The 57,671-nt window shown below is 56.3% G+C and carries 39 protein-coding genes and 2 pseudogenes (2 of these 41 running past the window's edge); 14 read left to right on the top strand and 27 right to left on the bottom strand.

Annotated features, from left to right (window positions below; genetic code table 11):
- Positions 1-408: the 5' portion of an AAA family ATPase gene (locus WH279_RS13545; RefSeq protein WP_339457219.1), read on the bottom strand. 837 nt of this gene lie to the left of the window's left edge; 408 of the gene's 1,245 nt are visible here — the first part of the coding sequence; its start codon is at positions 406-408; its stop codon lies beyond the left edge, outside the window.
- A 157-nt stretch (positions 409-565) separates the two neighbouring features.
- Positions 566-667 (bottom strand): annotated as a pseudogene (locus WH279_RS13540) (late control protein); the annotation flags it as partial.
- Between the two features lie 452 nt (positions 668-1,119).
- On the opposite strand from WH279_RS13540, the gene WH279_RS13535 reads away from it, so the two are divergent.
- Positions 1,120-2,175 carry a 2,3-butanediol dehydrogenase gene (locus tag WH279_RS13535; protein ID WP_339457217.1) on the top strand — a complete coding sequence of 352 codons (1,056 nt, stop codon included), beginning with the start codon at positions 1,120-1,122 and terminating at the stop codon, positions 2,173-2,175.
- A 417-nt stretch (positions 2,176-2,592) separates the two neighbouring features.
- Here WH279_RS13535 and WH279_RS13530 read toward each other — a convergent pair whose 3' ends face one another.
- The 8 genes from WH279_RS13530 to WH279_RS13495 form a co-directional block, all read right to left on the bottom strand.
- Positions 2,593-3,087: a DUF943 family protein gene (locus WH279_RS13530; RefSeq protein ID WP_339457216.1), complete on the bottom strand. Its 495-nt coding sequence runs from the start codon at positions 3,085-3,087 to the stop codon at positions 2,593-2,595.
- Positions 3,088-3,153: 66 nt separating this feature from the next.
- Entirely contained in the window at positions 3,154-3,648 is a 495-nt protein-coding gene (locus WH279_RS13525) for a DUF943 family protein (protein ID WP_339457214.1), read from the bottom strand.
- Positions 3,632-4,507 carry a DUF3289 family protein gene (locus WH279_RS13520; RefSeq protein ID WP_339457212.1) on the bottom strand — a complete coding sequence of 292 codons (876 nt, stop codon included), beginning with the start codon at positions 4,505-4,507 and terminating at the stop codon, positions 3,632-3,634. Before WH279_RS13520 ends, WH279_RS13525 begins: the two co-directional genes overlap by 17 nt.
- Before the next feature lie 739 nt (positions 4,508-5,246).
- Positions 5,247-5,993 (bottom strand): lipoyl protein ligase domain-containing protein, encoded by a 747-nt coding sequence (locus WH279_RS13515; RefSeq protein ID WP_445235221.1) that lies wholly within the window; start codon positions 5,991-5,993, stop codon positions 5,247-5,249.
- A 15-nt stretch (positions 5,994-6,008) separates the two neighbouring features.
- On the bottom strand, positions 6,009-7,955 hold the full coding sequence (locus WH279_RS13510; protein ID WP_339457211.1) for a sigma-54-dependent Fis family transcriptional regulator: 1,947 nt from the start codon (positions 7,953-7,955) through the stop codon (positions 6,009-6,011).
- Complete coding sequence (locus WH279_RS13505) at positions 7,952-8,590, bottom strand: DUF998 domain-containing protein (RefSeq protein ID WP_339457210.1); 639 nt, start codon at positions 8,588-8,590, stop codon at positions 7,952-7,954. The genes WH279_RS13510 and WH279_RS13505 overlap by 4 nt, the downstream gene beginning before the upstream one ends.
- A 133-nt stretch (positions 8,591-8,723) precedes the next feature.
- Positions 8,724-10,910, bottom strand: a complete 2,187-nt coding sequence (locus WH279_RS13500; RefSeq protein ID WP_445235220.1) for a TonB-dependent siderophore receptor — start codon at positions 10,908-10,910, stop codon at positions 8,724-8,726.
- A gap of 506 nt (positions 10,911-11,416) precedes the next feature.
- Positions 11,417-13,606 (bottom strand): TonB-dependent siderophore receptor, encoded by a 2,190-nt coding sequence (locus tag WH279_RS13495; protein WP_339457206.1) that lies wholly within the window; start codon positions 13,604-13,606, stop codon positions 11,417-11,419.
- Between the two features lie 334 nt (positions 13,607-13,940).
- On the opposite strand from WH279_RS13495, the gene fes reads away from it, so the two are divergent.
- The 3 genes from fes (at position 13,941) to WH279_RS13480 (ending at position 24,095) form a co-directional block, all read left to right on the top strand.
- Positions 13,941-15,263, top strand: coding sequence for an enterochelin esterase (gene fes, locus WH279_RS13490; RefSeq protein ID WP_339458693.1), 1,323 nt, complete (start codon positions 13,941-13,943; stop codon positions 15,261-15,263).
- Between the two features lies 1 nt (position 15,264).
- A complete protein-coding gene (locus WH279_RS13485) occupies positions 15,265-15,477 on the top strand; it encodes an MbtH family protein (RefSeq protein ID WP_133843085.1) in 213 nt (70 codons plus the stop codon).
- A gap of 74 nt (positions 15,478-15,551) precedes the next feature.
- Positions 15,552-24,095: an amino acid adenylation domain-containing protein gene (locus WH279_RS13480; RefSeq protein ID WP_339457201.1), complete on the top strand. Its 8,544-nt coding sequence runs from the start codon at positions 15,552-15,554 to the stop codon at positions 24,093-24,095.
- Between the two features lie 423 nt (positions 24,096-24,518).
- Here the strand turns inward: WH279_RS13480 and WH279_RS13475 are convergent, their stop codons facing one another.
- From WH279_RS13475 to fepD, 3 genes are read right to left on the bottom strand one after another with little or no spacing between them, the layout of a single operon-like run.
- Positions 24,519-25,340, bottom strand: a complete 822-nt coding sequence (locus WH279_RS13475) for an ABC transporter ATP-binding protein (protein WP_339457199.1) — start codon at positions 25,338-25,340, stop codon at positions 24,519-24,521.
- Between the two features lie 2 nt (positions 25,341-25,342).
- Positions 25,343-26,377 carry an iron-enterobactin ABC transporter permease gene (gene fepG / locus WH279_RS13470; protein WP_339457197.1) on the bottom strand — a complete coding sequence of 345 codons (1,035 nt, stop codon included), beginning with the start codon at positions 26,375-26,377 and terminating at the stop codon, positions 25,343-25,345.
- Positions 26,378-26,387: 10 nt separating this feature from the next.
- Positions 26,388-27,413, bottom strand: coding sequence for a Fe(3+)-siderophore ABC transporter permease (fepD, locus tag WH279_RS13465; protein WP_200640266.1), 1,026 nt, complete (start codon positions 27,411-27,413; stop codon positions 26,388-26,390).
- A 171-nt stretch (positions 27,414-27,584) separates the two neighbouring features.
- Between fepD and entS the strand changes: the two genes are divergently transcribed.
- Complete coding sequence (gene entS, locus WH279_RS13460; protein WP_227536066.1) at positions 27,585-28,859, top strand: enterobactin transporter EntS; 1,275 nt, start codon at positions 27,585-27,587, stop codon at positions 28,857-28,859.
- Positions 28,860-28,930: 71 nt separating this feature from the next.
- On the opposite strand, the gene WH279_RS13455 is transcribed toward entS, so the two are convergent.
- A complete protein-coding gene (locus WH279_RS13455) occupies positions 28,931-29,248 on the bottom strand; it encodes a HigA family addiction module antitoxin (RefSeq protein ID WP_339457192.1) in 318 nt (105 codons plus the stop codon).
- Positions 29,249-29,644: 396 nt separating this feature from the next.
- Here WH279_RS13455 and WH279_RS13450 point away from each other — a divergent pair, with 396 nt between their 5' ends.
- Both WH279_RS13450 and WH279_RS13445 read left to right on the top strand, forming a co-directional pair.
- Positions 29,645-31,252 (top strand): methyl-accepting chemotaxis protein, encoded by a 1,608-nt coding sequence (locus tag WH279_RS13450; RefSeq protein ID WP_339457190.1) that lies wholly within the window; start codon positions 29,645-29,647, stop codon positions 31,250-31,252.
- A 9-nt stretch (positions 31,253-31,261) separates the two neighbouring features.
- The gene (locus WH279_RS13445) at positions 31,262-32,263 is read left to right on the top strand and encodes a substrate-binding domain-containing protein (protein WP_133843069.1); all 1,002 of its coding nucleotides are present in this window, start codon (positions 31,262-31,264) and stop codon (positions 32,261-32,263) included.
- Between the two features lie 53 nt (positions 32,264-32,316).
- Here WH279_RS13445 and WH279_RS13440 read toward each other — a convergent pair whose 3' ends face one another.
- Positions 32,317-33,387, bottom strand: coding sequence for a LacI family DNA-binding transcriptional regulator (locus tag WH279_RS13440; protein WP_159337015.1), 1,071 nt, complete (start codon positions 33,385-33,387; stop codon positions 32,317-32,319).
- Positions 33,388-33,652: 265 nt separating this feature from the next.
- Here WH279_RS13440 and WH279_RS13435 point away from each other — a divergent pair, with 265 nt between their 5' ends.
- Complete coding sequence (locus tag WH279_RS13435) at positions 33,653-34,912, top strand: maltoporin (RefSeq protein WP_339457188.1); 1,260 nt, start codon at positions 33,653-33,655, stop codon at positions 34,910-34,912.
- Positions 34,913-34,992: 80 nt separating this feature from the next.
- On the opposite strand, the gene WH279_RS13430 is transcribed toward WH279_RS13435, so the two are convergent.
- The 6 genes from WH279_RS13430 to WH279_RS13405 are packed head-to-tail and all read right to left on the bottom strand — an operon-like array spanning position 34,993 to position 42,097.
- Positions 34,993-35,307 carry a glucose PTS transporter subunit EIIB gene (locus WH279_RS13430; protein ID WP_133843063.1) on the bottom strand — a complete coding sequence of 105 codons (315 nt, stop codon included), beginning with the start codon at positions 35,305-35,307 and terminating at the stop codon, positions 34,993-34,995.
- 57 nt (positions 35,308-35,364) lie between these two features.
- Entirely contained in the window at positions 35,365-37,422 is a 2,058-nt protein-coding gene (locus WH279_RS13425; protein WP_339457187.1) for a beta-galactosidase, read from the bottom strand.
- Between the two features lie 47 nt (positions 37,423-37,469).
- On the bottom strand, positions 37,470-38,630 hold the full coding sequence (locus WH279_RS13420) for a glycoside hydrolase family 53 protein (protein WP_445235273.1): 1,161 nt from the start codon (positions 38,628-38,630) through the stop codon (positions 37,470-37,472).
- A gap of 36 nt (positions 38,631-38,666) precedes the next feature.
- Positions 38,667-39,518 carry a sugar ABC transporter permease gene (locus tag WH279_RS13415; RefSeq protein WP_159337019.1) on the bottom strand — a complete coding sequence of 284 codons (852 nt, stop codon included), beginning with the start codon at positions 39,516-39,518 and terminating at the stop codon, positions 38,667-38,669.
- A gap of 10 nt (positions 39,519-39,528) precedes the next feature.
- Complete coding sequence (locus WH279_RS13410) at positions 39,529-40,833, bottom strand: carbohydrate ABC transporter permease (RefSeq protein ID WP_159337146.1); 1,305 nt, start codon at positions 40,831-40,833, stop codon at positions 39,529-39,531.
- 43 nt (positions 40,834-40,876) lie between these two features.
- On the bottom strand, positions 40,877-42,097 hold the full coding sequence (locus WH279_RS13405) for an extracellular solute-binding protein (RefSeq protein WP_339457185.1): 1,221 nt from the start codon (positions 42,095-42,097) through the stop codon (positions 40,877-40,879).
- A 327-nt stretch (positions 42,098-42,424) separates the two neighbouring features.
- Between WH279_RS13405 and WH279_RS13400 the strand changes: the two genes are divergently transcribed.
- Complete coding sequence (locus WH279_RS13400) at positions 42,425-43,552, top strand: ABC transporter ATP-binding protein (protein ID WP_339457184.1); 1,128 nt, start codon at positions 42,425-42,427, stop codon at positions 43,550-43,552.
- 636 nt (positions 43,553-44,188) lie between these two features.
- Here WH279_RS13400 and WH279_RS13395 read toward each other — a convergent pair.
- The 5 genes from WH279_RS13395 to WH279_RS13375 all read right to left on the bottom strand — a co-directional run bounded on the left by WH279_RS13395 (position 44,189) and on the right by WH279_RS13375 (position 49,201).
- Entirely contained in the window at positions 44,189-45,616 is a 1,428-nt protein-coding gene (locus WH279_RS13395) for a carbohydrate porin (protein WP_200640271.1), read from the bottom strand.
- 214 nt (positions 45,617-45,830) lie between these two features.
- The gene (locus WH279_RS13390) at positions 45,831-46,133 is read right to left on the bottom strand and encodes a PTS lactose/cellobiose transporter subunit IIA (RefSeq protein ID WP_133843474.1); all 303 of its coding nucleotides are present in this window, start codon (positions 46,131-46,133) and stop codon (positions 45,831-45,833) included.
- Positions 46,126-47,526, bottom strand: a complete 1,401-nt coding sequence (locus WH279_RS13385; protein WP_339457181.1) for a glycoside hydrolase family 1 protein — start codon at positions 47,524-47,526, stop codon at positions 46,126-46,128. Before WH279_RS13385 ends, WH279_RS13390 begins: the two co-directional genes overlap by 8 nt.
- A gap of 20 nt (positions 47,527-47,546) precedes the next feature.
- Positions 47,547-48,875 carry a PTS sugar transporter subunit IIC gene (locus WH279_RS13380; RefSeq protein WP_133843045.1) on the bottom strand — a complete coding sequence of 443 codons (1,329 nt, stop codon included), beginning with the start codon at positions 48,873-48,875 and terminating at the stop codon, positions 47,547-47,549.
- 11 nt (positions 48,876-48,886) lie between these two features.
- Positions 48,887-49,201, bottom strand: coding sequence for a PTS sugar transporter subunit IIB (locus WH279_RS13375; protein WP_339457178.1), 315 nt, complete (start codon positions 49,199-49,201; stop codon positions 48,887-48,889).
- 293 nt (positions 49,202-49,494) lie between these two features.
- Here WH279_RS13375 and WH279_RS13370 point away from each other — a divergent pair, with 293 nt between their 5' ends.
- Both WH279_RS13370 and WH279_RS13365 read left to right on the top strand, forming a co-directional pair.
- Entirely contained in the window at positions 49,495-50,448 is a 954-nt protein-coding gene (locus WH279_RS13370; RefSeq protein ID WP_339457176.1) for a LacI family DNA-binding transcriptional regulator, read from the top strand.
- A gap of 569 nt (positions 50,449-51,017) precedes the next feature.
- Positions 51,018-52,724 (top strand): methyl-accepting chemotaxis protein, encoded by a 1,707-nt coding sequence (locus tag WH279_RS13365; protein WP_339457174.1) that lies wholly within the window; start codon positions 51,018-51,020, stop codon positions 52,722-52,724.
- A 72-nt stretch (positions 52,725-52,796) separates the two neighbouring features.
- On the opposite strand, the gene WH279_RS13360 is transcribed toward WH279_RS13365, so the two are convergent.
- Positions 52,797-53,807: a LacI family DNA-binding transcriptional regulator gene (locus WH279_RS13360; RefSeq protein ID WP_339457172.1), complete on the bottom strand. Its 1,011-nt coding sequence runs from the start codon at positions 53,805-53,807 to the stop codon at positions 52,797-52,799.
- 262 nt (positions 53,808-54,069) lie between these two features.
- Here WH279_RS13360 and WH279_RS13355 point away from each other — a divergent pair, with 262 nt between their 5' ends.
- The 3 genes and pseudogenes from WH279_RS13355 to WH279_RS13345 all read left to right on the top strand — a co-directional run.
- Entirely contained in the window at positions 54,070-55,329 is a 1,260-nt protein-coding gene (locus WH279_RS13355) for an MFS transporter (protein ID WP_339457170.1), read from the top strand.
- A 2-nt stretch (positions 55,330-55,331) separates the two neighbouring features.
- The gene (locus tag WH279_RS13350; RefSeq protein WP_339458688.1) at positions 55,332-56,759 is read left to right on the top strand and encodes a glycoside hydrolase family 32 protein; all 1,428 of its coding nucleotides are present in this window, start codon (positions 55,332-55,334) and stop codon (positions 56,757-56,759) included.
- A gap of 65 nt (positions 56,760-56,824) precedes the next feature.
- Positions 56,825-57,671, top strand: a pseudogene (locus WH279_RS13345) (carbohydrate porin); it runs 509 nt beyond the window's last position.

The following is a 57,671-nucleotide window of genomic DNA, read 5'->3' as shown; positions in this document are numbered from 1 at the left end:
CGAAGTTAATAATTTATCCAGTTGTGGTTTTTGCTTTGGTTTAGCTTCCCTCCCATGCCAGCTTATATAAAATACATCTTCCGTACTGGATTCATCTTTTTCTAACTTGAGTCTTTCAGTCGTAGTGCTTCCAGAATTATTATCTAGATAATTCAGTGTCAAGCCATCTTTCTTGGTGTCATGAGTAATTGAAACTGAGCCACTTTGAAATTCAATCTTAATTAAATCAAACTTAAGTTTGCAGAGGATATTCAATTCATTTGCAAGAATACCATTGATTATTTTAAGAATCATCGTCTTGCCATATCCATTTGGACCTGTAAGTATAGTAATCTCATTGTTATCCAAGGGGATTTCATAATCAAGGAGACCAAATAGTTTGTTTATTTTTAAATGTATTAATTTCAAGTCAAGCCCCTTATATTGATGATTGATTACAATTATTTATCACATTGCTTCAGAAGGTGCATTCTACTTATTAAATTAATACAAAACAAATAGATTTGAAGTATTCACCTTTTATCTCCACGTTCTCATACCTAGCATCGGAAACCGTAACCTGAAGCTATGAACCCGTCGTCAAGCCGTTTCCATTAAGGCTATGCACCACCTTACTGATTAGCCATGCCTATTTGTCTATCACGCGTTTAAAGCTTTTACTGCTTACGCCGTTAGACCAATCCCGCGCACGGCGATTTTCCCGCACTTTGTTTCTGAGCCCCGTTCACATACACCCAGCAGGTGAGCTGGCCTGCCGCTACCGCTGGTGTAAGTATCCCTGCAAAGCGAACAATCCTTTATTACTCTCTCCACAAACACCTTCGATTGATTAACGCAGAAACGTCCGCCTCTGGCACACAGCAGACACTCAACAACGCACCAAAATCTGACTATCACCGCCAGTCCCCCTGTTACACCCGCACCCCGTTACACCTGTCACACCCCCCCCCGCCTTTTCCCCTTCCCTCCAGCGCCCTCCTTACCCTACTTCAAAAAAATCAACAACTTACCCACCACCCCATTCCTGGCACGCTTTTCGCACTATGCAGCCCTGAGTTCCTGATCCGGCCGCATCAATGGCAATGGACAGGATGTTGACCAATCTCAAGGGAAAAGAAGATGAAAGCAGCACGTTGGTATAAAGCGCATGACATCCGTATTGACGATATCGAAGAACCCCAGGTTTCTGCAGGCAAGGTAAAAATCAAAGTGGCATGGACCGGGATCTGCGGCAGCGACCTTCACGAATACCTCGCCGGGCCGATCTTCGTTCCGGTCGATAAGCCTCATAAAATCAGCCACGACATTGCCCCTATCGTTATGGGCCACGAGTTCTCTGGCGAAGTGGTCGAAGTCGGTACCGGCATCAGCAAATTCAAAGCCGGTGACCGTGTGGTGGTGGAGCCGATCCTTGCATGTCGTGAATGCGAAGCCTGCCGCGAAGGCAAATACAACCTGTGTGGCGACCTGGGCTTCCACGGCCTGTCCGGCGGTGGTGGTGGTTTCTCCTCCTTCACTACCGTGGATGAGCACATGGTGCACCGTATGCCAGACGGTCTCTCTTACGAGCAGGGTGCGCTGGTCGAGCCTGCCGCCGTGGCGCTGCACGCGGTGCGTATGAGCAAGCTGAAAGCCGGTGACAAAGCGGCCGTATTTGGTGCCGGCCCTATCGGTCTGCTGGTGATTGAAGCCCTGCGTGCTGCGGGTGCCTCTGAGATTTACGTGGTGGAACTGTCACCGCAGCGTGGCGAGAAAGCGCGTGAGCTGGGTGCCAACGTGGTGATTGATCCGAGCAAACAGGATGCGGTTGCCACCATTCGTGAACTGAGCAAAGGCGGCGTGGATGTCGCATTCGAAGTGACCGGCGTGCCGGTGGTGCTGAAGCAGTGCATCGACAGCACCCGTTACGAAGGCGAAACCATCATTGTCTCTATCTGGGAAGGTGAAGCCTCATTCCACCCGAACAAAGTGGTGCTGGCCGAGCGTAACGTCAAAGGCATCATCGCTTACCGTCATATCTTCCCGGCGGTAATGGAGCTGATGACCCAGGGCTACTTCCAGGCTGAGAAGCTGGTCACCAAGCGCATTGAGCTGAAAGATCTGGTAACCGAAGGGTTTGAAGCGCTGGTGAAAGAGAAAAATCAGGTGAAAATCCTGGTTCGTCCACCGCAGTAATCCCGGTATCGGGGTGGCCGTAACAGAGGGTCACCCCTTGAGGGCTTACCACAAAAATGGATGGCTTCCCGTCTGACGTCAGGTCCGGGGCCAGTTTGAGCACGCCGGAGCGGCAAAATCCGCCTCCCTGCGGGCCTCGGCATGCGACGTCCTGTCGCGTGACGTCCGGCTTACCTCAAACTGGCCCCATCCCCGCAAGAGAGTGCTCGCTGTCAGTTTTAAAGCCGCCACGACATGACGATCTCCGCGAATTGATTGGGTTTGGGTGCTGACCTGGGTTTTGACGTTGAGGCGGCATTCAGCAGCGCTGAGGAAGCACAGCGGGAAAGCGAAACGCCCTTGACCTGGCCGTTAAGCCCCTTACAGGACGACCGAAAAAGAGAGTCCGCCACTGCGGATTAATCTCAGCATTATCGATTAATCAGCAACACGCTTAATTTCAGCATTCTCGCCACGCTGAATATATTCACTATCATCCGTCGTGTAACTGGTATCGGTTTGGTTGTAGTGCGATATCCATAACAGCCATTTTTTTTCGACACAATTAGCGCCAGGCTTAAGACTGTCAAGACAGCGCAAATCATTGTCGCTGGCCCTGTGCTGCAGAAACTGAAAACCATCACCTGCCTCACCAATTAACACCATCCACCGCTTATCACTGCCAATAAACGGCATGTTATATTTTTCTTTTAATAACTCTTTGTTATCCTGCCACCATGCAATTCTCGATTTAGCCGCCATGGGAAAGTTATCCACAAAAAAGTAACCCTCATTCCATTCGCGGACAGTATTGACAATTTTCACTGGCCTGAGGAAAAAATACAGTATGATAAGAGCGGCAACCAAAATGACAGTAGCCGGCACGACTCTTTCAAAACGTTGCTGACTCGTCTTTATTTTTGAATTAATCATAGCGATTCCTGTTATTTCTTAACCGACCGACATAGCCTTGCTATCAGTCGGCTAACAAAGGTAACTTTAATCAGCAACACGCTTAATTTCAGCATTCTCACCACGCTGAATATATTCACCATCATCCGTAGTGTATCTGGTGTCGACTTGATTGAAGTGCGATATCCATAGCAGCCATTTTTTTTCGACACAATTGGCGCCAGGCTTTAGACTGTCAAAACAGCGTAAATCATTGTCGCTGGCTCTGTGCTGCAGAAACTGAAACCCATCACCTACTTCGCTAACTAACACGGTCCACGGGTATTTACTGCCAATAAAGGGCAAGTTATATTTTTCTTTCAATAACGCTTTATTATCCAGCCACCATGCAATTCTCGCTTTATCAGTTATTGGAAAATTTTCCACAAATAGATAAATTCGGCTTCCCTCCCGTACAAAACTGATTATTTTCACGGGAACCAGAGAAATATATAAAAAATAAATAAAACCAAAAAAAATCAATACAAATAAGATTGTTTTTTTAAACGATCTTATCTCATTATTTTTATTTGACTTGGTCATATCGATTTCCCTTTACTGATATACTGGCATTCATTTCCGTAATGAATGGCTTAAATGAATACTTTTCATAATGTTGCAGTAAAAACCAGATGCGAAAAATTCTAAACTGCCTGTAAACCGGGTTCAAAACATCTTTGGAATCCAGCCCAAAATGATCCTGGGCTCGATAGTGAATGGTAGCAGAATAGTTATCCCCTTTGATGACAAGTGATTTTAACGTAATCGTAGTTGCCCACACATCATGAACGCTGATCGTGAGTGAGTTGACTCGATCTACCCACTTATTGAATTTTGGAAGCACTGAGTCCAGAATATCTTCTGAAAACTTAGACTTGTTTTTACTATCGTAACGTCCTATCTCCCAGTTAATAGACTCAGATAATGTTTTCTTGATTTTCAGAAGTGAGCTATCTCTTGATGAATCGTTCACTATCTGCTCCTTATACGCACTATCTAACAAGTGGCTACTAAATACCTTGCCATTACCTGTCTGCATATGAGTAATTAACTTCTCGATTAGTCCGCGATAAGGGCCAACAAATGAAAACACCCTCGATAACTCGCGAAACTCATCAAATAAAATATCCGATCGTTCTTTCACTGAAAGCGGTTGTGATGCCCACTGATTAAAGAGAGTGAAACGCGATGCGGTAATCCTCTCACCCGTGTAAGGATTTACCCTTGCGGAAACGTCCCTTAGCTTGAAATCGGTTTTCAGACGAGATTCTGACACGTCGCCATAGCGCATATCATCGGCACTGTATTCATCCATGCGGTTCATCGTCTCAAACAGACGACAGGGAAGAGAAATGGCAGGCTGCTTAAACAGCGTGTTGGGATCAAACGATTGTTCTGACACAGAGCAACTCCTTTTGCTTTACCCCTTCATTATGTAGGGGAATAGAGAAGCGCCTAATATAGCCTGGTTTTTCCGTAAATTTTCATGCTGCGCAATAAATCAGATTTTACACCAGTCGGAATTCTTACTGCCGTTGAGGGTGACGCAGGCCGTGACCGGACAACAGAAGCAAAGCGATCAACACCATCCCGCCCGTCCCCGGCCTGCCGGGTGGCGGGTCGATCATTCTTTCGATCGGCCCGTGATGATGATGTGTACCATGGGTCAGGTCCGTGTTGCTAGCCGACCGAAACGGAAGATCGACCACTGAGGGAGCCCCTGCAATATTAATGGCTGACAGCCTGACGTCAGGTCCGGGGCCAGTTTGAGCACGCCGGATCGGCAAAATCCGCCTCCCTGCGGGCCTCGGCATGCGACGTCCTGTCGCGTGACGTCCGGCTTACCTCAAACTGGCCCCATCCCCGCAGAACCGTTGCTCGCTGTGGATTTTAAAACCGCAACAGTATGACGCTCTCTGTGTATTGGTTTGGGTTTTGATCTGGGTTTTGACGTTGAGCCGGCATTCAGCAGCGCTGAGGAAGCGCAGCGGGAAAGCGAAACGCCCTTGACGTTGACCTGGCCGTTAAGCACCTACAGGCCGACCGAAAAAGAGGGTCGGCCTCTACAGATCATTTCGCTCTTGTTTGGTGGGGAGACCTCAGACCTGACGCAATTCTGATCGCGATAAAAACCTTCAGCCCTATGTCATCCTCGCGATCAGCGCGTCAACCACCTCATCACGCAGATACGGATGCCGGGCTGACAGCCTCTGCGCCACACTGACCGTTTTTGATGCCTGATAAAAACGCCCGCTGCCTAACGCCGCCTCAAACTGATTCGCCTGGCGATGTGCCGCCGCTAAATCACAGTCCACCAGCAGAACCGCATGGGCCAGAACCACATGGCGACGCGGTGCATCCGCATCACTGTCAGGGATTGCCCGCCAGTATTGTGCCGTTCCGGCGATTTTACGCGCCTGCGGCCCTTCGCCACAGGCGAGGTTAAAACGCCCGTCGCAGAACGATCCTTCCACCGCCTGCCAGCCCGTTACCACACCCAGCTCCGCCAGCGCATCACTTAAGATCGCGCACAGATGACGATACACGGCTTCCGCTGCCTCACCGAGGGTACGCGCGATCGGATACGCCAGGCTGAGGTTGATAATGCCCGGCCCCTGCGGCACCAGCCCGCCGCCGGATTTGCGCAGGAACACCGGGCATCCGGCTGCGGCAAACTGCTCCCGCACCGCCTCCAGCGAGCTAAAACGCCGGTAGCTGGAAGGCACCACCAGCGACTGCGGCCCGTACCACAGCTGGGCCACTTTATGGCCTGCGGCAGCCAGCGGAAACAACCCGTCCTCGGCCTCAGTCGGGTCTGCACAGAACAGTAGTCGCCCGTGTGGCAACATAAACGGGCCGTCACCCGCCACCTGAACGCTTCTCTTCATCGTCATCTCTTCCCGTTACGCAGGCTGAGTGTTGGGCGACTGAATGCCATAACGCTGCATCCGGCGGTACAGTGTCATCCGGCTGATGCCCAGCTGACGTGCCACGGCGCTGTGGTTCCAGCGTGCAGCACGCAGCAGCGCCACCAGCTGTTGCCCTTCATCCGGCAGCGCCTGTCCCTCTGCCGAACGCGCCTGAATTAACGTCAGCGGTGCGCTAATGCCGATGCCGTCAGGCAGATCGCCAGCGTCAATCGTGTCGCCATCGGCCATCGCCACGGCGTAATCCAGCGCATTGCTCAGTTCACGCAGGTTACCCGGCCAGCCATGCTGATGCAGGCACTGACGCGCCGCCGCGGACAGTCGGGCTTTGCCCGCCAGCATGTTGTCGATTAACCAGTCGAGATCCTGACGGTTGCGTAGCGCAGGCAGGGTGATACGCGCCCCCTGTAAACGCCAGAACAGATCGGCGCGGAAACGACCCTGCTCCACCAGTTCCTCAAGCACATGATGTGAAGCCGAAATCACACGGATATCCACCGCAACCGGGCGTGAAGCCCCGACCGGCAGCACCTCCTGCTCGGCCAGCACGCGCAGCAACCGCGTCTGCATCTCCAGCGGCATATCGCCGATCTCATCAAGGAACAGCGTGCCGCCGTCGGCTTCCTGGACCAGGCCGCGCCGCGCTTTGCTGCCCGCCCCGGAGAAACTGCCCGGCAGATGACCAAACAGCACACTTTCAATCAAGGTCGCGGGGATCGCGGCACAGTTCACCGCAATAAACGGCTGCCCACTGCGCTGGCTGGACTGATGGAAAGCGCGGGCAAAATACTCTTTGCCGCTGCCCGTTTCCCCCTGCACCACCAGATGCAGCGGCGCACTCAGTAAGCGCGAGGCACGCTGTAACTGCTGCTGCAATGTCGGATCGCCGCCCGTCAGCGCTGCCAGCGGCGCAGGCAGTGCGGCGGGCGTGGTGATCGCCGGGCGCTCCGGGCGGCGTGCGGGCTGCACCGCCGTCACATACAGCCGCTCACCGCTGTGCAGCCGATCCAGCGTGCCCTGACGGCCGCTGGCGCTGGCCAGCCAGTCCGGCAAACTGTCTATCGAAGTATTAAACAGCTGTTCAATCGGCATCCCGAGCAGCGTGCTGCGGCAGTGCGGCAGCGGCGCATCAATGCCCAGCTCTTTCTCCAGCATCCGCTGCGCACGGTGGTTATGCCCGATCACCCGGCCATCGGCATCAAAAGCAATAAGGTAATCCGGGCTGACCTCGACAAACGGCGAGGACGGGCTGAGTTTCAGCACCCAGTCGGCACGGTGACGATGCTCAAACCAGGCATTTTCAATCTGGTGGGCATGCATCCGTGCTATCTGTAATGCCAGCTGCTGGCCGGATTTCGGCTGCGGCGAGGTCAGTGCGGAGATATCCAGGATGGCGTTAAGCTGCCCCTGCGGATCGAACAGCGGCACGGCCGAGCAGGAGAGCGCGATATGCGTGGCATCGAAATGGTCGTTGTGATGTACGGTCAGCGGTTTCCCGGTCGCCAGCGCCGTGCCAACCGCACAGGTACCCGCCCAGGCTTCCGACCATTGCGCCCCCAGGAACAGGCCAGCGCGACGCAGGCTGATTTCAGCGCTGTCATCCCCCAGATAGTCCACCGTCACCCCGTGGGCATCCGTCAGCAACACCACATAGCCGGCCGGGGCAATCTGCTGGTAGAACCGGCTCAAACCGTGCCGGGCAATATGGCGAAACTCTTCAAGATGTTCGCGATGCTCTCGCAGCTCCTGCCAGGGAAGGATGCGTGCCGCCTGCATACGGCTGGGATCAAGTCCGTGACTTTCCACGCAGCGTTGCCAGGAGTCACGGATCGTCTGGTCATACTGACGCTGCGCCAGATTCCGGGCATCTTCGCGGGTGCAGGCAAGCACGGTGGCAATATGTTCACGCTGGCTCTGATTCACAACACGCTCCTTTTGAACCGGTAAGACAGTAACAGCAATGAAAATCCGCTCGCCACCTGCCAGAGGGTAATGGGATACACCGCCGCACGCTCAATGATGCCGATCGGCAACGCCACATACGGGATGAGCACCATACATAGCAAGCCGACCATTCCCAGCAGCAGGCTAAACCCGGCATACACTGGCATGCAACGGCGCAAAGCCAGGCCGGTGACGATCAGGCACAGATTACCCCCGCCAATCGCCATCACCGCACCTGCCTGATGCAATGTCACCCCATCGGCTTCCCCACCGCTGTGGAATAGCGCGATCATAACGCCACCAATGCCATGCAGGCCGCCTGCCAGCAACGCCGCCCACCCCATTCCCCCTGACAGCTGCGGCCGCAACAGTAAGCAAGCCAGCAGAAACAGCACGCCTTCCACCGCAAATCCGGCATTCATGACGTTATGCAGCGGTGAGCAAATCTGCGGCCCGCATTCAGGAATGCCGAGATCACTAATATAGTTGTGGCTGTAGCGATAGGCCGGATGATGCCAGGCCAGCGCGCTGATACGTTCGGCCAGCAGATACAGCAATCCCCCGGCGGCGAAACAGCACGCGCCTGCACGGCTGCGGCCCGATAACTGCGACATTTTTCTCTCCTGTTACTGACAGCATTCAGTCTGACAGAGCGCCAAAAAAAAAACCACCCCGGCTGGGGTGGTAAAGAGTGATAAATCGCTGCTGGCGGGCGGGCGTTTCGCCTTATCAGCCAGGTGAGGCGGCTTACCAGCGATAGTTCACCGACGCCACCACATTGCGGCCTGAACCATAGAAACAGGCTTCGCTGTTGCTACAGGATGCCACGTAGTGTTTGTCGGTCAGGTTCTGCACGTTCAGTTGAACCGTGGTGCCTTTCAGGCTGGAAACCGCCTCGCCCAGTTCATATTTTGCCATCGCATCGTACAGCGTGAAGTGCGGCACTTCGTTGGTTCCGGTGCTGTCCGCCGGGGCATCACCGGTGTAACGCACACCCGTGCCTACGGTCAGCCCACTCAGAGCCCCATTCAGGAAGCTGTAGCTGCCCCAGGCCGAGGCCGCATGACGCGGAATGCTGGCAGGGGTACGTCCACGTTGAGCGGTAGTGTAAGTCTCTTTAGTCACCGCATCGGTATAGGTATAAGCCGCCATCAGTTTGACTTCCGGCAACGGCTGGGAATGCACTTCCATTTCCACGCCGTTAGAGTCAACCTTACCGATCTGCTCGTTGTAACCGGTCACCGTATTCGCGGAGGTGATATTTTTCTGAGTAATATCAAACACCGACACGGTCATCACGGTATTGGAACCCGGCGGCTGGTATTTCACCCCCACTTCGGTCTGCTCCCCTGTTGTCGGCTTAAACGGATCGGTTCCCGGTGCGCCATTGCTCAGGTTCGGTTCAAACGAGGTGCTGTAACTGATGTACGGCGACAGACCGTTATCGAAGGCGTACAACAGCCCGGCACGGCCGGTAAAGGCGCTGTCATTGTTCTTCACGTCGGTGCCGTTCAGGCGGTTAATCGTGCGGATTTGCGACCAGTCGTTGCGGCCGGACAGGACCAGGTTCCAGTTATTCCACTCCATCTGATCCTGCAGGTAGACCCCAATCTGATGCAGCTGCTTCACGGTGTTAATGCTGGGGGTAAAATCATCCTCATTCACATCAACACGCCCAGGATTTGCCCAGTCGAGCTGGTACTGGGTGGAGGTGTGGCGTGACAGGGTGCTGGCAACGCGGCTCCAGCGGTAATCCAGCCCACCGAGCACGGTATGGCCGACATCACCGGTCTCAAACAGCCCTTTGAGGTGGTTATCGACACCGAATTCGTTCGTCATCACCGTTTCATGTTGCGGGCGACGTTCAATGGTGTGGTCATTGAGGTCGGAGCTGGTGGTGTAGACCATATATTTATAGTCTTCATCGCGATGGGTATAGCGCAGGTTCTGGGTAAACGACAGCGTTTCATTGAAGCTGTGGTCAAATTCGTAGCCAATGGAGGCCTGTTCGCGCTTGTTACCATAGTAGTTAGGGTCATTGATATTCAGGTCATACGGGATATACCCGGTGCTGGCTTCTTTCAACGTCCCGACCATCGGCAGGAAGTTACGCGATCCGGCTTTCGGGTCGTTCTGGTAGCTGGTTAACAGGGTAAAGCTGGTATCGGCATTCGGCAGCCAGGTGATGGCGGGCGCTATTGCCACGCGTTCCTGTTTATTGTTTTTCACTTCTTCATGTCTGGTGCTGGCAATCCCGTTCAGACGATAAAACAGCGTGTTGTCATCGTTCAGCTTACCGCCAAAATCAAAGGCCGCTTCACCCAGATGATGATTGCCGGTGCTGAGCTGCACTTCGCGAACGGCTTCAGCCGTCGGGCGCTTGCTGGTCATGATCACCAGGCCACCCGGGCTGACCTGGCCGTATAACACCCCTGCCGGGCCGTGGACCATCTCCACGCGCTCCAGCAACCACGGGGCAACCTGCCCGGCTCCCCCGCTGGAGCTGGAAAGACCAAAGTGCAGACCATCCAGCAGTTTTGGCGCGTAGCGGAAGCCACGGCTGATAATTTCGTCGTTACGGTTGGAGTTACCGCGATAGTTGGTCACCACACCGCTGGTATAACTGAGGGCATCGGAAACCGATGCTGCCGCCTGGTCATCCATCTGCTCGCGTGTTATCACCGAAATCGATTGCGGGGTTTTGCGCAGCGGGGTGGGGGTTTTGGTGCCTGAAGCGCTCTCTTTCGCCACAATACCGCTGTTACGCCCCGTCACGCTCTCCTGGGACTCCGCCGTCACCGTCAGCGTGTTGTCAGTGGCGGACTGCGCCAGCGGCGCCGCCAGCAGTGAAGACGCCAGCAACAGGCGCAGGGAGGTATTTCCAGAGTGTACTGCCACACCAGGGCGCGCCTGGGGTTTTATCTTCTTCAACATAGTTGTGTTATCTCGTCTGAAACAGCCTTGTCTACGAAAGAAACCAGTAAAGCCCGCCAACCCATTAGATTTACTGATTGGCCGTAGCTAACTTCAGGAATGGCACGGATCATTAACGTCCGAACGCACCCTCTATTCATGAAAAAAAACCTTACTAAATGCAGAGTTACGCTTCATCCGCATGAAGTCCCGACGCATACTAATGCAAATGTGAATCACTCTCAATAACATTTGCATTAGCATTTCTTATTACACAAACAACTGGCACGGACAATGAAAAGTAACAACATGTAAACTAAAGAAAAAATCAGTGTGATTTACGACAGTTCGGCTAAACAGACTGGCGTCAGAAAAAAGCAGGACGTGCAGTGGCGAGAGCGATCAGGCAAAAAAATAGCCACCCCGTCTGGGGTGGCTAAAGGATGATAATGGATCTTGTCAGGAACGCGGTTCTCTGTGGAACCCCGCTTTAATTCAAAGTGGCGACGAACGCCCTGCTTTACCCATTACCAGCGGTAATTAACAGAAGCAACAAACGTACGGCCTGCACCATAGAAACATGCCCACTGACCCGCACAAGATGACACATAGTGCTCATCCGTCAGGTTCTGCGCGTTGAACTGTAAGGTGGTCCCTTTCAGAGTCGGGACAGCCTGGCCCAGTTCATATTTCACCATCGCATCGTACAGGGTGTAATGCGGCACATAGTATTCGCCGATATCATCACCCGGAGCTTTACCCACATAACGAACGCCGGTACCCACAGTCAAACCATTCAGCACACCATCAAGGATGCTGTAACTCCCCCAGGCTGAAGCAGCATGACGCGGGATAGCATTTGGGCTGTGACCGACTTTATCCGGATCTGTTGAGCTCTTGGTCACCACATCGGTATAGGTATAAGCGGTGGTCAGCTTAATTTCCGGCGTTGGCTGCACATGAAGTTCTGTCTCAATACCCTGAGAGTTGACCTTACCAATCTGCTCGTAAGCACTGGTCAGACGGTTATAAGAGGTGACGTTCTTCTGGTTAATATCAAACCAGGAGACTGTCATCATCGCATTCACGCCCACTGGCTGGAATTTCACCCCGATTTCCGTCTGTTCGCCGGTGGTCGGTTTCAGCGGATCGGCACCTGCCGCCGCCTGCTCCAGCACCGGTTCAAACGAGGTGCTGTAGCTGACATATGGTGAAATACCGTTATCGAATGCATACAACAGTCCGGCACGCCCTGTGAACGCGCTGTCATTATAAGTGATATCTGAACCCCCGGCGGTGAGGTCCTTGTTGCTCACCTGCGACCAGTCATTACGACCTGACAGCAGCAGGTTCCAGTTATTCCACTCCAGCTGATCCTGGACATACACACCGTACTGGTTCAGGGATTTCTTGGTATGGGTAGCCAGCTCCAACAAACTTTCATCAACCTCTACACGGCTCGGGTTGCTCCAGTCCATCGGGTAACTGCTGCCGTAGTCACGATACAGTTTGCTATCAATATGTGAGTAGCGGTAATCGAAACCGCCCAGGACGGTATGCTTCACTTCACCGGTATCGAATAGCCCTTTCAACTGATTGTCGACGTTGAATTCGTTAGTCATCGCCGTTTCATGCTGCGCCAGACGCGTCAGTGTCCGGTTGCCGTCATCCACGTTGTAGACCAGATATTTGTAGTCTTCATTGCGGTGGCTGTAACGCAGGTTCTGGGTAAACGATACCGCTTCATTAAAGCTGTGCTCCAGGCTGTAACCGATAGAGGTCTGTTCACGCTTTGACTTAGTAAAGTCAGAGTCGCTGACGTTCAGGTCATAAGGAACATACCCAGCAGCGGTAGAATAGAGCGTCCCTGCGCGTGGCAAGAAGTTACGCGAACCCGCTTTCGGGTCATTCTGGTAGCTGGTTAACAGCGTAAAGCTGGTGTCTTCATTTGGCAGCCAGGTGATCGCTGGCGCAATCGCCATACGCTGTTGTTTGCTGTTTTTCACAAACTCATTCTGAGTGCTGGCAATGCCGTTCAGGCGGTAGAACAAGGTATTGTCATCGTTCAGCTTGCCGCCGAAGTCCACCGCTGCCTCACCATAGTGGCGATTACCGGTGCTGAGTTGCACTTCATGAATACTTTCTGCTGTCGGGCGCTTACTGGTCATCAGAACCAGCCCACCAGGGCTCACCTGGCCATAAAGTACCGATGCCGGGCCATGTACGATTTCAACACGCTCAAGCAACCATGGGTCGAGTTGCCCCGCCCCGCCATTCTCAGAAGAAAGACCGAAATGTAATCCATCCAGCAATTTGGGTGCATAACGGAAGCCACGGCTGATCACTTCATCATTACGGTTCGAGTTACCACGGTAGGTTGCTACCACGCCACTGGAGTAACTCAGTGCATCAGCCACTGAGCGAGCATCCTGATCGTCCATCTGATCGCGTGTCACCACGGAAATTGATTGCGGGGTTTTACGCAGCGGTGTGGCGGTCTTGGTGCCGGACGCGCTCTCTTTCGCTACGATCCCTTTAGTCGGGGCGGTGACGCTTTCCTGGGTGTCTGCGGTGACCGTCAGCGTATTTTCGGCTTCGGTGGCTGCCTGTACGGCGGGCGCCATCAGCAGGGCTGAAGCCAGTAATAAACGCAGGGTGTGTTTGTCAGAACGAACTGCAATGCCTGGTATTGCCTGTTTTTTAATCTTATTAAACATGTTCTGGTATCCCGTCTGAACAGATTTGCTGATAAAAAAAACCCGTTAAAACCCGCCAATGGTTAAGGAGAACTGATTGGCCGCGGTGAAAGGTGAGAATCACGTTTGCCACTACTTTCGTCGATTCTTCTGCCCTTCTTAAGAAAACCCTTATTTACAGACAACTTATAGGCTCTTAAGAAAGTTGCGACGCATCTTATTGCAAATGCAAACTATTCTCAATACTATTTGTATTAGCGTCATTTACTGTAAGAGAGATTAAAGTCCCTCCGTTTAAGTCATTAAATGTAAATTAAGGAAAATTATCGTGACAACACGGCACACATTATGGCCGATGCGTCAGCCCGCAGGTCATGCAGCACAGCTGCTGGCCGCCGATAACGTGGGTGAAGAGAGCTGGTGGCAGCATATTGCGCAACATGGCACGCCACTGGTTGAAGCCTTTGCTGAAGGAACAGTCCGGATGAACTATTTCTGGCGTGACCCGGCAGGTGACGAAACCCGCTCTGCGATACATCAGGTTTATGTGGATATTAACTGCGTGACCGACCACCACAGCCCGCAGCCGCAAAGTTTGCAACGCCTGGCGGGCACCGATGTCTGGCACTGGTCAACGGAGATTGATGAACACTGGCGCGGCAGTTACAGCCTGATCCCGGTGAACGCTGAGCAACTCCCCCCCATTTTCAGCCCCGATGACGACACACGCCGCAAACAACAGCGCGAATGGTGGATATCCCTGTTCCCGCTGGCGATTGCCGACCCGTTAAATCGCAGCTGTGCCCACCTCAACAGCCGCGGGCACGCGCTGTCGGCCGCGCATATGCCCGCGGCGCCGGACCAGTCTGCGTGGCACGCGCTGGACAGCGGGCAGCCGATACAACCCGATAGCCACCAGCTGCAACAGTTTACCTGGGACAGCACCCTGCTGGGGAATCAGCGCCGTATCTGGCTCTATACCACGGGCAGTACAGCGACCCCAGAGCTGCGCCCGCTGGTGATTTTGCTGGATGGACAGAACTGGGCAGACGGACAACCGCTCTATTCCGCGCTGCATGCCGAAACCGACAGCGGCCATCTGCCCGCCGCCTGCTGGCTGTTTATTGATGTGATTAACGGTGACTGGCGCGAAAAAGAGCTGCCCTGCAATGCTGAATTCTGGCAGGCGGTGCAGCAGGAATTGCTGCCGCTGGCGCGCAGCCGTGTGGAATTCAGTGAAGAGGCCGACCGTACCGTGGTCGCCGGGCAAAGTTACGGCGGCCTGGCGGCGATGTATGCCGGGCTGCACTGGCCCGGGCGCTTTGGCCGCATCCTCAGCCAGTCTGGCTCCTTCTGGTGGCCAAACGTCCGCCTGGTCACTCACTTTTCCGAAGCCGGAGAGCAGGAGATGGGCTGGCTGACCGGGCAGGTGATCAAGGGTGTACTGCCGGCCAGCCGCTTAAAGATCTTCCAGGAAGCGGGCGATCGCGAAGGCGATATGGCCTGGGTTAACCAACAGATGCGTCAGGCGCTGCTCGCGGGCGGGCATGACATCAATTTCCGAATTTTCTCCGGCGGGCATGATGCCCTGTGCTGGCGCGGCGGGCTGCTGGACGGCTTACGCTGGCTACTCGCCGACTTTATTACACCTCCCTATTCTGGAAAGACAGGTAATTAACATGACCGAACAACAAAATCCCTTCGACGATGAAACCCTCGACTTCCTGGTGCTGCTCAATGCACGCCAGCAATACAGCCTGTGGCCAGCGTTTTCCGACGTTCCTGCTGGCTGGAAGGCCGTGAGCGGCCCGGATACCCGCGCCGAATGCATTCGTTACATCGAAGAAAACTGGCACGACATGCGCCCCGCCGTGCTGAAAACGGCAGGTTAGCCAGCCCGGGTCGACCGGAAAAAAGGTCGCCCCTACGGGATCAGTTTTTACCTCTTACGACAGGAATTGCCACCGTGTCAGAAGCTCAGATCACGCCTGAAATACAGGCCGAATTTACCGAATATCCGCTGGTTGCGGCGCAGCCAGGGATCTGGATTGCCGATCAGATCGCCAGCGCAAGAAACACCTTTGCCGTTGCCCACTACAGTGAACTGCATGGCGATATTGACCGTCCGATGCTGGATAGGGCGATCCGCCAGGCGATGTCCGAAGCCGATACCGTGCAGGCCACCTTTGGCCTCTCTGATGACGGCAGCGCCGTGCAGCGCCTCCCGCGTACGCGTACCCCAGAACAGGTACAGCCTGTTGAATGGGTTGATTTCAGCCCACGCAGCGATGCGGTGCAGGCCGCGCACGACCTGATGCAGGCCGATCTGGCCGCCGATCTGCCCGCAGACGGTGAGCGCCCGCTGTACCGCCAGCTGATGATCCGCGTGAGTGACGATCGCTGGTTCTGGTATCAGCGCTACCACCATCTGATGCTCGACGGCTTCAGCTTTGAGGCCCTGACACGCCGCGTGGCAGCGATCTATCAGGCGTTGCGTGCGGGTGAAACACCGGCGGCATCGCCGTTTATCTCCTTTGGCGAAGTGGTCGCTGAGTATCAGGCCTGGCAGCATTCACCCGCCTGTGAACGTGCCGCCCTGTTCTGGCAACAGCATGCAGAACACTTCCCGACGGCAATTTCACTCTCCAGCGAAACCTTTACCGCCAGCGCCCACGGCGCACCGTTAAAACAACAGGTGATCCTGCCCCCGGCGCTGCTGGCAGCGCTGACCCATCAGCCCGGTTTGCAGGAGAACGCCCCGGCTGAAATTGCCAGCGCCCTGCTGGTCGCCTATCTGGCGCGCATCAGCGGTGAATCCCGCCTGAGCATTGGTTTTCCGTTTATGCGCCGCATGGGTTCCGCCGCGCTGGCCGCCACCGGTCCGGTGGTCAACGTTCTGCCACTGCTGCTGGATATTGAAGACAGCATGACGCTGGCCGATATCAGCCGGGCCTTACAGAGCGAGATTAAACAGGTTCGCCGCCATCAACGTTACGAGGCAGAACAACTGCGCCGTGACCTTGGTCTGGTCGGCAGCAGCCAGTCGCTGTATGGCCCGGTGATCAACCTGAAGGTCTATCACGACAGCCTGACCTTTGACGGCATTGATGCCATCAGCCACACCCTGGCGATGGGCCCGGTCGACGATCTGGAGTTCGAAATCGGCTTCCAGCGCGGCCAGTTGCAGGTCACGCTGGTCGCCAACGCCGGGAAATATGATGCGCAAACGCTGGCCTGGCACGGTGAACGCATTGCGTTCCTGGCCGCCCAGCTGGCGCAGCAGCCGCAGCGCGCCTTGTCCAGCCTGGCGCTGATTGCCGACGATGAGCAGCAGCAGATTGCCCGCTGGTCCCAGGGGATCAGCGTCACGCCGCCAGAAGGTGTGGTGTCGATTCTGGCGATGTTACAACGCCAGGTGGACGCGCAGCCGGATGCGATCGCCGTGGCGTGCGGCGATATCAGCCTGACCTACGGCCAGCTTTCTGCCCGTGCCATGCAGCTGGCTCGCGAGCTGATCGCGCGTGGCCTGGGTGCCGAAGACGTGGTAGCCATTGGTATTCCGCGCTCCGTTGATTCGCTGGTGGCGATCTTCGGTGTGCTGGCCAGCGGTGCCGCCTATATGCCGCTGGATCTCGACTACCCGCGTGAGCGTCTGGCGCTGATGTGCGATGACGCACAACCGCAGTTGCTGCTGACGCACAGCAGCACCGTGGCCCAGATGCCGGACGGTGAGTACCTCTGTATTGATGATGCTGCCGTGCGTGCCGTCTGTGATGCGCATGCTGCCACCCCGGTGAGCGACAGCGAGCGCCGTGTTGCTCAGCGTGGCGAACACCTGGCGTATATGATCTACACCTCCGGTTCCACCGGGCGCCCGAAAGGCGTGATGAGTACTCACGCCGGACTGCTCAACCTGTTCCTTTCCCATCAGGCTAACCTGTTCGGCCCGGCGATTGAGCGCTTCCATCGCAGCCAGCCGCGCCGTATGCGTACCGGCCACACCGCCTCTTTCTCCTTCGACTCCTCATGGGAACCGCTGTTCTGCATGATGATGGGCTGCGAGCTGAATATCTTCGACGAAGAGCTACGGCGCGATGCCTGGGCGCTGTTGCAGAAGATGAAACAGGTGCCGGTTGACCTGCTGGATATCACCCCTTCTTTCTTCTCACAGATGATTGATGCCGGGCTGTTTGAGCCGGAAAGCCACCGTCCGGCGTTCGTGATGATCGGCGGTGAGGCGGCGACGCCAACGCTGTGGAAACTGATGCAGCAGCACCCGGAACTGGAGCTCCATAACTATTACGGTCCGTCTGAGTACACCATCGATACCCTGGGTGCCAGCGTGATGGTCTCTGATCAGCCGGTGATTGGCCGCCCGGTCGGTAACACCCAGGTGTGGCTGCTGGACAGCAAACTGCGTCCGGTTCCGGTGGGCTGCGTGGGCGAGCTGTACATTTCCGGTACCGGGATTGCCCGTGGCTACCTGCGTCGCCCGGACCTGACCGCTGCCCGTTTTGTCGCTAACCCGTTCCTGGAGGGGGAAGTGATGTACCGCAGCGGCGATCTGATGCGCTGGCGCAGCGATGGTCAGCTGGCCTTTATCGGCCGCGTTGATCACCAGATCAAGGTGCGTGGCTTCCGTATTGAGCTGGGCGAAGTGGAAAATGCGCTGGTGGCGCTGGATGAGGTCAGCACCGCAGTGGTGATTGCTCAGCCTATCGGTGCCACCAACCGCCTGATCGGCTACTGCTCGGTGTATGACGATGCCCTGCGTGCCGACGATCAGTTATCCGCAAAACTGCTGGCGAAACTGGCAGTTACCCTGCCCGACTACATGGTGCCCGCGATCCTGGTGGTGATGGATGAACTGCCGCTGAACGTGAACGGCAAAATTGACCGCCAGGCCCTGCCTGAGCCGCAGCAGGTGGCGTTTAAACCCGGCCGCGAGCCACAGGGCGAACAGGAAACGCTGATCTGCCAGGCCGTTGCTGACCTGCTGGGGATGGAACGCGTTGGCGCTGACGATGATTTCTTCGCGCTGGGCGGAGACAGTATTTCCGCGATGGGGCTGGGCACGGCCGCCCGCCGTGCGGGTTATCTGCTGCGTCCGCGCGATATCTTCGCCCAGCGTACCCCGGCACGTATGGCACAAAATATGCCTCTGCTGGCCACCCGCACCTCCGTCAATCACGTGGCGCAGCACGGTGCCATCAGCGGCTTACCCATCCTGCAATGGTTTAACGAACATGGCGGCATTAATCAGCGCTTTGCGCACGGCGTGTTCCTGCAGGTCCCTGAGACATTGCAGCGTGCTCACCTTGAGCAGGCACTGACCACGCTGAGCTACGCGCACCCGGCGCTGGCCGCCTTTACCCGTGACGGGCAGCTGGTGGTGGGTGAACCTCGCCCTGCCGGATTTACCCGCTGGGTCACCGCCCAGCCGCTGCATGATGCCCCGGAAGCCTGCGCAGAAGATGCCTTCGACGCCGCCGTCACCCGCCTCGACCCGGAGAACGGCGTGATGATGCAGGCCGCGCTGCTCCAGCAGAACGAGCGGACCTTTGGTCTGGTGCTGGTGATCCATCACCTGGTGGTGGACGGTGTGTCCTGGCGTGTTCTGCTGGAAGAACTGCGTCAGACAGCGGAGGCCGCCATCAGCGGCACCCCGCTGACCCTGCCGCCGGAAGAGACATCACTGCATGACTGGTCCGCTGCGCTGTTAAGCAATGTCTCCCGTCGTGCCGCTGAGCTGCCTTTCTGGCAGAGCATGTTGCAGCATCCGGTGCCGCTGCTCGGCCAGCGGGCGCTGCATCCGCAGGATACCCACAGCGAACTGAAAGAGAAGCGTACGCTGCTTGACGGTGCGCAAACCCAGGCGCTGCTGACCACGCTGCCGCAGCAGTATCGTGCCAGCGTGGAAGAGACGCTGCTGTGCGCACTGTCACTGGCGCTGATCGACCGCTTTAAGGTCAGCCAGCTGCGCTACACCCTGGAATCGCATGGTCGCGCCGAACTGGCAGGTGACCATGATTTGGCCCGCACCGTCGGCTGGCTGACCGCCGAATATCCGTTGCTGGTCACGCTGGATGAAGGCGATAGCGGCAGCCTGCGAGATGCCCTGCGCGCGGTCAAAAGCGTGCTGCGTGCCGTGCCGGATCGTGGCGTTGGCTACGGCCAGCTGCGCTATCTCGATGCGGTGCGATCCCCCCAGTTACAGCCGCTGGCACAGCAGCATGCGCCGGAAGTGCTGTTTAACTACCTCGGGCGCTTCAGTGCCGCAGAGGGCCTGTGGACGCCACAGCGGACGCGTAAACATTTCCGCGATGCCTTTGCGGTACATCAGTCACCTGACATGCCGCAGCTGCACAGCCTGGAAATTAATATCTTCGTGGATGAAACCGGCGCGCTGCCGCAGTTGGCGGTTAACTGGGGCTGGCTGAACGGGGTATTCAGCGAGCAGGATATTGATGCCCTGCACCTGGCGCTGGCCGGTGCCTGCGATGCGCTGAGTGATTTCGCCCGTCGTCATCCGCAGGAAGCGGCAGATACCTTAGTGGCCGCCGAGGTCGCCATTGACGGCGTCAGCCAGCAGGATGTCGTTCAGCTGGGTGAGCGTCATGGCCCGCTGGCCGCTGTTCTGCCGCTGCTACCGCTGCAAAAAGGGTTGCTGTTCCATGCCGCCACCGCCGACAGCAGCGGCAGCTATAACTCACTGACGCGCCTGAGCTTTAGCGGTGCGCTGGATGAGAATCGCCTGCGTGCCGCACTGGATGCGGTAGTTCGTCACCATCCGCAGCTGGCGGCCCGCTTTGACAGTGAGCAGACACTACAGCCGTTACAACTGATCCCGGTTCTGCCGCTGGAATCCTCGCTCTGGACGCTGGATCGCCACGTGCTCCCTGCCCTGTCAGTGGCTGAAGAAACCGAGGCGCTACTGGCGCTGGAGAAACGCGAGCTGGCACGGGATCTGTTCAGCCAGCCGGTCATGCTGCATGCACTGCTGGTGCAGCATGCTGACAGTGACCGCTTTACACTGATGCTGAACGCCCATCACCTGGTGGTGGATGGCTGGTCAACGCCGGTGATCTTAGGCGATCTGTTTACCGCGCTGTACCACGGCCCGCAGGCCCTGACGCCGCATCGCTTCAGCTACACGGATATCGTGCGTCAGTTAACCTCGCGTGATGCCAACGCCTCCCGCCAGCTGTGGCAGCAGGTGTTGCAGGATGTGCGTCCCACGCTGCTGTTTGGTGACGATCCCCATAACGGTCCGGTGCACGACCTGGATCTGGTACTGGAACCCGATCTGGAACGCGGCCTGCTGGCACTGTGCCGCAGCCGGGGCCTGACGCTGAACAGCGTGATGCAGGGCATCTGGGGAATGCAGCTGGCGATTGAAAGCGGCCACCAGGACGTGGTGTTTGGTTCACCGGTTTCCGGTCGCTTCGGCCAGATTGACGGCCAGGAGCAGCACGTTGGCCTGTTCAGTAACACCCTGCCTGTGCGCGTGCGTTTCGACAGCCAGCGTCCGCTACTCGATCAGCTGGCCGATCACCAGGCTCAGCAGATCCAGCTGATCGAACATGACGATCTCGGCCTGGGTGAGATCCAACAGCTGGCCGGCAGCGGTACGCTGTTTGACACTCTGCTGGTGGTGGAAAACTACCCGGACAACGCCGACCTGTTGCAGGGCCACAATGGCCTGCGCTGCGACCATATCAGCAACCGGGGTTACACCCACTATCCGCTTACCCTGCTGGTGCTGCCGGGTGAGCGTCTGCACCTGCTGATGGAGTACCGCGATGCGGTGCCACATCCGCAACGTTTTGCTGAGCGCCTGCTGATGCTGATTGACCAACTGGTGGCGCAGCCCGACCTGCCGCTGGCACGCTGGCAGTTGCAAACCCCTGACGAGCAGGCGCTGATTGCCAGCATCAATAACACCGCTTACCCGGTGGCCGCAGGCACGCTGCAAGGGGCCATTGAGCAGCAGGTCAACCGCACGCCAGACGCGCTGGCCCTGCTGGACAGCGAGCATCGTCTGACCTATCGCCAGATGCAGCAACAGGCACGCCTGCTGGCCGATCGCCTGATTGAGGCCGGGGTACAACCGGGTGATATCGTTGCCGTTGCCCTGCCGCGTTCGGTACGCCTGAGCCTGGCACTGACCGCCATTCTTCAGGCCGGTGCCGCCTGGCTGCCGCTGGATACCGGTTACCCGGACGATCGTCTGGCGCTGATGGTGGACGATGCCCGTCCACGCCTGATTATCAGCGAAAGCACCTTAGCCGCACGCTTTGCAGTAATGGGGCCGATTCTGGCCTTTGATCGGCTGGAAGACGAACAGCGTCAGCCGACGCATCCGTTGCCTGCCGCAGATCCACAGCGTCCGGCGTATGTGCTGTATACCTCCGGATCGACCGGGCGCCCGAAAGGCGTGGTGGTCGGTCAGCAGGCGATTGTTAACCGCCTGTGGTGGATGCAGGATGAATACCCGATGGAGGCGAATGACGTGGTGTTGCAGAAAACACCGTGCAGTTTCGACGTCTCCGTGTGGGAGTTCTTCTGGCCGCTGATGGTCGGTGCTCAGTTACTGATGGCACCGCCGGAAGCCCATCGCGATCCGGATGCGCTGGTACAGCTGATTGAAGATTATTCCGTGACGACAATGCACTTTGTGCCTTCGATGCTCGCCGCGTGGGTCACCGCGCTGGAAAGCCGTGACGGCAGCGACAAAGGGTGCCACAGCCTGCAACGCGTGTTCTGTAGCGGTGAAGCCCTCTCCTGCGATCTGGCCGCCAGCTATGAGGCGCTGATCGCGGCACCGCTGCACAACCTCTATGGCCCAACCGAAGCCGCCGTTGATGTCACATACCATCCGGCCAGCGGCGAAAGCTTGCGGCAATGCAGCGGCGCAGGCGTGCCGATTGGTTACCCGGTGTGGAACACGGAACTGCGCATCCTTGACGGGCTGCTGCGCCCGGTGCCGCTCGGCGTGGCGGGCGATCTCTACCTGTGCGGCGTGCAGCTGGCAGACGGCTATCTGTATCGCGCCGACCTGACGTCGCAACGCTTCGTCGCCGACCCGTTTGCCGACGGTGAACGGATGTACCGTACCGGGGATATTGCCCGCTGGCTGGAGAACGGGGCCGTTGAGTATCTGGGACGCAGTGACGATCAGCTGAAAATTCGTGGGCAGCGTATTGAGCTGGGCGAAATTGAACAGGCATTGTTAACCGTTGATGGCGTGGCACAGACCGTTGTGGCCGCCCGTGAACTGGGCAGTGTGGCATCCGTGGGTGCCGATGCGCGTCAGCTGGTGGCGTGGCTGATCGCACAGCCCGGTGTCACACTGGATACCGCCGTTGTGCATCAGCAAGTGGCACAGCGCTTACCGGCGCATATGTTGCCCGTCAGCTATGTGCTGACGGACCACTTCCCGCTCAGCGCTAACGGCAAGCTGGACCGTAAGTCCCTGCCCTTGCCGCAGGCACCGCAGTCGGGAGGCCGTCCACCACAGGGCCTGCATGAGCATCTGCTGGTGACCTTGTTCTCCAGCCTGCTGGCGCGCGACACGGTCTATGCCGATGATGACTTCTTCGCGCTGGGGGGGCACTCGCTGCTGGCGATGCGCCTGGCCGCCGAACTGCGCCGTCGTCTGCCACAACCGCTCTCTATCGGGCAGATCATGGCCGCACGTAGTGTGGAAAACATGGCACGCCTGCTGGATGACAGTGCGCGTGGCGTGAACGCGGACAACCGTGCCAACGGCGAAAGCCTGCCGTTCCGCAGCGGTACAGGGCCGGTGCTGTTCTGTATTCACCCGGCTTCCGGTTTTGCCTGGCAGTACTCCGGCATGATGCGCCATCTCGGGGGCAACTTCCCGATTGTTGGCCTGCAATCGCCACGCCCGAACGGCGTGATTGCCCGCTGCGCAAGTGTGGATGAGATGTGCGAACGCCATCTGGCGACGCTGCGCAGCATTCAGCCACAGGGTCCGTATCACTTACTGGGCTACTCGCTGGGCGGCACCCTCGCCCACGGCATTGCGGCACGTTTGCAACAGCAGGGAGAACAGGTGAACTTCCTCGGGCTGCTGGATACCTATCCGCCGGAAGGCCAGGACTGGACCAGCCCGTCGGAAGAGGATGCGCGTGCCGAAGTGGCGCGTGAAGAGGCCGAGTTTATGGCGGCAACCGATGAGGATGATGCGCTGTTACTGGCAGAAAAGGCAGAAATGTTCAGCACCATCGTCGCCAACTATGCCGATGCGGTTGAGCGCCTGAGTACCGCCACGACACCCCGCTTTGACGGGCAGGCCACGTTGTTTGTGGCGAAAAACACCCTGCCCGAAGGAATGGATGTGAAAGACAGCTGGGCGCCTTATCTTCAGCAAGTGCAGATCCACGAACTGACCTGCGAGCATATGGATATCCTGTCACCGGAAACGCTGGTGACGCTGGGGCCATTACTGGCTGGACTGATGGAGGCGTGCCCGGACCTGGCGTAAAGAAGGGCGACCTGCCCGCAGCGGGCGAGGCGTGCCTCGCCCCTGGAACGAACCCTGTTATTCCGCACTGGACGAGGCGTGCCTCGCCCCTACAACAAACCCTGTTATTCCGCACTGGACGAGGCGTGCCTCGCCCCTACAACGAACCCTGTTATTCCGCACTGGACGAGGCGTGCCTCGCCCCTACAACAAACCCTGTTATTCCGCACTGGACGAGGCGTGCCTCGACCCTGGAACGATACCCGTAGGGGTCGGGCATGCCCGACCCTTGTTATTCCGCACCGGGCGAGGCGTGCCTCGCCCCTACAACGAACCCTGTTATTCCGCACTGGACGAGGCGTGCCTCGCCCCTGGAACAATACCCGTAGGGGTCGGGCATGCCCGACCCTTGTTATTCCACACCCGGCGAGGCGTGCCTCGTTCCTACAGCGATACCTGTGGGGGCTGATGATAACGCCCGCACGGCACGATCATCGGCGTATGTGACACCGGATCGTCAATCACCACGCTACTCATGCCAAACACCTGCCGCACCAGATGTGCATCCACAATCTCAGCGGGTTTACCCTGGGCGATAATCTGCCCTTCCTTCATCACGATTAAGTGGTCGGCGTAGCGACAGGCCTGATTCAGGTCATGCAGCACCGCCACCAGCGTATGCCCGTGCTCCTGATTTAACTGACGGAACAGATCCAGCAGCTCAATCTGGTGAGCGATATCCAGCCAGGTGGTCGGCTCATCCAGCAACAGCAGCGGCGTCTGCTGCGCCAGCACCATCGCCACCCACACGCGCTGGCGCTGGCCGCCGGACAGTTCATCCACACTGCGCGCGGCCAGTTCACTAACATTGGTGGCCTGCATTGCCGCCGCCACCGCCTCACGATCGGCTTCGCTCCACTGCTTCAGTAAGCTCTGATGCGGATAGCGGCCACGTGCCACCAGATCGGCCACGCTGATCCCCTCCGGGACAATCGCATGCTGTGGCAACAGACCCAACTGACGGGCCAGCGCTTTGGTGCCCATCTGATGAATATCATGACCATCGAGCAGCACCTGGCCGCTACGCGGTTTCAGCAGGCGACACAGGGCGCGTAACAGCGTTGACTTACCGCAGGCGTTAGGGCCAATAATCACCGTAAACTGGCAGTCGGGGATCTGCACGCTAAGCTCACTGGCGATCACTTTTTGATCATAGGCCAGCGTCACGCCAGCGGCCTGAAGACGGGGGGATAAAGAAGTATCCATGATTAACGTCGTGACTCCCTGATAAGTAACCAGATGAGATAAACACCACCGATGCTGACGGTAACAGCCCCCACCGGCAGTTGTATCCCGTTAAACGCATGCTGAGCGATGACATCGGCCGTCAGCAACAGCAGCGCCCCGGTGGTGGCGGCGGAAAAAAGCGGCATCGCACTGGCACCGGTCAGGCGGCGGGCTATCTGCGGCGCGGCCAGTGCAATAAAGGCAATCGGCCCGGCGCTGGCGGTGGCAATTGCCGTGAGAATAATGCCGCACAGCATCAGCCACAGACGGCTGGACTCAGCATTCACCCCCAGCGCCCGCGCACTGTCGTCGCCCATTTCCATCAGCTGCAAACGGCGGCTGAGCAGCAGCGACACCGCAATGGTCAGCGGCACCAGCAGCAGCGCAGGCTGCCCTTTCGCCCAGGTGATGCCGTTAAGCGATCCCGCTCCCCACAGCGCCGCACTCATGGCACTCTCCAGCGAGGCGCTGACAATCAGCCAGGTATTGAGCGCCGACAACACCGCGCCCACGCCAATCCCGACAATAATCAGCCGGAAACCCACAATCCCCTGGCGCCATGCCAGCAGATAAACCAGCGCCGCTGAGCCAATACCGCCCACCAGCGCTCCGGCGGCAATCTGATAGTAGGTGCCGCCAAAACCGATAATCATCACCAGCGCCCCGGTAAACGCCCCGGTATTAAAACCCACCACATCCGGGCTGCCGAGCGGGTTGCGGATCGCCGACTGGAAGATCGCCCCGCTGACGCCAAGGCCCGCCCCCAGCACCAGCGCCATCACCGCACGCGGTGCACGCCACTGAGCGATAACGGTCATAAATCCGCGCGGCCCTTCCCCCTGCAACGCCTGCCACACCTGCCCCGGAGTGATGCTCAGCGTGCCGTAGCACAGCGCAAAAAGCGCCAGCAGCGCAGCGAGAACGATCAGCGTCAGGTTCGCCCACAGTACCCGGGACGCCAGGCGCAGATTGAGCCAGCCGTCAGCACGGCCGATCAGTAAGGTTTTACTGTGCATCCTGTCATCCTTAATGTTTGCGGCTACGGACTAACCAGATTAAGACTGGCGCACCGATTAATGCGGTGACAATCGACACCCGCAGCTCACCCTGTGCCATAAAGCGCCCGGCAATATCGGCGGTCAGCAACAGCACCGGGGCCATCAGAAACGAATAAATCAGGATCCAGCGCTGGTCGGCCCCCACCCACCAGCGCGCAACATGGGGCACCATCAGGCCAACAAAACCAATGGGCCCCACCAGCGCCGTGGCCGATCCACACAGCAGCATCACCGACAGCAGCGCCAGCAGGCGCACCAGCAGCACCCGGGTACCGAGGGCGGCGGCAATGTCTTCACCCATACTGAGACTGTTCAGTGAACGCGATGCCGCGAGTGCCAGCGCCGCGCCGACGACTATCGCCGGGGCCACCAGCATCAGGTTCGCTGAGGAACGGATATCCAGCGTTCCCGCCTGCCAGAAGCGCAGCTGGTCAAAGGTCTGCGGATTGAGCAGCGACAGCGACGAAGTCAGCCCGCCCAACACTGCACTCAGTGCCACCCCGGCCAGCGTCAGCCGCACCGGATTGACCCGGCCGCCGCTGAGTGTACCAATCGCCCAGACCGCAATGCTGGCAATCAGCGCGCCACCCCAGGCAAAGCCAAGCCAGCCTGCCATGCCGCTGACGCCAAACAGGGTAATGCCAATTGCCATCGCGAAGCTGGCCCCGGCATTGACGCCGAGAATGCCGGGGTCTGCCAGCGGATTACGCGTCAGTGCCTGGATCACCGCCCCAGCGCCGCCCAGCGCCAGACCCACGAGGATCCCGGCCAGCGTACGCGGCAGACGGGCATTGAGAATAATGATGCTATCGGCGTTAGTGATCTGGCCGGACAAACTCTGCCACACCAGGGCAGGCGCGATGGGTTTGGCCCCCAGCATCAGGCTCGCCAGGCTGACAGCCGTCAGTAATATCAGACAGATGATGACACCCGCGCTGCGCGAAAGGCCTTGCGACAACGGAGCAGATTGGGGGGAAGCTTGCTGCAATGACATCCCTGAGAGATCCTCTTCATATGCAAATGAATATGAGTATTATTATCATTAACGTTACTAACCAAATATGTTACCATGCGCCCCGCCAGAAAAACATCGGCATCCTTACGCGCCGCACCGGACAGCATTCCGGCCGCCAGGCATTGAGCCCTATTAACTACATGGATACTCATGGCAAAGCCCTCCATTCTGCTTGATTTCAGCCTGCTGAAAAATAACGCCCATTTCCGCGCCATCTTTTGTGCCCGCATGCTGTCCGTGTTCTCACTCGGTATGCTGGCAGTCGGCGTACCGATTCAGATCCAGGCCATGACAGGCTCCACGCTTCAGGTGGGTGTGGCCGTGATGCTGGATGGCATCGGGATGTTTATCGGATTGATGCTGGGCGGTATCCTGGCAGACCGCCTCGATCGTCGTAAGCTGATTCTGTTTGCCCGTGGTACCTGCGGCATCGGCTTCGCGGCCCTCAGTCTGAATGCATTTCTGCCGGAACCCTCTTTGTGGGCACTGTATCTGCTGGCCGCCTGGGACGGTTTCTTCGGGGCGTTGGGGATGACGGCATTAATGGCGGTGATCCCGCTGCTGGTCGGGCGTGAGAACCTCGGCGCAGCCGGTGCGCTGAGTATGGTGACCGTGCGTCTCGGGGCCATCCTCTCCCCGGCCATTGGCGGGGTGATTATCGTGGCGGGTGGCGTGGGCTGGGCCTTTGCCGTGGCGGCTGTCGGTACGCTGGCAACGTTAATCCCGCTGGTGCGTCTGCCGTCGATGAAGCCGGAAGCGCAGGAGCCGGAGCATCCGCTACGCGCCCTGGCCAGCGGCGTTCAGTTTGTCTGCCAGCAGAAGGTGGTGGGTTCCGTGGTGCTGCTGGGCATGCTGGTGAGCATTGTCGGCGCGGTGCGTATTCTGTTCCCGGCGCTGGCTATCAGCTATCACGCTGACGCCTCGGCGATTGGTCTGATGTATTCCGCCGTGCCGCTGGGGGCCATGATTGGCGCCTTTACCAGCGGCTGGGTGCCAGGTTATGCCCGTCCTGGTGTGCTGGTCCTGATCAGCGCCACCTGCGCGTTTCTGGCGATTGCTTCGCTGGGACTGTACAGCCACTTTATCCCGGCCCTGCTGGCACTGGTGGTGTATGGCTACTGCAACGCGATCGCTTCGCTGCTGCAATATATGCTGATTCAACACCATACGCCTGATGCTTTGCTCGGCCGCGTGAACAGCCTGGGCACCGCGCAGGATGTGACCGGGGATTCTGTCGGTGCTCTGGGATTAGGCGTGTTAGGTAAGCTGTTTACGCCTGTGGTGAGCGTACTGTCATTTGGCGCGGTGGCCGCAGGCGTAGCGCTGGTGCTGGCAAGTCTGGTCGGCACCTTACGCCGGGCGACAATGTCACCGCCGGAGGAGGCAGGCCCGACTGATGAGCAGGACCCGGTGACCAATGCGTAACCGGGCATCATGCGACTAGCATGAGGAGTGCTGATGCCGGTGAAGAGCGTAATGAGGCCAGGTTCAGGTCATCATCCACGGATCTTCACTGGCTGAGCATCGGTTTCGTCATAGCAGGCGGGCACGACCTGCGTGATATCAATCGTTTCACGAACCCGGCTGATATCATACGTTGCCTGCATCGCCAGCCAGAGACGGGCCGCAATGCCCAGCCCGGCTTCCAGTCGTACCGCCATTTCAGGGGTAATAGCGGTTTTTCCTGCCGCCGCTTTGCTCAACGCCGAGGGGGATACCCCGAGGTTTCCGGCCAGCGTCCGCAGGCTGACGTTATAGTCCTCAAGATATTCGGTAATCAGGCAGCCCGGATGCGGGGGGGTCATCATAGCCATTAGTGGTAGTCCTCCAGATTACTCCTTGTTTCCTTCCGGGAAACAGTATAACAGTTGTTTCCCGGAAGGAAACAGCTTTCCCGGCACGACCCTCTGAATTGTATCGCGAGTAAACCCGGCCATCGCCGACTGACCAATAAGGCGATTCTCATCACACTTTTCAAAAAAGCCGCGTCTTGCCTGCGTCGAACCGTCAAGTTTCCCCCCTGAACGCCGTTAATCCGATCAGCGTTTCCAAACATCTAGCCGCACCAGGAATGACATTTCACCCTCCCTTTTTCGAGATGGCGTCAGATCGGGCGGCTGAATCGATTCAATTACAATATATATTCTGCGCCATGCCGGTTTTCACGGCCGCTGGCTGACCTTCAGTTGCCATTTTAGGGGTGTCCATTTATGCAATTCAAAAATACCACCGTACGAACTCAGCTCCTCCTCGGGTTCGGCGTGTTAGTGGTGATTGTGCTTGCCGTCGTTCTTCTCGCGATGAACGCCCTCAGCAATGCGAATGACCGATTCAAAACCCATGTGCAGCAGGTGGCGGCACGTGAATCCTCCGTCAATCTTATTCTCAGCGGTGTGAAGGACAGTTCACTGAGTCTGTACGGTCTGGTGCTGGTCAGTGAGGCCGCCGACATTGAAGCCGGTAAAAAACAGGTGGCAGCAGCAGAAGAGAAAACCGCCGCAGCGCTGACTCAGCTTCAGGCGGCCATCAAACAGCACACTGACGTAACCGACCAGGATCGACAGTTTGTTTCGGCCATCGCACAGGCGGAAGAGGGGTATCGCCCCGTTGCTCACCACATTGTTGAGTTAGCCCTGGCGGAGAAAAAGGCGGAAGCCATTGACCGTATGAACCGTGAATTACGTCCTCAGCTGACCACCTTATTGACCACGGCGAATCAGTACCTTAAATACAGCACCGAGCGCGCGGCGGAGAGTCTGAGTACCGCAGAGAGCGCCTATCAGCAAACGCGGATTATTTTCATCGCGATCAGCCTGCTGGCGCTGAGTCTGGCAGTGATTCTCGGTGCCATGATCATCCGCTCCCTGTTCCGTGCCTTAGGCGAAGAACCGGCCATTTTAGGTCAGGTTGTTCAGCGCATTGCACAGGGCGACCTGAGCCAGGTTAACGGCGCTGTCACGGCCCCGGCCGGTAGCGTGCTGGCTGCCCTGGGTGAGATGCAGGAGAAATTGCATAACTTGATCAGCCAGGTGGCGAACTCAGCGGAGAGCATTGTTTCCGCATCAGGTGAAATTAGCCTGGGCAACGAAGACTTAAGCCGCCGCACCGAAGCGCAGGCCTCTTCACTGGAGCAGACCTCTGCCAGCATGGAGCAGTTAACCGCCACTGTGAAGCACAACGCCGACAATGCCCACCAGGGAAATCTGATGGCGACCAGTGCCTCTCAGGTGGCACAGCGTGGCGGCAATGTGGTCGAACGCGTGGTCAGCACCATGCACGACATTGCCAGCAGTTCCGGCAAGGTCACCCAGATTATTACCGTCATTGAAGGGATTGCTTTCCAGACCAACATCCTGGCGCTTAACGCGGCCGTGGAAGCCGCCCGCGCCGGTGAGCAGGGCCGTGGATTTGCCGTTGTGGCCGGTGAGGTACGCATCCTCGCCCAGCGCAGTGCCACCGCCGCGAGGGAAATCAAAAACCTGATCGATGAGTCTGTCGAGCGGATCAATACCGGTTCTAAGCTTGTCGATGAGGCGGGCAGTACCATGCAGGAAGTGGTCAATGCGGTTAAGGGGGTTAACAGCCTGATGGCCGAAATCACCCTCGCCTCCAGCGAACAGCACACGGGTATCGATCAGGTGAATAAAGCCGTGGTCCATATGGACGAAGCCACGCAGCAAAATGCCGCCCTGGTGGAAGAGAGTGCCGCCGCTGCCGCCAGCCTTAAGCAGCAGGCTTATTTATTGCTGGAAGGGATCTCTGCGTTTGATATTTCACGTGCCGGTCGTCTCAACGATACAACAGCAGCGATGCGCTAAGGGTCTGAGATGAAAATAACCTGTGCTTTTGCTCTCGCCGTGATGGTCAGTTCAGCGGCGTATGCCAGCAACGACAGCATCACGATTGGCCTGATTACCAAAACAGATACCAACCCCTTTTTCCTGAAAATGAAAGAAGGTGCCATGCTGGGCGCCACCGTCCATGGGGTAAAACTCCTGACGGCGGCAGGCAAAGAAGATGGCGATTATCCGGCGCAAATTCAGGCCATCCAGGAGATGGTGGCGGCAGGAGCAACCACTCTGCTGATCACCCCGAGCGATGCCAAAGCCATTGTGCCCGCACTGGATGAAGTGCGTGCCAAAGGGGTACAGGTCATCGCACTGGACTCCCCGACCGATCCGATGACGGCGGTGGATGCGCTGTTTGGTACTGACAACTATAAAGCCGGGCAGCTGATTGGCGAATATGCCAAAGCCGCCATGCCGTTAAAATTTGCCGGACAGCCACTGAAGATTGCCATGCTGGATTTATCGCCCGGACATTTGGTCGGGGCAAGACGTCATAATGGTTTTATGAGTGGGCTGGGATTAGCGGCAGCAGGTGCCGACTCCAGTGAGCTGTCGGTCACCGCTGAAACCGTCTGTGCCGGTTTTTCTCAAGGCGCCGAGAAGGAAGGCTATGAGGTGATGGCCAGCTGCCTGAAAAGCCATCCTGATATCAACCTGGTGTATACCATCAACGAACCGGCCGCTGCCGGCGCGTACAAGGCATTACAGGAAGCCGGTAAACAGGCGATGATCGTCTCGGTCGATGGGGGCTGTGCCGGAGTGAACAACGTGCGTTCAGGTAAGATTGCTGCCACAGCGCAGCAATATCCCTTAACCATGGCAGCGATGGGCGTTGATGCGGCGGTGGCTTACGCCCGGCACGGTAAAAAAGTGTCCGGGTATGTGGATACCGGCGTCACACTTATCGCGGACAAACCGATGCCCGGCCTGGCAAGCAAGGATACCCAGGCCGGGCTGAACGCCTGCTTTGGGGCGAAATAAGGCGACAGCTTCCGGCGGACGTCGGTCAACCGGAAGCTATCACCGTTCAGCCGTCATCCCAGACGGCTGGCAATCAGGCGCAGCTGTTCGGCAATCTGTTTTAAATCCTGCTGCTGCTGACCGGCCGCTGACGTTGAGCTGCGCACCACCAGACGTGCGGGCAGAATGGAGGATGAGCGGCTGTGGTCATCATCGCTGGCCTGCAAAATACGCTGCACCGCCTCTTTTCCCTGTAAGTCCAGGTCCAGCGACACCGTGGTCAGCGACGGATGGAAAAACGCGCTCTCATACGTGTCATCATACCCCACTACGGACACCTGCCCCGGCACGGTTACGCCCTGCTGATGCAAGGCACTCAGCACGCCCAAAGCCATCTGATCGTTCCCCACCAGCAGCGCACTGAAGTGCGGATTTTCACGCAGCAGCTGTAAGATGCCGCTGTAGCCGCTCTGCGCATCCCAGTTGCCGTGAATGACGCTCACCGGGGCCAGCCGGTAGCTCTCCAGTGTCTCCAGCCAGCTCCTGAGCCGCAGCCGCGCCGAAACGGAGTGCGCTGGCCCCGCCAGCAGCGCAAACTCACGGTGCCCCTGCTCATAGAGGTATTTGACGCTGGCCCGGGTGCCATCCGCCGGGTTAAACGAAACGTTAAACACCGAACAATAAGGGTCGACGTCCAGGAACAGGCAAATAATGTCCTGGTTCTCTTCGACGATTCGCTCGGCACAGGCGGTATCCAGCGGGACGTTAATAATCACTTTGTCGACCAGCTGCGATTTCAGCTCGTTGATCGACTCCTGCAAACTTTGATTGACGTTCTCATCGATCATGGCGATCAGCACCTGATACTCCGCCGCGTTGGCGTAGCGCTTAATCGCCGCCGCCACCTGAGAAGGGGCATGGAGGGCCAGAGACGTGGTCACCAGACCCAGCGTGGTGCTCTGTTTTCCCACCAGCTGTTGCGCCAGCCGGTTAGGCACATAGCGCAGTTCCTCTATCGCCTTTGTCACCTTGCTGCGCGTACCTTCCGAAACGTTCGCAGACTTATTCAGCACCCGGGAAACCGTTTGATAAGACACCCCAGCGCGACGGGCGACATCTTCCAAGGTGGCACTCTTTGATTTCATGGTTCGCTTCCCTGTTTACAGATGGCCGGATTGTATCACAGTGCAAATGACGTTCAGGTTAAGTCGGTCACACTGTCAAAAACCCACAGTAAAGTCAGACGTTCACATACATAATTCGGTGATCAACTTCACCAATCGTTACAAATAACGGGCAAATACTTGCACTAAATCACACAATTTCGTTACTCCAATTGCTTCACGTTCATCGTGAGGCGTTTACTGTCGCCATCGTGTGAACGTATGACAAATATAAACAGAGGGTGACATGAACACAAGACTGACAGCGACCGCTGTGGCACTTGCCGCAGCACTGACTTCTCCTGCATTCGCAGCCATCGACAACATTGATTTCCACGGCTATCTGCGCGGCGGTGTGGGCGTTTCGCGTGACGGAGGCATGGAAGAGTGGCAGAAAAATAAGATTGGTCGTCTGGGTAACGAAGCCGATACCTACGGTGAAATCGAACTGGGCAGCGAAGTGTACAAAAAGGATGACGTCAGTTTCTATGTCGACTCAATGGTCAGCATGTTTTCCGACGGCTCCAACGATAATGAAACCACCTTCGGCGACGACGCCCAGTTCGGGCTGCGTCAGCTCAACCTGCAAATCAAAGGCCTGATCCCCGGGGATAAAAACGCCGTCATCTGGGGCGGTAAACGTTACTACCAGCGCCATGACCTGCATATCATTGATACTAAATACTGGAATATCTCCGGCTCCGGTGCCGGTATTGAAAACTACACCTTTGGCCCTGGCGCCGTCTCCGTCGCCTGGATACGCGGTGATGCCAACGATGTTGACTACCGTGCCGACGGCGATAACGACGTGAATATCAACTACCTCGATGTCCGTTACGCTGGCTGGAAGCCGTGGAATGGCGCATGGACAGAGTTCGGTGTGGACTACGCCATGCCGAACCCGACCAACAAACAGAAAGAGTACGGCGAACTGTATGACGCAGATAACGGCGTGATGGTCACCGGGGAAATCAGCCAGGATATGTGGGGCGGCTATCAGAAACTGGTGCTGCAATACGCCAACAAAGGGCTGGCGCAGAATATGATCTCGCAGGGCGGCGGCTGGTATGACATGTGGAACGATACCCGTGATGCCAAAGGCTATCGCGTGATCAACACCGGCCTGCTGCCGATCACTGACCGCCTGTCGCTGAATCAGGTCGTGACCTGGGGTTCCGCCGATAACGTCACCGCGTTCACCGATAAAAGTACCCTGCTCTCCCTGGTCGGGCGCGCCCAGTACCAGTTTACCGACTATGTGCGCGGTATCGGTGAAGCCGGGACGTTTATGCAGAAAGACCATAATAAAGACGGCAGCGACTACAAACAGGCCGGGCAGAAATATACCCTCGCGCTGGGCCTGGCCGCGGGTCCCGAATTTATGTCACGCCCGGAACTGCGTATCTTCACCTCTTACCTGAATGATTCCGAGCAGGGGAACAGCTTCCAGGACGGCACGGCCAGCAACACCTGGAACTTTGGTGTGCAGGTTGAAGCCTGGTGGTAATGCCCTGATCAACGCCTTCATCATCATTGGATAAGCACTGGATCGTTAATTTGGATAACCGTCACCGGTTATCCATTTTTTTATGGCTGACGGAAATAGTGTGCTTCCATCAGCTGACGCAGACGGTCAGAGCGCGTGCCAAAAATAGCATGCACTTCATGGCCCAGAATCACCACTCCCGTTGCCCCTGCCTGCTGTAACCCACTGGCATTCACCGCCGCCACCGATTTCACCGTGACGCGTAACCGCGTGAGGCAGGCATCCACCTGCACGATATTCTCGCGCCCGCCAAAGCAGCCCATTAACTGATCCAGCAGCGCACACTCCGCCGCGTCGGCTTCCTCCGGGGTTTCCTGCCGGCTGAAGTAATGCTTAAACGATTTCAGACTGACCATATACCTCTCCTTTCAGACATAAAAAAAGCGGGCTTGCGCCCGCTGGTGAACAGCTGTTTACAGCGGCGCGCGCAGCACGCGGCAGCCCCACGGCGGCACGGTCTGCTCGCCGGAGAGCGGCACACCGTCAATCAGATCGCTGATCCCCGCAGGCAGCGTGACCGTCTGCGTCTGCGCCGTGAAGTTTTGCAGGAAGATAAAGCTGGACTCGCCGTCGGTGCGGCGATGCGCGGTCACCCCCGGGGGCAGGTCTACCGCCAGCGCACGTGGCAGCGCCAGCCTGGCAATCAGTGCACCGTAGAAATCCCGATGGAAAGCCTGGTCATTACGTGAGGCGATATACCAGGCCTGCCCGGCGCCCACGGCGTTAACGGTGACCGCGGGTTGGCCGGCATAAAAATCGCTTTGGTAAACGGCCAGCGCGGTTGCCCCTTCCAGATGAATATGTTCGCACAGCTCACGGGCCTGATAGCTGCCGCGCAGGCCCAGCATGTTGCCTTCGACAGCACATACGCCGTTGGTTTCGTCGTCCGTCAGGCTGTCGATCTCTTCCGCCCAGATCCCCAGCAGCGGCCGCAGCGGCCCCGGGAAACCGCCCAGATGGCAGAGGTCGCTTTCATTGACCACGCCCGTCCAGTAGCTGGCGACAAACTGCCCGCCCTGGCGCAGATGTTGCTCCACGCGGGCGGCAAAGCCGTCGCGCACCATATACAGCATCGGGGCGATCACCAGCGCATACCCGCTGAGGTCAACATCGGCATTGATCACGTCTACCGCCACGCCCTGCTCCCAGAACGTGCGGTAGTGTTCGGCCACCGTGCGCTCATAGTGCAGGCCGGTATTGCGCGGCCCCTGGGCATTGTCCATCGCCCAGCGGCTTTCCCAGTCGAAAACAATCGCCACTTTCGCGTCAACGCGGCTCCCCTGCACCGGGGTCATGGCTGCCAGCATCCGCCCCAGTTCGCTGACCTCGCGGCCAATACGGGTATCCAGATGCCCGACGTGGTCAATCACCGCGCCGTGGAATTTCTCCACCGAGCCGCGGCTTTTTCGCCACTGGAAATACTGCACCGCATCCGCCCCATGGGCCACGGCCTGCAATGAGGAGAGAATGTGCATCCCCGGTTTTTTCAGCTTGCTGGTGGGCTGCCAGTTGGTCGCCCCCGGCGTCGACTCCATCAGCACAAACGGTTGCCCCTGTTTCAGGGTGCGCATCAGGTCGTGATACATGGCGGTATAACAGGCCAGCGTGGTTTCATCCTGCTCGTTATGCCAGGTGGGGTAGCTGTCCCAGGAGATAAAATCGAGCGGCTGCGACAGCTTCCAGTAATCGTAGTCGTAGAAATACTCCATAAAGTTGGTGGTGGCAGGCAGGTCCGGGTTGGCCGCTTTCAGCGGTTTGATCTCTTCGGTACAGAAGTCGGTGACCTGATCGGTCATAAAGCGCCGCCAGTCGAGATTCAGCCCGTGAATCGACATTTCACCCTGCGGTGCAGGGGAAACCACCTGCGACCAGTCGCTGTAGGTATGGCTCCAGAAATCACTCCACCAGGCGTGGTTAAGCTGCTCCAGGGTGCCGTAGCGGCGCTGCAACCAGCCACGAAAGGCCTGCTGGCACTGCCCGCAGTGGCACTCGCCGCCGTATTCGTTGGAAATATGCCAGCCGATCACCGCCGGATGGTGCGCATAGCGCGCCGCCAGCTGGCTGTTGATCGCCCGAACTTTTTGCCGGTACAGCGGCGAGGTCATGCAGTGATTATGCCGCCCGCCGTGCAGCGCAGGCACGCGATCGCGCCCGGTGCGCAACACTTCCGGATACTTTTGCGACATCCACGCCGGGCGCGCGCCGCTGGGCGTGGCCAGAAACACCCGAATCGACCGCTGATGCAGTTTTTCAATCACGTCATCCAGCCAGCCGAAGTCATAGCACCCCTCTTCCGGCTCCAGTTTCGCCCAGCTGAAGATGCCAACCGACATCACATTGCAGTTCGCCTGCTGCATCATCGCAACGTCATCATCAATGATGCCCGGGGTATGTTGCCACTGTTCCGGGTTGTAATCCGCGCCGTGCAGCAGCGTGTTGACCCCGGCAAAGAGCGGTGGAAATCTAGTCATTGCGGTTCCTCTGAGGTGTCAGTGACACCGGCCCTCAGGCCTGTAAATTAATGAAATACCTGAATTGACGGCAGCACTTTTCCCTGGCAGTCAAACAGCGCCTGGTTTTCACGGGCGTTGCCCTGCTTCCACTCGTCGTGGATATACTTCATGCCTTCCGGCGTCGCCCAGGTGTTACCCGGCACGGCAATCCACGTCGGTTCCCAGTAGACCACGCCCTTACCGCGGTGATTCGGCACCGCCAGCACCGCCTGCATCAGGTCGTGCAGATAGGCCGCCTGCCCCTCAACGGTGGCCGGGTAGCCGCCGTCGTTGTCTTCCTTCGCCTGGAAACTGTTTTCGGCGCTGTCGCAGTTTTTCAGCGTGTATGCATAGGCCGCTTCCACCACCATCACGTCTTTCTGATAGCGCTGGCTGATATCGTCCATATTGGCTTTCAGGGCGCTTATCGGGCCGTTCCAGTAGGTGTACATCGACAGACCAATCACATCGAACGGCACCTGACGGCGGGTAATCTCATCGAACCACCAGCGGAACATGTCATTTTTGGTGCCTTCAGCCAGGTGCAGCATGATTTTGACCTGGCCCGGATCGCTGAGGTTTTCCCGCACGCCCGAGATGCCCGCTTTCAGCAGGCCCGCCAGACGGTCAAACTCCCCACCGTTCTGCCCCCAGCTTTTCCCTTCCGGCCACAGCATGCCGCCGTTCAGCTCGTTGCCAATCTGGACGATATCCGGCAGCACGCCCTCGGCTTTGAAGCGGGCAAGGGTGTCGCGGGTGTAGTCATGCACGCGCGTTTCCAGCTGCGGGAAAGTCAGTTTTTCCCAGGCTTTCGGCTTGAACTGCTTACCCGGGTCGGTCCAGAAATCACTGTAGTGGAGGTCCAGCAGGATCTGCATCCCGGCGGCTTTGGCACGTTTCGCCAGCGCCAGGGTAGTGGGCAGGTCGTTGGTGCCACCGCCGTAGGCTTTGCCGTTGCTGTCATAGGGGTCCACCCACAGGCGCAGGCGAATAGTATTGATGCCGTTGGCTTTCAGGATGGCAATCGGGTCCTGTAGCTGGTGATGGGCGTTGTAAAATTTCACCCCCTGCTTTTCCAGTTCCGGCAGCGTGGAGATATCAGCCCCTTTGACAAAATCGGCCGGCACCGGGCCGATGGGACGAATAACGTCCGGATTTGCGGCGAAGAGAGGCGTCGCCCAGGCCATTGCCAGGGCGAGTAACAGCGTTTTAGGTGTCATGGTTTATCCCTTTGTACTTCCTGAGGTCAGGCCGGAAACGAAGTATTTTTGCAGCGCCAGATAGAGCACGGCGACCGGTACGGCAATCAGCACCGCCCCGGCGGCGTAAGTGGTATAGCTGGCCCCCATTTTCTGCGAGACCAGGTTGTACAACCCGATCGGCAGTGTGAACTGATCCGGGCTGCGCAGAATGGTGCTGGAAAGAATGAAGTCCCCCAGCGGGCCGGTGAAGGAGAACAGCGCCACCACCGCCAGAATGGGCTTCGAAAGTGGCATGATGATCTCAATAAAGACGCGGAAATTCCCTGCCCCGTCCATGCGCGCCGATTCATCCAGGTCCTTTGGAATGGCGTCCAGATATCCCTTCATCAGGTAGGTGTTCATCGGGATCATGCCGCCGACGTAGATCAGCACCAGCGCCAGGTGGCTGTTGATTAAGCCCAGCAACTGCGACAGCACAAAGATGGCAATCAGTGCCGAGAACTGCGGGATCATCTGCAACAGCAGAAACAGCATCAGACCGTTCTGCCGCCCCTTAAAGCGAAAGCGCGAGAACGCATACGCGGTGCAGCTCACGCTGATTAAGGTCAGCACCATGGTAAAGAAACTGATTTTCATCGAGTTCCAGTACCACGTCAGGTACGGCACCGTGCCGTTAAACAGGTCGCGGTAGTGCTGTAACGATGCGTTCTCCGGAATAATCGAACTACTCAGCAGGCTGTTGCCCGCGTTCAGCGACGCCCCGACCGTCCACACCAGCGGGTAGATAATGATGGTCGAGACCACCAGAACCACCAGCCAGGTGAGCGACAGGCGCAGCCATTTTTCACGTTTAATACTGACTGACTTCGCCATAACGGTTCCCTTACGCCATCTCATCTTGTTTAAACGATTTGGTGGCGCGGAACTGCCACAGCGCCAGACCGACCACAAAGATCGACAGCAAAATCGTAATGGTTGCGGCAATCGCATACTGCGATGACGACATGGTCAGCTTGTAGATCCACGACACCAGAATGTCGGTGCCGCCTGCGTTTGACCCCGCCACCGCCGGACCACCGTTGTTAAACAGGTAGATAATGTTGAAGTTGTTAAAGTTGAAGGTGTACTGCGTGATGATGATGGGCGCAATGGCGTACATCACCAGCGGCAGAGTGATGGTTTTCAGACGCGTCCAGGGTCCGGCACCGTCCATCATCGCGGCTTCATACAGATCGTCAGGGATCGCCTGCAATACGCCGGTGGTCATGGCGAACACAAACGGGAAGCCCAGCCAGGTCTGCATCATAATCAGCGCGGTTTTGGTCCAGAACGGATCGGTCATCCATGCTTTCGGCGCAATGCCGAAGAAGTCGAGGATCGCATTGTTAATCACGCCAAAACTGTCGTTAAACATGCCAGCAAACACCAGGATAGTGACGAAGCCTGGCACCGCCCACGGCAGGATAAAAATAGTGCGGATCAGCGGTTTAAAACGCAGGTCTTTCTGATTCACCAGAATCGCCAGCATCACCCCCACCGAACATTGCAGCGTGGTGGCCAGCAGAGTCCAGACCACGGTCCATTGCAGCACGTCGAAAAAGGTCGAGCGCCAGATCGACAGGGTGAAGATATTGACGAAGTTTTTCAGCCCCACCCAATCCACCAGCTTCGCGGGCGGCGTGTGGTAGAGGTTATAGTTGGTAAAGGCGATGGCGAACCCAAACAGGATCGGGAACACCACCACAAACACCAGCAGGAAAAACCCCGGCGTGATCATCAGGTACGGGAAGCCCTCCCGCAGCAGCAGCTGGTACTGCTTACGCACCCCGTGCAGCGGTTTGCCTTCGTCACGACGGCAGCCGTTCAGCCAGGCATCGCGCAGCGACAGTCCCCATATCGTCAGGCCAAAGGCGATAATCAGGACGCTGATAATGCCCTCTGCCAGCAAAAAGATGGAGTTATCGCGGGGGACTTCTTCCCCCAGCGTTGCCAGTCCCCACAGCCCGTGCTGGAGGAAGTTATGAAACACACCGTAAAAGCTGGTCAACAGGATCAGATAGCAGAGCCCTTTTGCCCACTGGCGGTGGTAAAACTGGCCAAAACCGGGTAACAGCGCCAGCAGCACGCCTGCCAGAGCATGCTGGCGTGGGCGCTTGTGCAGCGTCAGTTTTTCACTGGGGGAAATCATCACAGCCTTTTCCTTATTTATTCAAACCGCCGGCGGCAGGGGCTTACTGGTTGCTGGCCTGCATCGCTTCAATCTGCATGACAATCTGCTTCACCGCATTATCCAGTGCGACCTTAGGCTCCTGCTTGCCCGTCACGCTCAGTTCCAGTGCCGCATTGGCCGGGCCCCACACTTCCTGCATCTCGGGTACGCCCGGCATCGCTACGGCCCGTGCCGCCTGCACTGCCACCGCATTGGCCTTCTCATCGTTTTTAATCAGCGGATCGTTCATCAGGGCGACGACTGGCGGAATTTCCTGCGTTTTCTGGAAGCGCTCTTTCACATACTGCGGCTGGTTAATAAACTGGATAAACTGCTGCGCCAGCGTTTTATCTTTGCTCCAGGTGGACACCACATAGCCTTTTACGCCGAGGAATGAGCTCATGGGTTTGCCGTTAGGCAGCTCAGGCAACGGCGCCACGCCATAGTTGATGCCTGCCGCCTGGTAAGGCTGGAATGCCCAGGGACCGTTGATCACCGCTGCCGCTTTTTTCTCAGTAAACAGAGAGTCGATGGCGTTCAGACCGTTGTCACCGAGGATGCCGCTGGGCAGCAGCCCCTGGGTGAAGAAACTCTTGAGATAGCTGACCGCGTCTACGCTGCCCGGTGTGTTCAGCCCGATGTCCAGGGTGTTGAGCCCGCCCTTGCCGTCCTGGCCAAAGATATAACCGCCCATCGGGGCGATAGCCCCCCAGCTGTAATAAATCTGGTCAAATTTTGCCAGCAGGCCATACTGCTTCACTGCGCGCTGCTTCTGCGAGAAGGCGCGGTACTCATCCAGCGTTTTCAACGGCTGCGGCAGCAGGTCTTTGTTATAAATCAGCACCAGGGTTTCAACGGCTTTTGGCACGCCATACACCACTTTATTCTGAATAAACGCGGCCATCGCTGATGGGGTATAGGCCGCCTGCTGTGTTGCATCGAGGGCCAGCGGTGACAGCAGTCCCTGCACCACTGCGCTGCCCAACTGGTCATTAGGGATCACCAGCACGTCCGGGCCAATTCCCGCCGGGCCATCAAGACGCAGCTTCTCTATCTGCTGGGCAAACGGCATTTCCTGCACTTTGACTTCAACATTGTATTGCTTCTGGAAATCAGCAATCGCCGTTTTGATACCTTCGGATTTTTTAATATCTTCCCAGACGGTAAGTTGCTGCGCTGCGTGTGCAGCCTGCCCCAGAGCCAGAGCAGACAGAAGCAGAGTGATGCCGGTTTTGACTTTCATTGCTGACCTCATGTGAAGGTATAACATTTAACTGTTTTTCAATCCGCTGAATTTCTGACCTACACATCGCAAGCCCCATATAACGTAACTTGCAGAAGAGAAAGTATCACAGCGCGTCGATGTCATACGCTACGCGGAACAGCGTCACTCCTCCACCCTGTTCTCGCTAATATGTGATCGATATTACAGAAATCAAAATCGACTCTAGGGTGCTCTGCATCAGGGGTTTATAGTCACGCCAGACGCCACAAGGGTTAGCGTGCCACAAGATAAATTGTAATACGTAATACATTTATTATTTAAATCCCCCTTTCGATGAGGTTCCGCATGTCCAGCATCAGACTGAGAAACGTGTCCAAGCGTTTTGGTAAAACAGAAACGCTCAATAATATTCATCTGGATATTGAAGACGGTGAGTTCACCGTCTTCGTCGGTCCCTCTGGCTGTGGTAAGTCCACCCTTCTGCGGTTGATTGCCGGGCTGGAAGAAGTCAGCGACGGCGAGATCCTGATTGGTGATGCGCTGATGAACGATGTGGCGCCTGCCCATCGCGGCGTGGCAATGGTGTTTCAGTCCTATGCGCTTTATCCGCATATGACGGTGGCTGAAAATATGGGTTACGGACTGAAAGTGAACGGGGTGGCGAAAGAGAAGATCCGCCATCAGGTAGAGATGGTGTCGAAAACTCTGCAACTTTCCCATCTGCTTGAACGCAAACCAAAAGAGCTTTCCGGCGGCCAGCGTCAGCGCGTGGCGATTGGACGGGCCATCGTGCGTAATCCGCAGGTCTTTATGTTTGATGAGCCGCTGTCAAACCTGGACGCCGAGCTGCGCGTCGATATGCGTCTGCATATCGCCAAACTGCACCAGGAGCTGAAAACCACCATGGTGTATGTGACCCACGACCAGATTGAGGCGATGACGCTGGCGGATAAAATCGTGGTGATGAACTACGGCAAGCTGGAGCAGGTGGGGTCCCCCATGGAGCTGTATTACAACCCGGTGAACCGCTTTGTCGCCGGTTTTATTGGTTCACCCAAGATGAATTTCCTGCCTGCACGCGTGCAGCACTGCAGCGATCAGGGGCTGATCGTTACTGTGAATGAGGGGGCGAACACGCTGACGTTGCCTGCACCTGGCCGCCCGTTGCAGCCGGGTGAGGAACTGACGCTGGGTATCCGTCCGGAGCATCTGCGCATCAACAGCGATGCGCCATTACAGCTGGATTTTCACTGTGAGGTGGTCGAGCGGCTGGGTAACAATACCTATCTGTTCGGGCAGATTTACGGCTACGACGGCTTTAAGATGCTGCTGCCGGGTGATGTGCATTTCCGCCCTTATCAGATGCTGCGCCCCGCGTTCTATCCGCACCAGTGCATGGTGTTTGATGGCGACGGGCTGCGCATCAGCGCCGATATCCCCTTACCGCAGGACCCGACGGCCATGACGGGATGACCGGAAAAAAGGGTCTGCCCCCTGAGGGATCCCCACTCCTTTTTTTGTTGCTGGCAGTCTGGCTTCAGGTCCGGGGCCAGTCTGAGCACGCCGGAACGGCAACGACCGCATCCCTGCGGGCCTCGGCACGCGACGTCCTGTCGCGTGACGTCCGGCTTACCTCAAACTGGCCCCATCCCCGCAAAAACTGTGCTTGCTGTCGGTTTTAAAAACCCCACCACTTGACGATCTCTGCGGTTTATTTGAATCAGGATTTTGGGTTTTTGGCGGGTTTGGGTGTGAGTTTTGACCTGGCTTTTGACGTTGAGGCGGCATTCAGCAGCGCTGAGGAAGCACAGTGAACCAGGATGAACCGCCAGGACGGCGGTGAGAGGGAGAGCCGGCACAGGGATGTGCCGTCACGACCGCTCCGTCGGTGAACGACGCTTGCGATGGCACCCGCTGAAAGCGGGCGACGCGCCTGCCGCAAAGCCCGGGTTCCCAGGGCGGCGGCGACTGGCCGCCCTGGGTCGCTCAGCCCGCGCAGCGGGAAAGCGAAACGCCCTTGACGTTGACCTGGACCTGAACCTGAACCTGGACCATCGTGCAGACCCGCGTCACTGGCCGACCCTCTGTTCCCGTTTCATCCGCTGACAATCAGAACCAGGCTTCCCACATCGCACCGACGTTAAAGGAGTCGAGCTGCGTATTATCATCGTTGCCGTTGATACGTGCGGTACGCTTGTTATCCACTTCGCCCCCCGTGACGTAGAAGCGCAGCATCGGACGGAACTCCGGCCCCATATCAATGGAGACGTTCTGCGACAGCGTCAGCTTCCAGCCGTGGTTATCGCCGCCCTGATCGTAATCAACACGCTGATAACCCGCTTCCAGCCAGGTGGAGTGCACATCGTTCCACCAGTACATCGGGCGCACGATTGCCCCGTAGTTGCGGCGGTCATCCGTGTTATCCGCTTTATTCGCGTAGTCGTGGAAGGCCAGCAGATACTCCACCTGCGCCTGCTGCGTGAACTTGTAGTTCCCCTCAAAGCTGGCATAGATCGCCGTCAGCTCGTCGGTTTTATTAAACACGCTGTTATCAGCGTTGTTGGAGTAACGGGTGATCACTTTGTTCACGCCGTTTTCGCCCGTGTGGCTCAGGACCACACCGCCCTGCCAGGCTTTCAGACGCTCTTCACTTTCCACCGCCTTGGAATCAAAGCCGTAGTTGGCGTACAACTCCAGATCCAGCGGGCCGACCTTCATGCCGTGGATTTTGGAGGTGACCGCATAGTTGCCTTTATCGCCGGTGCCCGAACCGCCGGTACAGCTGATGCGTGACGGGTTGCCACCGTCGTCCATCACTTCAGGATTACAGGACTCTACAGCGGCTACTGTCGCCACATCAAACTTCACGCCGCCGAGTTCGAAGTTTTTCACCCCCGCACCCTGCCCATCATGGTTCATCCAGAAGTAGTCGTTAATCCCCTGCTGTGGACGCTGGTGGAAATCACGTCCGGCCCACAGATACGCATTGGGGTTCGACTCAAACAGATTCGTGACGCCCGCGTAGGCTTTTTTGAGGTTAACCTCATCGCCCCAGTGATCGATCATCACGTTAACGTCCCAGATCGCGCCGTTATCGCCTCTAAAGGCTTTGGAAAGCTGGAACTCACCGCCGTTGCCTTCATTGCCCAGACGGCCTATCGCAGAAGAACCATTATAGGAACCGTCGACGCCGACAAACTTCTGGTCCCCCCCCTGGAACTGTGCACCGTAGCGAGCGTAGCCCGTGAACTGCACGCCAAACGGAATTGCCTTGTCAGGCGACTGTGCCGTAGTTTGTGGCTCAGTGATCACATCCGCTTTTTTAGCCATGGCACTGTCGGCTTTGGCCTGACGTTCTGCCAGGGCTTTATCGACGGCAGTGTCTATTTTGACCTGACGTTCGGCTAACGCTTTATCCACGGCTCGCGCCACGATGGCGTCAATTTGTGCCTGTGTAAATTCTTGTGCAACGACGGATCCAGAACAAAGGGCTGCCATGACCGCCAGCGTCACGGGCAATTTTTTAAATATTTTCATGATTATCTCAATATTACCCAGCCGCCGTCTTTGCGCGTCACAATGCCGCGCAAAGACGTGTGCGTGAGCGATGTTATTTTGGATAATAACTGTCTTGTTATGGTTTAAATAATACCAACCCCACTACCATAACCAGCAGTTTATTTTATAATACACAGAGGTAAAGACGGATTAATATAGTCTGGTAATTAATTTCCTCACTGAATATTTGTTTCTATCGTTGATAGAGATGGATAATTTCTTCGGATAATTCACGGGCCAGTAAGGAGGTCATCAGATGATCCTGCGCATGCACCATAATCAAGGTCATCGGCTGCCGGGCTTCACCGGCATCCTGCTCGATCAGTTTGGTTTGCATCTGATGGGCCTGCCGCGAAAAGCCATCTGCTTCCTGCAACAGGGCTTTCGCCCGGGTAATATCACCGCCACGTGCGGCATGCAGGGCTTCAAAGCACAGGCTGCGCGACTGTCCGGCGTTGACGATGATCTCCATCACCGCCTCTTCTAAATCAATCATCATTATCCCCTTCTTCATTAAATCCATGACGGGCGGCGGTGCGGGCAAACCACTCTCCGCTTTTTTTCACCGTGCGCTGCTGCGTCGCTAAATCAAGCTGTACGAAGCCATAGCGATTTTTATAGCCGTTGCACCATGACCAGTTATCAATAAAAGTCCACATGTGATAACCGAGGCAATGACTCCCTTCACTGATACCTTTATGCAGCCACTTCAGATGCTCAGAAACAAATTCAATGCGGTAGTCGTCATTAATCTGGCCGTCATCAACAAATCGTTGTTCATTTTCCACGCCCATACCGTTCTCGGAAATAAAACAGCGCGGGTTACCATAATTCACGCGTAAATTAGTCAGAATATCGTAAATACCCGGTTCGTAGATTTCCCAACCGCGATACGGATTCATTTTACGACCGGGCATCTCGTAATTATCAAATAACCACTCGGGCATAAATGGTGATTGCAGATTCACGGCGCTGTCCCGGCACTTTACGCGGCGCGGCTGGTAATAGTTAATCCCCAACAGGTCGATCTTGCCCTCCGCGATCAATGCCCGGTCTTCGGGCTGGCAAACCGGGAGCTGATCGTAGCTTTGCAGCAGGACCATCAGATCGGCCGGATACTCGCCGCGCAACACCGGGTCAAGGAAGCTGCGGTTAAACAGCAGGTCGGCATGGTGGGCCGCTTTCACATCCGCCGGGTTCTGCGAGCGTGGATAGGACGGCGTCAGATTCAGCACAATGCCTATTTCCCCCGGGTAGTGCCCGGCACGAAACGCCCGCACCGCCTGCGCATGGGCCAGCACCGTGTGGTATGCAGCGGTGGCTGCCCGCTTAAAGTCCACCACGTTCGGGTAATGGAAGTCGTAAAGATACCCCCCTTCCACCGGGACAATCGGCTCGTTGAAGGTGAACCAGTGCAACACGCGATCACCGAACAACTCAAAACAAAGGTTCGCATAGCGACTGAAAGCCGCCACCACTTCACGGCTTTCCCAGCCGCCCTGCCGCTGCATCGCCATCGGCATATCAAAATGGAACAGGGTGATAAATGGCTGGATCCCCTGCGCCAGCAGTTCATCAATCACGTTGTTATAGAACGCCACCGCTTGTGGATTAACCTCTCCCGTGCCGTCCGGTATCAGGCGGGACCAGCTTAATGACGTACGGAAACTGTTGTGGTTGAGCTGCTTCAGCAGGGCAATATCCTCACGCCAGTGCTGGTAAAAGGTCGAGGTATCCTGCGGCCCCACCTGCTGGTGAAAACGCGTTGGCTGTTGGCGGTACCAGGCATCCCAGGTGGTTTCACCACGGGCGGGCTGGCTTTCCCCTTCGGTTTGCAGCGCAGAGCTGGCGCTGCCCCACCAGAAGTCTTCGGGAAATTGATATTTCATCGTTGTGTTCTCCATGATGTTCAGTTGCTGCTGACGGTGCCGCTTAACGGTGCGCTGGCCTGGGCTTTCTGCTCTTCGGTTTTCATTAACGAGCGCTCATAGGCACGCAGGAATGGCAGGTACATCAGGGCCGACATCACCATACAAATCAGGCACATGACTACCGGACTGAATGCCCAGTTAGCGGCCCAGGACGCCCCTATCGGCGCGGGTGTGGTCCAGGGGGTGAGCGACACCACCTGTGCCAGCCAGCCCAGTTTGGTCGCGCCATACGCCAGGCAGGCGTTGATCATCGGCACGCAGATAAACGGGATGAACAGCATCGGGTTCATGATGATCGGTGCACCAAACAGGATGGGTTCATTGATATTGAAGAAGCTGGGCACCACGCCCATTTTGCCGATGGTACGCAGATGAGTCACGCGGCTGCGCAACAGCAGGAAAGCCAGAGGCAGTGTTGAACCCACCCCGCCGATCAGCAGGTAGTGATCCCAGAAGCCCTGTAAATAGATATGCGGTAACGCGGCTCCGGCGGCCAGCGCAGCCTGGTTGGCCGACAGGTTCGCCATCCAGAACGGGTTCATAATGCCGGTCACAATCAGGGCACCGTGAATACCGGCGAACCAGAAAATCTGGCACAGCAGCACCGACAGCAGGATCGCAGGCAGTGAATCCGATGCCGACACCAGCGGCTCCAGCAGGTGCATAATCGCCTGCGGCATAATCATGCCGGTTTGCGCTTCAATAAACAGATTCAGTGGATGCAGCGTACCCATCACCACCACCACCGGGATCAGGATTTCAAAGGAGCGCGCCACCCCGGTGGGCACTTCTTTTGGCAGGCGGATGGTAATGTTGTTCTGCTTCAGCCAGGCATAGACGCGCGTCGAGTAGATCGCGGTGATCAACGCGGTGAAAATGCCCTGCCCGGAGAGATACTGCGTGGAGATATGACCATCGGCATACGGTGCCGCCACCAGCAAAAACGCCATAAACGCCAGCAGACCGGACATCACCGGGTCAAGATTAAACTGCCGCCCAAGGCTGGCACCAATTCCGACAGAGATGAAGAAGGTCATCACCCCCATGCTCAGATTAAACGGCAGCATCAGCTGTTCGCGGTAAGTCAGTGAAAAATCCAGCCAGCCACGCGCAAAGCTGTTAGTGGTATCCGCTGAGAACGGCGGGAAGATAAACACCAGCATAAACGAACCGATGATCATAAACGGCAGCGCGGCGGTAAAGCCATCGCGGATGGCGATAACGTATTTTTGCTGACCCAGACGCCCCGCCAGCGGGGTGATGGATTGCTCGATAACGGCAATCATTGACTGATATAGCGAACTCATATGAACACCCTTTAGTTTGCTGCGTTAATCAACGACAGCGCGTAGTCCAGCACCTTGTCACCGCGCTGCATGCCGTAGTCCATCGGATCGATGGGCTGAACCGGAATACCCTGCGTGGCAGCCTTTTCTGACAGTGTTTTCAGCATATATTTGACCTGTGGCCCCAGCAGCACCACCTGATAACGGGGAAACTGGGTATCGAACTCTGCGACGCCATACGCCTCAATGTCCACCTCCAGCTCTCTTTCCCTGGCGGCCTCGACCATTTTTCTCACCAGCATGCTGGTGGACATCCCGGCAGAGCAGCACAGCATAATCCTGACCATAATCCGTTATCCTCGAAATGTAATAGAACGTAAATGTGGAAACGATTGGACACCATACGGAAACCGTTTTCCATTTAAGGAAAACAAAAATGTGATACTCATCATAAACGCAGGTGTTAAAGGGTTTTTTCCTGGATTGCCATCACATAAATGCGGTCGATATGGACAGTTTTGAGGTGATATGGAAAATCGGTTTCCATGAAAATGCAAAGCCGCTATACTGGCGGTGGCGATATTTTGCGCCGTTCTTGCGGTATTTTTTGCAGGCTGTTACCGGGTGTCAGGGGAGAAAAATGTCAACAATCAACGATGTATCGCGTTTAGCTGGGGTCTCTAAAGCCACAGTATCACGGGTGTTGAGCGGATCGCGCGGCGTGAAAGAAGCCAGTCGCCTTGCGGTGCTGAAAGCAGCAGAAGAACTCAGCTACCGGCCAAATGTTATCGCGCAATCATTACTGTCGCAGTCGACGGGCTGCATTGGCGTGATCTGTGCGCAGGAGAATATTAATCAGACCACCGGTTATCTCTATGCGCTGGAAAAACACCTCAGCCAGCATCAAAAGCATCTGCTGCTGCGTTTCGCCAACAGCAAAACGGGCGTGATGAATGCGCTGGATGAACTCTCCTGCGGTCTCTGTGATGATGTGTTGATTATCGGCGCACGGTTCCCGCTGAATATTACAGATGACAACGTGATCCTGATTGACTGCGTCGCTGCCGACACGCCAAACAGCATCCAGTTTGACCATGCATTTGCCGCAGAGACCGCCTGTAATTATCTGATCAGCCAGGGCCGCCGTCAGATTGCCCTGATCCACCCGGATGCCAGCGGTCATACCGATCAGGTACTGCTGGGCTATAAGCTGGCGCTGGAAAACAACTTTTTGCCGTTTAACCGCAATCTGGTGTTTATGGATTCCACCACCTCGTCCGTCGCGGTACAGGTGCTGCTGAATAATGCCACTACCGTTAATTTCAACGCCCTGCTGGTGGCTGACGAGCAGGAAGCACAGCGGGTGATTAGCCAGCTGCAGGCGTTTAATAAATCCGTACCGGGTGACATTATGATCTTCAGCCTCGCCGGTTCGCTGGATCTGCCGGGCGTTCCGTCCATTCCTTCCATTGAATACTCCATGGATGCGATGGCGGCACGCATCGTCAGCTGGCTGACGGAGAAAACCCGCGATATGCTTGGCGCATGTGTACTACGCGGGGATTTGATTATTCCGGATGGACGGAAACGCTAGCTCGTTAATGCCTGTCCTGAGAAAGTAAAACAGATAAACCCTATAAATGACACAAAATGTAAAACAACATGAAATAGCGCAATAAGAATAACGAAAGCCCCTCAATATTCGAAAAGAACAAAAAGTGCGTTATTTCCTCAGAAGTAACGCTCATTCCGCCAGCATTACCAATACTCACCCTACAAACCCTCATTAAAACAACATACTGGACACACTGACCGTCCATTTAATCTATTTTAATGAAATCTCCTTACCTGCCGATAAATCTCCTGAAGCCAGACGGTTAACCACGAAAAAGAAAACCCGCCCCTCACCATGATAATTATGTTTAAAATGGACTTAATATGATTACTTTCAATTTCAATGATTTATCCATCAGTAAGAAGCTTTTTTCTGGATTTACTCTGTTAATTATCATCATGATTTCTATATCAGGTTTCGGTATCTACGAGTTAAAAACCTTGGAAAAAAACGCAGTAAAGGCATCGCTGACCAATAATATTGTTAATCTACTGGATGCAGCAAGACAAAAACGGTTGGTTTATATGCACACCGGTGATGAGCAAAAAATGAAGCAAAACAGTGATGACATCCAGTCAATGCGCAGGCTGGTGAAAGAGGCCAGTCAGTTCACCTGGCACGATGATACCAGGAAGCAGCTTGAACAGCTCAGCATCGATATTGAACACTACGATAGGCTACGAACAGATTATTATAATAAACACCGTCACAGCCTAAAATTGGCTAATGAACTGCAAAAGAAAAATGACAGGAATTTTCTGACCAACCTGCAAAATAACCTGCAGGATATTCCCGTGGACACTAACACTCGCCAAAGAATGCGTGACCTGCTCTCTTCACTTTCTCTGCTTAGCCACGCTGGCAGCATACTCATTGCACAGTACACTCCTCAAAACGCATCGGATTTTGAGACATTACATCGTCGCACGGCGTCGCTCTACAATGACAGCCTGACGGAATTCCCGGAGACGATAAAAAACGTGTTAGTCCCGGCATGGAACCGCTATCAGGCGTTTAATGGTGCGGCAGAACAGTATTTTTTGGCCATCAGGGAAACACAATCCTCCACCGACCTCATGACTAAGGCGGCTGATGCACTGCAAAATACCACCAGCACACTGATAGATATGCAGGTTGGCTATAACAGTCAGCTGATTTCCGATGCGATCAACGTCATTTCCCTGCTTTCATTACTCGCCGTTGTCATCGGGCTGGTCACAGCATCGGCGATCACACGTAAGATCACACGCCCTGTCAGTCAAAACCTCGCCCTGGCTCAGCGTATCTCCAGTGGTGATCTCACGGCTCATATCGCCGCCACCTCGAAAGATGAGCTGGGTGAACTGACGGAAACCATGGAGGTGATGAACTCACAGTTATGCGACATCATCTCAGGCATACGTGGAAGCGTTAGTCAGTTAGCCAGTGCATCTACCCAGATTGCTGCAGGGAACGCGGAATTAGCCTCCAGAACAGAGCAACAGTCCGCTGCCGTGGTGGAAACCGCAGCCAGCATGGAGGAGCTGACCTCAACGGTGCAACTGAACGCAGAGAACACCCTGCAGGCCAGTAAACTTGCCGCCAGTGCCAGTGATGATGCCCGCAAAGGCGGGCAGATAGTCGATGAGGTCGTCGGTACCATGAGCGATATTGCTGCCAGTTCAAAGCAGATTACTGAAATCATCAGTGTGATTAACGGCATTGCTTTTCAGACGAATATTCTGGCGTTGAATGCCGCCGTAGAAGCCGCCAGAGCCGGTGAGCAAGGGCGCGGTTTTGCCGTGGTGGCCGGCGAAGTCCGAACGCTGGCGCAGCGCAGTGCGGATGCCGCAAAACAGATAGAATCACTGATCAACGCGTCCGTAATGCGTATCAGCGTGGGGACTGATTTAGTGAGTAAAGCGGGTGCCAGCATGGCAGACATCGTGAATTCCGTCACGACGGTCAGCCAGATTATCGACGAAATTTCTACCGCATCGAACGAGCAACGTCAGGGCATTGAACAGATCAGCATTGCCGTGACAGAGATGGACTCCACCACTCAACAGAACGCTGCTCTGGTTCAGGAATCATCCGCCGCCGCGATTTCACTGGAACAACAGGCGCAGAAACTCACTGAGATGGTCGCCATCTTTAAGATCGCGGTCAACCCGGAGCATGAGGAGGCGTCAGTGGGCGAAACCGCGCATAAAGCCGCCCTCCCTGTTCCCGTCAACACGCCGAAGGCGATTGACGAACAGTGGACTTCTTTCTAACCAGCATCGTCTCGCCCGCTGAGCGTTCAGCGGGCTATCTGTCGAGGTCAATGGCGGGCCTGCACCTGTTTTTCATTGGTCATTCGGTACCATCGATGCCCGTTTCAGCCACGGGCTGTGCACACTCACCGTGTTCAGATGCGTCTCTCCGTTGATAATGTGCAGGGCGCTCAGGCGGCCAATGTCGTAATGAGGCAGTTGTACCGTCGACAGCGGCGGTAAGAAAAGATCGCCAATCCCTACCATATTGTCATACCCCATTACCGCCACATCCTGCGGGATGCGAATCCCCTGCCCCAGGAGTGTCTGATACACCATCAACGCAATCCTGTCGTTACCGCAGATAACCGAGTCAAACGCGGGCTTACCCTGGTGTATCTGCGCCAGCACGCTGCCCGGTATATCGTGATAATGAGCATCCCCATTTCCCATATAGACATGCGTCAGGTTGTCAGGATCGATGCTGGCTTCACGGCATGCACGCTCCAGCCCGCGACGACGACGGCGTGTGGCAATATTCTGCGCGGGTAAATGCAGGCACAGTGGACGGCGATAACCCGCTTCAAGTAGGGCCTTCACACCATCATACTGCCCTTGCTCATCATCAGGGATATAACTGGCGACTCTGTCATGCAGGCTTTCACAGTTAGCCAGCACACAGGGCAGCGTCAGGAGTTTGTGCGGAACCGGCACCTGACGCAGCCCCATGGTGGTGTAGATAATGCCGCCCGGGCGATGCGAAAGCAGCAGATCCACAATGCTCTCAGGGCTGTCATCAGAGAACATGTTCACCACGAAGCTGTTCCAGCCATGGGCCCTTGCTGTCTCTTCAATCGATAAGGTGATCTCCACTGAGAACGGCGTGGTAACGGTATCCAGCGCCAGCACACCAATGGTCTTCGGCGTTGCCCGCGCGCCGCGTATTTTTTTCGCTGACAGGTCAGGTACATAATTCAGTTCAGCGATCGCCGCCTGCACCCGGGTCAACGTCTCAGGCTTTAACCGTTCAGGGGCATTTAATGCCCGGGAGACGGTCATTAACGAGACTTCTGCACGCTTTGCCACATCTTTTAATGACGCCATAACACTGTGTCCTGCTTGAGCAAATCCATGGAGTGACTGTCCGTGGCTAAGGCTATACAACTCCTTTTACGATGTAAAAAGGATGCTGCGTTATTTCTGCCTGCCGCGATGAATGTTCACCCTTACCCGAAAAAGTGATCGCCCTCTCAATGCCGCAATGTTAACGTTAACCTTTGTGATTAACATCATAAATCAGCATGACTTTTCTCATCACAGCAAAATGTTAACGTTATCATGCCGCATCTTCCACACTGAGAGTGCAATGATGAAAAGACATCATTCCCGTAGTTACCCGTTGTTAAGTGCGCTGTTGTTCTTTTTCTTTGTTAGCTGGTCATCCTCCAGTTCGCTGTTTTCCATCTGGCTGCACCAGGAAGTCGGAATGCGTCCTTCGGATACCGGCATCATCTTTTCTGTGCTGTCCGTTTCGGCGCTGTGCGCGCAGGTGTGTTACGGCTTTATTCAGGACCGGCTCGGACTGCGTAAAAATTTGCTGTGGTATATGACCGCATTATTGATCCTCTCCGGACCGGCGTTTCTGCTGTTCGGTTACCTGCTAAAGCTCAATATCGTGCTGGGCAGTATTTTTGGCGGCGTGTTTGTGGGAATGACCTTTAACGGCGGCATCGGTGTGCTGGAGTCCTATACCGAACGCGTTGCCCGGCAGAGCACGTTTGAGTTTGGAAAAGCCCGCATGTGGGGTTCGCTGGGCTGGGCGGTGGCCACTTTTTTCGCCGGGCTGCTGTTTAATATCAATCCGAAGCTCAACTTCCTGGTCGCTTCCTGCTCCGGTCTGGTGTTTTTCTGCCTGCTGGCACGCCTGAACGTCAGTACGCCCGCCAGTCTGGAAAAACTGGAAACCGGCATCAGCAAAGTGACGCTGGAAGATGCCCTGCGTTTACTGACGCTACCGCGTTTCTGGGCGCTGGTGTTTTTTGTGATTGGCACCTGTATTTATGGCGTCTACGACCAGCAATTCCCGGTCTATTTTTCTTCGCAGTTTGCCACGTTGCGTGAAGGCAATGCGATGTTTGGCTACCTCAATTCATTCCAGGTTTTCCTGGAAGCCGCAGGCATGTTTTGCGCCCCCTGGCTGGTGAACCGTATCGGCGCTAAAAACGGGCTGATCTTTGCCGGAATGGTGATGGCACTGCGTATGATCGCGTCCGGTTGGGTTGAAGGGCCGCTGTTGATTTCCATTACCAAATTGCTGCACGCTCTGGAACTGCCTGTTCTGCTGGTGGCTATTTTCAAATACAACAGCCTGAACTTTGATAAACGCCTCTCTTCAACGCTTTATCTGGTGGGGTTTGCCTGCACCAGTTCCGTGATTGCCACGGTGCTTTCTCCTCTCGCTGGCTACAGCTATGAGAAGTATGGCTTCGCCCAGTCCTACCTGATCATGGGGCTGATGGTGTTCTGCACCACCTTTATCTCGATTTTCCTTTTACGCAGCAACAAACCTTTATCGGAAAGGGTGGTTCCTGCCCCTTCTGCCGTCTCCATTTTAAAGAGTGAATAGTGATGACATTTCAACTTGCTGATGCTGAACAGGCGCTGACCACTGCACGCAACCACATTAACCTGCGCTGGTATCCGCGTTTTCATCTCGCCCCTCAGGCCGGATGGATGAACGACCCTAACGGGCTGGTCTGGTTTGATGGCTGGTACCACGCGTTTTACCAGCATCACCCCTACTCCACGCAGTGGGGACCGATGCACTGGGGCCATGCCCGCAGTCGCGATCTGATGCACTGGGAACATCTTCCTGTTGCGCTGGCGCCGGAAGGGCCAGAGGATAAAGACGGCTGTTTCTCCGGGTCAGCGGTGGTTAACGGCGATGAACTGGCGCTGATTTACACCGGTCATAAATTTCACGGCGATCCGACCGATGACGATAATCTTTATCAGGTGCAGTGTCTGGCCACCAGCCGGGATGGCATCCACTTTACCCGCCACGGAAAGGTACTGGATACGCCGCCGGGCATGCACCATTTCCGCGACCCCAAAGTCTGGCGCGAAGGCGATAGCTGGTACATGGTGGTTGGCTCACGCGAAGATGATACCGGCCAGGTGAGACTGTATCGCTCTGCGGATCTGCACCACTGGGATGATGCCGGGGTGCTGGGAGAAGCCTCCAAAGAGATGGGTTTTATGTGGGAATGCCCGGATTTTTTCACGCTGCAGGATAAACAGGTACTGATCATCTCCCCGCAGGGCATCGCTGCCCGGGGATATGACAACCGTAATCTGTTTCAGAGCGGCTATATTGTCGGCCAGTGGCAGCCCGGTGAAGCCTTTACTCAGGAGCACGTTTTCGCCGAACTGGATCATGGCCATGATTTCTATGCGCCACAAACGTTCACGGCCCCCGATGGTCGTCGCATCCTGCTCGCCTGGATGAACAGCTGGGAATCAGTGATGCCTGAGCAGCAGGATGGCTGGGCCGGTATGCTTACCCTGCCCCGGGAACTCAGCCTGACGGCAGATCATCGCCTGCAGATGAAGCCGGTAAAAGAGGTGGAAAATTTACGCCAGACCTGGCAGCGCTGGGTAGTCACCTCGCTGAAAAATCAGCAGCAGTGCGTGATGGAAAATGCGGAAGCAACAGAAGTGCTCCTCCAGTGGGACACGGCGGCAAGTGATGCCGAACAGTACGGTATTGCCCTTTCAGACGGCCTGCGTCTGTATGTCGACAACCAGTCGCAACGACTGGTCCTTGAGCGACATTATCCGCAGTCAGGCCTGTGCGGCCAGCGCAGCGTCCCCTTGCCCGCAGCATCGGTTCTGTCGCTACGCCTCTTCTTTGACCGTTCGTCTATTGAGGTGTTTGTCAATGACGGTGAAGCCTGCCTGACGAGCCGTATTTTCCCCCAGCACCGTCAGCTGTCTCTCTTTGCCTGGTCAGGTAGCGCGCATATCACAGAGTGTGGCGCCTGGGATTTAGCATAAGTCCCTCTCAGTAAGGCTCATCCTGACCCGGATGAGCCTCATCACTATAAGTAAGGATCTCGTCGATGAAAATATCCGTCGGGCTGGCGCTGTGTGCCGGAATTTTTCCTGTCACACTGTTTGCACAAGCCTCATTAACGATTGACCAGCGATTTGCTTTACTCGAACAGCGTTTACAGAATGCAGAAAAACGTGCCGACTATGCTGAATCAGAAATGAAGAAATTAAAAAATAGCGCAATTAAGAATCCGCCCCCGCTCGCTTAAAAAGAAAAAACCACAGCGCCAGTAAAACTTATTGTAAACAGTAATGCCGATATAAAATTTTATGGTGACGTCGAATTTAATGCCGACGCCGCCAGCCGCACGGGAAGCCTGACATCCGTTAAGACCAGCACCAGTCAAAGCCACTCTCCCGGTAATAAAGAACGCTGGGATATTAATGGCCGTATTTTACTGGGCGTAGACGGCATACAGCACGCGGATAACGGGAAATACGCCGGATTCAGCGTTCAGCCACTGGCCAATATCAATGGCAAGATGAATCTCGACGATGCCGCCTTCTTTTTTGGTCAGCAAAACGACTGGAAAATAAAAGCAGGACGCTTTGAAGCCTGGGATATGTTCCCCCTGAATCAGGACACCTTCATCGAATATTCCGGCAATACCGCTAATGACCTGTACAGCGACGGCTACGGTTATATCTATATGATGAAAGAAGCCCGGGGCCGCAGTAACAGCGGGGGTAACCTGCTGTTCAGTAAAAACCGGGATAACTGGTATTTTGAAGTGAATACCCTGGTGGAGGATGGCAGCTCTCTGTATGTGGACCAACGCTATCATGGACGCGATCTGAATAATGAGAAAAATGTGGTGTATCTGCGTCCGGTGGTCGCCTGGAGTGAGGGCTCCT

The sequence above is a fragment of the Erwinia sp. MYb375 genome (genome assembly GCF_037479175.1).
GTDB classification, from domain to species: domain Bacteria; phylum Pseudomonadota; class Gammaproteobacteria; order Enterobacterales; family Enterobacteriaceae; genus Erwinia; species Erwinia rhapontici.
The sequence above is the reverse complement of the archived record's forward strand: the minus strand, read 5'-3'. Positions and strand labels throughout refer to the sequence as shown.

What these genes read in the sequence shown, in the direction of transcription:
- WH279_RS13535 (WP_339457217.1), top strand. Translation starts at nt 1,120, where the DNA reads ATGAAAGCAGCACGTTGGTATAAAGCGCATGACATCCGTATTGACGAT.
- WH279_RS13530 (WP_339457216.1), bottom strand. Translation starts at nt 3,087, where the DNA reads ATGATTAATTCAAAAATAAAGACGAGTCAGCAACGTTTTGAAAGAGTC.
- WH279_RS13525 (WP_339457214.1), bottom strand. Translation starts at nt 3,648, where the DNA reads ATGACCAAGTCAAATAAAAATAATGAGATAAGATCGTTTAAAAAAACA.
- WH279_RS13515 (WP_445235221.1), bottom strand. Translation starts at nt 5,993, where the DNA reads ATGAAGAGAAGCGTTCAGGTGGCGGGTGACGGCCCGTTTATGTTGCCA.
- WH279_RS13505 (WP_339457210.1), bottom strand. Translation starts at nt 8,590, where the DNA reads ATGTCGCAGTTATCGGGCCGCAGCCGTGCAGGCGCGTGCTGTTTCGCC.
- WH279_RS13500 (WP_445235220.1), bottom strand. Translation starts at nt 10,910, where the DNA reads ATGTTGAAGAAGATAAAACCCCAGGCGCGCCCTGGTGTGGCAGTACAC.
- WH279_RS13495 (WP_339457206.1), bottom strand. Translation starts at nt 13,606, where the DNA reads ATGTTTAATAAGATTAAAAAACAGGCAATACCAGGCATTGCAGTTCGT.
- fes (WP_339458693.1), top strand. Translation starts at nt 13,941, where the DNA reads ATGCGTCAGCCCGCAGGTCATGCAGCACAGCTGCTGGCCGCCGATAAC.
- WH279_RS13485 (WP_133843085.1), top strand. Translation starts at nt 15,265, where the DNA reads ATGACCGAACAACAAAATCCCTTCGACGATGAAACCCTCGACTTCCTG.
- WH279_RS13475 (WP_339457199.1), bottom strand. Translation starts at nt 25,340, where the DNA reads ATGGATACTTCTTTATCCCCCCGTCTTCAGGCCGCTGGCGTGACGCTG.
- fepG (WP_339457197.1), bottom strand. Translation starts at nt 26,377, where the DNA reads ATGCACAGTAAAACCTTACTGATCGGCCGTGCTGACGGCTGGCTCAAT.
- fepD (WP_200640266.1), bottom strand. Translation starts at nt 27,413, where the DNA reads ATGTCATTGCAGCAAGCTTCCCCCCAATCTGCTCCGTTGTCGCAAGGC.
- entS (WP_227536066.1), top strand. Translation starts at nt 27,585, where the DNA reads ATGGCAAAGCCCTCCATTCTGCTTGATTTCAGCCTGCTGAAAAATAAC.
- WH279_RS13455 (WP_339457192.1), bottom strand. Translation starts at nt 29,248, where the DNA reads ATGGCTATGATGACCCCCCCGCATCCGGGCTGCCTGATTACCGAATAT.
- WH279_RS13450 (WP_339457190.1), top strand. Translation starts at nt 29,645, where the DNA reads ATGCAATTCAAAAATACCACCGTACGAACTCAGCTCCTCCTCGGGTTC.
- WH279_RS13445 (WP_133843069.1), top strand. Translation starts at nt 31,262, where the DNA reads ATGAAAATAACCTGTGCTTTTGCTCTCGCCGTGATGGTCAGTTCAGCG.
- WH279_RS13440 (WP_159337015.1), bottom strand. Translation starts at nt 33,387, where the DNA reads ATGAAATCAAAGAGTGCCACCTTGGAAGATGTCGCCCGTCGCGCTGGG.
- WH279_RS13435 (WP_339457188.1), top strand. Translation starts at nt 33,653, where the DNA reads ATGAACACAAGACTGACAGCGACCGCTGTGGCACTTGCCGCAGCACTG.
- WH279_RS13430 (WP_133843063.1), bottom strand. Translation starts at nt 35,307, where the DNA reads ATGGTCAGTCTGAAATCGTTTAAGCATTACTTCAGCCGGCAGGAAACC.
- WH279_RS13425 (WP_339457187.1), bottom strand. Translation starts at nt 37,422, where the DNA reads ATGACTAGATTTCCACCGCTCTTTGCCGGGGTCAACACGCTGCTGCAC.
- WH279_RS13420 (WP_445235273.1), bottom strand. Translation starts at nt 38,630, where the DNA reads ATGGCCTGGGCGACGCCTCTCTTCGCCGCAAATCCGGACGTTATTCGT.
- WH279_RS13415 (WP_159337019.1), bottom strand. Translation starts at nt 39,518, where the DNA reads ATGGCGAAGTCAGTCAGTATTAAACGTGAAAAATGGCTGCGCCTGTCG.
- WH279_RS13410 (WP_159337146.1), bottom strand. Translation starts at nt 40,833, where the DNA reads ATGATTTCCCCCAGTGAAAAACTGACGCTGCACAAGCGCCCACGCCAG.
- WH279_RS13405 (WP_339457185.1), bottom strand. Translation starts at nt 42,097, where the DNA reads ATGAAAGTCAAAACCGGCATCACTCTGCTTCTGTCTGCTCTGGCTCTG.
- WH279_RS13400 (WP_339457184.1), top strand. Translation starts at nt 42,425, where the DNA reads ATGTCCAGCATCAGACTGAGAAACGTGTCCAAGCGTTTTGGTAAAACA.
- WH279_RS13395 (WP_200640271.1), bottom strand. Translation starts at nt 45,616, where the DNA reads ATGAAAATATTTAAAAAATTGCCCGTGACGCTGGCGGTCATGGCAGCC.
- WH279_RS13390 (WP_133843474.1), bottom strand. Translation starts at nt 46,133, where the DNA reads ATGATTGATTTAGAAGAGGCGGTGATGGAGATCATCGTCAACGCCGGA.
- WH279_RS13385 (WP_339457181.1), bottom strand. Translation starts at nt 47,526, where the DNA reads ATGAAATATCAATTTCCCGAAGACTTCTGGTGGGGCAGCGCCAGCTCT.
- WH279_RS13380 (WP_133843045.1), bottom strand. Translation starts at nt 48,875, where the DNA reads ATGAGTTCGCTATATCAGTCAATGATTGCCGTTATCGAGCAATCCATC.
- WH279_RS13375 (WP_339457178.1), bottom strand. Translation starts at nt 49,201, where the DNA reads ATGGTCAGGATTATGCTGTGCTGCTCTGCCGGGATGTCCACCAGCATG.
- WH279_RS13370 (WP_339457176.1), top strand. Translation starts at nt 49,495, where the DNA reads ATGTCAACAATCAACGATGTATCGCGTTTAGCTGGGGTCTCTAAAGCC.
- WH279_RS13365 (WP_339457174.1), top strand. Translation starts at nt 51,018, where the DNA reads ATGAAGCAAAACAGTGATGACATCCAGTCAATGCGCAGGCTGGTGAAA.
- WH279_RS13360 (WP_339457172.1), bottom strand. Translation starts at nt 53,807, where the DNA reads ATGGCGTCATTAAAAGATGTGGCAAAGCGTGCAGAAGTCTCGTTAATG.
- WH279_RS13355 (WP_339457170.1), top strand. Translation starts at nt 54,070, where the DNA reads ATGATGAAAAGACATCATTCCCGTAGTTACCCGTTGTTAAGTGCGCTG.
- WH279_RS13350 (WP_339458688.1), top strand. Translation starts at nt 55,332, where the DNA reads ATGACATTTCAACTTGCTGATGCTGAACAGGCGCTGACCACTGCACGC.